At 55.6% G+C, this 55,828-nt stretch carries 56 protein-coding genes (2 of these 56 only partly in view); 25 read left to right on the forward strand and 31 right to left on the reverse strand.

Annotated elements, in window-relative coordinates:
• Window positions 1-1,166: the 5' portion of a hypothetical protein gene (locus ACQYWX_RS29405; protein ID WP_431687274.1), read on the reverse strand. Its footprint begins 13 nt before the window's first position; the window shows 1,166 of its 1,179 coding nt (coding positions 1-1,166); the start codon lies at window positions 1,164-1,166; the stop codon falls past the left edge of the window.
• Window positions 1,167-1,306: 140 nt separating this feature from the next.
• Between ACQYWX_RS29405 and ACQYWX_RS29410 the strand changes: the two genes are divergently transcribed.
• Both ACQYWX_RS29410 and ACQYWX_RS29415 read left to right on the forward strand, forming a co-directional pair.
• Complete coding sequence (locus tag ACQYWX_RS29410) at window positions 1,307-2,269, forward strand: isoaspartyl peptidase/L-asparaginase family protein (RefSeq protein ID WP_279501141.1); 963 nt, start codon at window positions 1,307-1,309, stop codon at window positions 2,267-2,269.
• Window positions 2,270-2,418: 149 nt separating this feature from the next.
• The gene (locus ACQYWX_RS29415) at window positions 2,419-4,362 is read left to right on the forward strand and encodes a methyl-accepting chemotaxis protein (RefSeq protein WP_431687275.1); all 1,944 of its coding nucleotides are present in this window, start codon (window positions 2,419-2,421) and stop codon (window positions 4,360-4,362) included.
• A 19-nt stretch (window positions 4,363-4,381) separates the two neighbouring features.
• Here ACQYWX_RS29415 and ACQYWX_RS29420 read toward each other — a convergent pair whose 3' ends face one another.
• From ACQYWX_RS29420 to ACQYWX_RS29445, 6 genes are all read right to left on the reverse strand, one after another.
• Window positions 4,382-4,837, reverse strand: coding sequence for a DUF4124 domain-containing protein (locus tag ACQYWX_RS29420; protein WP_431687276.1), 456 nt, complete (start codon window positions 4,835-4,837; stop codon window positions 4,382-4,384).
• Between the two features lie 113 nt (window positions 4,838-4,950).
• On the reverse strand, window positions 4,951-5,769 hold the full coding sequence (locus ACQYWX_RS29425) for a DUF2310 family Zn-ribbon-containing protein (protein WP_431687277.1): 819 nt from the start codon (window positions 5,767-5,769) through the stop codon (window positions 4,951-4,953).
• Window positions 5,770-5,806: 37 nt separating this feature from the next.
• Complete coding sequence (locus ACQYWX_RS29430; RefSeq protein ID WP_431687278.1) at window positions 5,807-6,619, reverse strand: DUF2310 family Zn-ribbon-containing protein; 813 nt, start codon at window positions 6,617-6,619, stop codon at window positions 5,807-5,809.
• Window positions 6,620-6,686: 67 nt separating this feature from the next.
• Window positions 6,687-6,914 (reverse strand): hypothetical protein, encoded by a 228-nt coding sequence (locus ACQYWX_RS29435; RefSeq protein ID WP_431687279.1) that lies wholly within the window; start codon window positions 6,912-6,914, stop codon window positions 6,687-6,689.
• Between the two features lie 33 nt (window positions 6,915-6,947).
• Entirely contained in the window at window positions 6,948-7,496 is a 549-nt protein-coding gene (locus tag ACQYWX_RS29440) for a 2OG-Fe(II) oxygenase (RefSeq protein WP_431687280.1), read from the reverse strand.
• A gap of 140 nt (window positions 7,497-7,636) precedes the next feature.
• Window positions 7,637-8,290 carry a glutathione S-transferase family protein gene (locus tag ACQYWX_RS29445; RefSeq protein WP_431687281.1) on the reverse strand — a complete coding sequence of 218 codons (654 nt, stop codon included), beginning with the start codon at window positions 8,288-8,290 and terminating at the stop codon, window positions 7,637-7,639.
• Between the two features lie 104 nt (window positions 8,291-8,394).
• On the opposite strand from ACQYWX_RS29445, the gene ACQYWX_RS29450 reads away from it, so the two are divergent.
• Window positions 8,395-9,366, forward strand: a complete 972-nt coding sequence (locus ACQYWX_RS29450; protein ID WP_431687282.1) for a helix-turn-helix transcriptional regulator — start codon at window positions 8,395-8,397, stop codon at window positions 9,364-9,366.
• Window positions 9,367-9,488: 122 nt separating this feature from the next.
• On the opposite strand, the gene ACQYWX_RS29455 is transcribed toward ACQYWX_RS29450, so the two are convergent.
• Window positions 9,489-9,806, reverse strand: a complete 318-nt coding sequence (locus ACQYWX_RS29455) for a hypothetical protein (RefSeq protein WP_216736024.1) — start codon at window positions 9,804-9,806, stop codon at window positions 9,489-9,491.
• A gap of 426 nt (window positions 9,807-10,232) precedes the next feature.
• Between ACQYWX_RS29455 and ACQYWX_RS29460 the strand changes: the two genes are divergently transcribed.
• Window positions 10,233-11,216 carry a lipin/Ned1/Smp2 family protein gene (locus ACQYWX_RS29460; protein WP_431687283.1) on the forward strand — a complete coding sequence of 328 codons (984 nt, stop codon included), beginning with the start codon at window positions 10,233-10,235 and terminating at the stop codon, window positions 11,214-11,216.
• 102 nt (window positions 11,217-11,318) lie between these two features.
• Here the strand turns inward: ACQYWX_RS29460 and ACQYWX_RS29465 are convergent, their stop codons facing one another.
• The 4 genes from ACQYWX_RS29465 to ACQYWX_RS29480 form a co-directional block, all read right to left on the reverse strand.
• The gene (locus ACQYWX_RS29465) at window positions 11,319-12,020 is read right to left on the reverse strand and encodes a DJ-1/PfpI family protein (RefSeq protein ID WP_216736022.1); all 702 of its coding nucleotides are present in this window, start codon (window positions 12,018-12,020) and stop codon (window positions 11,319-11,321) included.
• A gap of 66 nt (window positions 12,021-12,086) precedes the next feature.
• Window positions 12,087-14,030: an AGE family epimerase/isomerase gene (locus ACQYWX_RS29470; RefSeq protein ID WP_431687284.1), complete on the reverse strand. Its 1,944-nt coding sequence runs from the start codon at window positions 14,028-14,030 to the stop codon at window positions 12,087-12,089.
• 339 nt (window positions 14,031-14,369) lie between these two features.
• The gene (locus tag ACQYWX_RS29475) at window positions 14,370-14,885 is read right to left on the reverse strand and encodes a lactoylglutathione lyase family protein (RefSeq protein WP_431687285.1); all 516 of its coding nucleotides are present in this window, start codon (window positions 14,883-14,885) and stop codon (window positions 14,370-14,372) included.
• A 247-nt stretch (window positions 14,886-15,132) separates the two neighbouring features.
• Window positions 15,133-15,498: a winged helix-turn-helix transcriptional regulator gene (locus tag ACQYWX_RS29480; protein ID WP_431687286.1), complete on the reverse strand. Its 366-nt coding sequence runs from the start codon at window positions 15,496-15,498 to the stop codon at window positions 15,133-15,135.
• A gap of 182 nt (window positions 15,499-15,680) precedes the next feature.
• Here ACQYWX_RS29480 and ACQYWX_RS29485 point away from each other — a divergent pair, with 182 nt between their 5' ends.
• From ACQYWX_RS29485 to ACQYWX_RS29500, 4 genes are read left to right on the forward strand one after another with little or no spacing between them, the layout of a single operon-like run.
• The gene (locus ACQYWX_RS29485; protein ID WP_216736019.1) at window positions 15,681-16,112 is read left to right on the forward strand and encodes a MerR family transcriptional regulator; all 432 of its coding nucleotides are present in this window, start codon (window positions 15,681-15,683) and stop codon (window positions 16,110-16,112) included.
• A gap of 27 nt (window positions 16,113-16,139) precedes the next feature.
• Window positions 16,140-18,752, forward strand: a complete 2,613-nt coding sequence (locus ACQYWX_RS29490) for a heavy metal translocating P-type ATPase (RefSeq protein WP_431687287.1) — start codon at window positions 16,140-16,142, stop codon at window positions 18,750-18,752.
• Window positions 18,749-19,108: a cupredoxin domain-containing protein gene (locus tag ACQYWX_RS29495; RefSeq protein WP_431687288.1), complete on the forward strand. Its 360-nt coding sequence runs from the start codon at window positions 18,749-18,751 to the stop codon at window positions 19,106-19,108. The genes ACQYWX_RS29490 and ACQYWX_RS29495 overlap by 4 nt, the downstream gene beginning before the upstream one ends.
• A 39-nt stretch (window positions 19,109-19,147) precedes the next feature.
• Entirely contained in the window at window positions 19,148-19,618 is a 471-nt protein-coding gene (locus ACQYWX_RS29500; RefSeq protein ID WP_431687289.1) for a DUF411 domain-containing protein, read from the forward strand.
• A gap of 6 nt (window positions 19,619-19,624) precedes the next feature.
• Here ACQYWX_RS29500 and ACQYWX_RS29505 read toward each other — a convergent pair whose 3' ends face one another.
• Window positions 19,625-20,560 carry a hypothetical protein gene (locus ACQYWX_RS29505; protein ID WP_431687290.1) on the reverse strand — a complete coding sequence of 312 codons (936 nt, stop codon included), beginning with the start codon at window positions 20,558-20,560 and terminating at the stop codon, window positions 19,625-19,627.
• A gap of 116 nt (window positions 20,561-20,676) precedes the next feature.
• Between ACQYWX_RS29505 and ACQYWX_RS29510 the strand changes: the two genes are divergently transcribed.
• Together ACQYWX_RS29510 and ACQYWX_RS29515 are read left to right on the forward strand one after the other, a co-directional pair.
• On the forward strand, window positions 20,677-21,126 hold the full coding sequence (locus ACQYWX_RS29510) for a TerB family tellurite resistance protein (RefSeq protein ID WP_216736014.1): 450 nt from the start codon (window positions 20,677-20,679) through the stop codon (window positions 21,124-21,126).
• Between the two features lie 20 nt (window positions 21,127-21,146).
• Window positions 21,147-21,512 carry a thiol-disulfide oxidoreductase DCC family protein gene (locus ACQYWX_RS29515; protein ID WP_431687291.1) on the forward strand — a complete coding sequence of 122 codons (366 nt, stop codon included), beginning with the start codon at window positions 21,147-21,149 and terminating at the stop codon, window positions 21,510-21,512.
• 22 nt (window positions 21,513-21,534) lie between these two features.
• Here ACQYWX_RS29515 and ACQYWX_RS29520 read toward each other — a convergent pair whose 3' ends face one another.
• From ACQYWX_RS29520 to ACQYWX_RS29530, 3 genes are all read right to left on the reverse strand, one after another.
• Complete coding sequence (locus ACQYWX_RS29520) at window positions 21,535-22,869, reverse strand: reverse transcriptase family protein (protein ID WP_431687292.1); 1,335 nt, start codon at window positions 22,867-22,869, stop codon at window positions 21,535-21,537.
• Window positions 22,870-23,143: 274 nt separating this feature from the next.
• On the reverse strand, window positions 23,144-24,019 hold the full coding sequence (locus ACQYWX_RS29525; protein WP_216736011.1) for a substrate-binding periplasmic protein: 876 nt from the start codon (window positions 24,017-24,019) through the stop codon (window positions 23,144-23,146).
• 65 nt (window positions 24,020-24,084) lie between these two features.
• Window positions 24,085-25,290 (reverse strand): MFS transporter, encoded by a 1,206-nt coding sequence (locus tag ACQYWX_RS29530; protein ID WP_279501103.1) that lies wholly within the window; start codon window positions 25,288-25,290, stop codon window positions 24,085-24,087.
• Window positions 25,291-25,403: 113 nt separating this feature from the next.
• Here ACQYWX_RS29530 and ACQYWX_RS29535 point away from each other — a divergent pair, with 113 nt between their 5' ends.
• Window positions 25,404-26,279 (forward strand): LysR family transcriptional regulator, encoded by an 876-nt coding sequence (locus ACQYWX_RS29535; RefSeq protein WP_279501101.1) that lies wholly within the window; start codon window positions 25,404-25,406, stop codon window positions 26,277-26,279.
• A gap of 99 nt (window positions 26,280-26,378) precedes the next feature.
• Here ACQYWX_RS29535 and ACQYWX_RS29540 read toward each other — a convergent pair whose 3' ends face one another.
• From ACQYWX_RS29540 to ACQYWX_RS29550, 3 genes are all read right to left on the reverse strand, one after another.
• On the reverse strand, window positions 26,379-27,146 hold the full coding sequence (locus tag ACQYWX_RS29540; protein WP_431687293.1) for a hypothetical protein: 768 nt from the start codon (window positions 27,144-27,146) through the stop codon (window positions 26,379-26,381).
• A gap of 163 nt (window positions 27,147-27,309) precedes the next feature.
• On the reverse strand, window positions 27,310-28,050 hold the full coding sequence (locus tag ACQYWX_RS29545; RefSeq protein WP_431687294.1) for a hypothetical protein: 741 nt from the start codon (window positions 28,048-28,050) through the stop codon (window positions 27,310-27,312).
• Window positions 28,044-29,207 (reverse strand): hypothetical protein, encoded by a 1,164-nt coding sequence (locus ACQYWX_RS29550; RefSeq protein WP_431687295.1) that lies wholly within the window; start codon window positions 29,205-29,207, stop codon window positions 28,044-28,046. Before ACQYWX_RS29550 ends, ACQYWX_RS29545 begins: the two co-directional genes overlap by 7 nt.
• A gap of 448 nt (window positions 29,208-29,655) precedes the next feature.
• Between ACQYWX_RS29550 and ACQYWX_RS29555 the strand changes: the two genes are divergently transcribed.
• The gene (locus ACQYWX_RS29555; protein ID WP_431687296.1) at window positions 29,656-32,784 is read left to right on the forward strand and encodes a transglycosylase domain-containing protein; all 3,129 of its coding nucleotides are present in this window, start codon (window positions 29,656-29,658) and stop codon (window positions 32,782-32,784) included.
• Window positions 32,785-32,799: 15 nt separating this feature from the next.
• On the opposite strand, the gene ACQYWX_RS29560 is transcribed toward ACQYWX_RS29555, so the two are convergent.
• Both ACQYWX_RS29560 and ACQYWX_RS29565 read right to left on the reverse strand, forming a co-directional pair.
• On the reverse strand, window positions 32,800-34,428 hold the full coding sequence (locus ACQYWX_RS29560; RefSeq protein ID WP_431687297.1) for a glycosyl hydrolase family 8: 1,629 nt from the start codon (window positions 34,426-34,428) through the stop codon (window positions 32,800-32,802).
• Window positions 34,429-34,602: 174 nt separating this feature from the next.
• Entirely contained in the window at window positions 34,603-35,508 is a 906-nt protein-coding gene (locus tag ACQYWX_RS29565) for a DUF4349 domain-containing protein (RefSeq protein WP_431687298.1), read from the reverse strand.
• Window positions 35,509-35,802: 294 nt separating this feature from the next.
• Between ACQYWX_RS29565 and ACQYWX_RS29570 the strand changes: the two genes are divergently transcribed.
• Window positions 35,803-36,729, forward strand: coding sequence for an isopenicillin N synthase family dioxygenase (locus tag ACQYWX_RS29570; protein ID WP_216735968.1), 927 nt, complete (start codon window positions 35,803-35,805; stop codon window positions 36,727-36,729).
• Window positions 36,730-36,732: 3 nt separating this feature from the next.
• Here ACQYWX_RS29570 and ACQYWX_RS29575 read toward each other — a convergent pair whose 3' ends face one another.
• Window positions 36,733-37,173 (reverse strand): nuclear transport factor 2 family protein, encoded by a 441-nt coding sequence (locus tag ACQYWX_RS29575; RefSeq protein ID WP_279501017.1) that lies wholly within the window; start codon window positions 37,171-37,173, stop codon window positions 36,733-36,735.
• Between the two features lie 131 nt (window positions 37,174-37,304).
• On the opposite strand from ACQYWX_RS29575, the gene ACQYWX_RS29580 reads away from it, so the two are divergent.
• Window positions 37,305-37,856, forward strand: coding sequence for a TetR/AcrR family transcriptional regulator (locus ACQYWX_RS29580; RefSeq protein ID WP_431687299.1), 552 nt, complete (start codon window positions 37,305-37,307; stop codon window positions 37,854-37,856).
• A gap of 19 nt (window positions 37,857-37,875) precedes the next feature.
• On the opposite strand, the gene ACQYWX_RS29585 is transcribed toward ACQYWX_RS29580, so the two are convergent.
• The 3 genes from ACQYWX_RS29585 to ACQYWX_RS29595 form a co-directional block, all read right to left on the reverse strand.
• Window positions 37,876-39,492 (reverse strand): NINE protein, encoded by a 1,617-nt coding sequence (locus ACQYWX_RS29585; protein ID WP_431687300.1) that lies wholly within the window; start codon window positions 39,490-39,492, stop codon window positions 37,876-37,878.
• Between the two features lie 178 nt (window positions 39,493-39,670).
• On the reverse strand, window positions 39,671-41,443 hold the full coding sequence (gene ggt / locus ACQYWX_RS29590) for a gamma-glutamyltransferase (RefSeq protein WP_431687301.1): 1,773 nt from the start codon (window positions 41,441-41,443) through the stop codon (window positions 39,671-39,673).
• A gap of 72 nt (window positions 41,444-41,515) precedes the next feature.
• The gene (locus ACQYWX_RS29595) at window positions 41,516-42,499 is read right to left on the reverse strand and encodes an AraC family transcriptional regulator (protein ID WP_431687302.1); all 984 of its coding nucleotides are present in this window, start codon (window positions 42,497-42,499) and stop codon (window positions 41,516-41,518) included.
• Between the two features lie 163 nt (window positions 42,500-42,662).
• On the opposite strand from ACQYWX_RS29595, the gene ACQYWX_RS29600 reads away from it, so the two are divergent.
• From ACQYWX_RS29600 to ACQYWX_RS29610, 3 genes are all read left to right on the forward strand, one after another.
• Window positions 42,663-43,541, forward strand: coding sequence for a metal-dependent hydrolase (locus ACQYWX_RS29600; RefSeq protein ID WP_431687303.1), 879 nt, complete (start codon window positions 42,663-42,665; stop codon window positions 43,539-43,541).
• A 72-nt stretch (window positions 43,542-43,613) separates the two neighbouring features.
• Window positions 43,614-44,033 (forward strand): MarR family winged helix-turn-helix transcriptional regulator, encoded by a 420-nt coding sequence (locus tag ACQYWX_RS29605; protein ID WP_431687304.1) that lies wholly within the window; start codon window positions 43,614-43,616, stop codon window positions 44,031-44,033.
• Window positions 44,034-44,085: 52 nt separating this feature from the next.
• Window positions 44,086-44,535 (forward strand): hypothetical protein, encoded by a 450-nt coding sequence (locus ACQYWX_RS29610; protein WP_216735960.1) that lies wholly within the window; start codon window positions 44,086-44,088, stop codon window positions 44,533-44,535.
• Here ACQYWX_RS29610 and ACQYWX_RS29615 read toward each other — a convergent pair whose 3' ends face one another.
• Window positions 44,536-46,092, reverse strand: a complete 1,557-nt coding sequence (locus ACQYWX_RS29615; RefSeq protein WP_431687305.1) for a cryptochrome/photolyase family protein — start codon at window positions 46,090-46,092, stop codon at window positions 44,536-44,538. It abuts the gene before it with no gap.
• 143 nt (window positions 46,093-46,235) lie between these two features.
• Here ACQYWX_RS29615 and ACQYWX_RS29620 point away from each other — a divergent pair, with 143 nt between their 5' ends.
• On the forward strand, window positions 46,236-46,571 hold the full coding sequence (locus ACQYWX_RS29620; RefSeq protein ID WP_431687306.1) for a hypothetical protein: 336 nt from the start codon (window positions 46,236-46,238) through the stop codon (window positions 46,569-46,571).
• Window positions 46,516-47,001 carry a hypothetical protein gene (locus ACQYWX_RS29625; protein ID WP_431687307.1) on the forward strand — a complete coding sequence of 162 codons (486 nt, stop codon included), beginning with the start codon at window positions 46,516-46,518 and terminating at the stop codon, window positions 46,999-47,001. The genes ACQYWX_RS29620 and ACQYWX_RS29625 overlap by 56 nt, the downstream gene beginning before the upstream one ends.
• An 8-nt stretch (window positions 47,002-47,009) precedes the next feature.
• Here ACQYWX_RS29625 and ACQYWX_RS29630 read toward each other — a convergent pair whose 3' ends face one another.
• Complete coding sequence (locus ACQYWX_RS29630; RefSeq protein WP_431687308.1) at window positions 47,010-47,465, reverse strand: N-acetyltransferase family protein; 456 nt, start codon at window positions 47,463-47,465, stop codon at window positions 47,010-47,012.
• A gap of 168 nt (window positions 47,466-47,633) precedes the next feature.
• Here ACQYWX_RS29630 and ACQYWX_RS29635 point away from each other — a divergent pair, with 168 nt between their 5' ends.
• Window positions 47,634-48,512 carry a substrate-binding periplasmic protein gene (locus ACQYWX_RS29635; RefSeq protein ID WP_431687309.1) on the forward strand — a complete coding sequence of 293 codons (879 nt, stop codon included), beginning with the start codon at window positions 47,634-47,636 and terminating at the stop codon, window positions 48,510-48,512.
• Here the strand turns inward: ACQYWX_RS29635 and ACQYWX_RS29640 are convergent.
• Both ACQYWX_RS29640 and ACQYWX_RS29645 read right to left on the reverse strand, forming a co-directional pair.
• Window positions 48,506-48,982: a hypothetical protein gene (locus ACQYWX_RS29640; protein ID WP_431687310.1), complete on the reverse strand. Its 477-nt coding sequence runs from the start codon at window positions 48,980-48,982 to the stop codon at window positions 48,506-48,508. The genes ACQYWX_RS29635 and ACQYWX_RS29640 overlap by 7 nt on opposite strands.
• Window positions 48,982-49,932 (reverse strand): LysR substrate-binding domain-containing protein, encoded by a 951-nt coding sequence (locus ACQYWX_RS29645; protein WP_216735954.1) that lies wholly within the window; start codon window positions 49,930-49,932, stop codon window positions 48,982-48,984. The genes ACQYWX_RS29640 and ACQYWX_RS29645 overlap by 1 nt, the downstream gene beginning before the upstream one ends.
• A 110-nt stretch (window positions 49,933-50,042) precedes the next feature.
• Between ACQYWX_RS29645 and ACQYWX_RS29650 the strand changes: the two genes are divergently transcribed.
• The 3 genes from ACQYWX_RS29650 (at window position 50,043) to ACQYWX_RS29660 (ending at window position 52,773) form a co-directional block, all read left to right on the forward strand.
• Window positions 50,043-50,456 (forward strand): VOC family protein, encoded by a 414-nt coding sequence (locus tag ACQYWX_RS29650; protein ID WP_216735953.1) that lies wholly within the window; start codon window positions 50,043-50,045, stop codon window positions 50,454-50,456.
• Window positions 50,457-50,486: 30 nt separating this feature from the next.
• Entirely contained in the window at window positions 50,487-51,377 is an 891-nt protein-coding gene (locus ACQYWX_RS29655) for an NAD(P)-dependent oxidoreductase (RefSeq protein WP_216735952.1), read from the forward strand.
• A gap of 295 nt (window positions 51,378-51,672) precedes the next feature.
• Window positions 51,673-52,773 (forward strand): acyltransferase family protein, encoded by a 1,101-nt coding sequence (locus ACQYWX_RS29660; RefSeq protein ID WP_431687311.1) that lies wholly within the window; start codon window positions 51,673-51,675, stop codon window positions 52,771-52,773.
• Between the two features lie 39 nt (window positions 52,774-52,812).
• Here the strand turns inward: ACQYWX_RS29660 and ACQYWX_RS29665 are convergent, their stop codons facing one another.
• Window positions 52,813-53,586, reverse strand: a complete 774-nt coding sequence (locus ACQYWX_RS29665; RefSeq protein ID WP_431687312.1) for a substrate-binding periplasmic protein — start codon at window positions 53,584-53,586, stop codon at window positions 52,813-52,815.
• Window positions 53,587-53,940: 354 nt separating this feature from the next.
• Here ACQYWX_RS29665 and ACQYWX_RS29670 point away from each other — a divergent pair, with 354 nt between their 5' ends.
• On the forward strand, window positions 53,941-54,954 hold the full coding sequence (locus tag ACQYWX_RS29670; RefSeq protein ID WP_279500986.1) for an NADP-dependent oxidoreductase: 1,014 nt from the start codon (window positions 53,941-53,943) through the stop codon (window positions 54,952-54,954).
• Window positions 54,955-54,965: 11 nt separating this feature from the next.
• Window positions 54,966-55,727, forward strand: coding sequence for an SDR family NAD(P)-dependent oxidoreductase (locus ACQYWX_RS29675; RefSeq protein ID WP_216735948.1), 762 nt, complete (start codon window positions 54,966-54,968; stop codon window positions 55,725-55,727).
• A gap of 87 nt (window positions 55,728-55,814) precedes the next feature.
• On the opposite strand, the gene ACQYWX_RS29680 is transcribed toward ACQYWX_RS29675, so the two are convergent.
• Window positions 55,815-55,828, reverse strand: the final stretch of a protein-coding gene (locus ACQYWX_RS29680; RefSeq protein WP_431687313.1) for a hypothetical protein. The gene runs 274 nt beyond the window's last position; 14 of the gene's 288 nt are visible here — the last part of the coding sequence; its start codon lies off the right edge, out of view; the stop codon is at window positions 55,815-55,817.

Genomic DNA, 55,828 nt, shown 5'->3' on the forward strand with positions numbered 1-55,828 from the left:
TTGATAAAGGTGACGCCAGCGATGCCCACCACGGTGAAGGATTTGCCTTCCTTGCTGTCGAAATGATAGAAGCTGACGCGCTCGGTGCGCCCATCATCGAACTGGAGGGTGAGCGCGTATTCGCTCAAGCGATATTTCCCGGCGGCGCCAGCGTTAGCGTAGGTGGAGACGCCCGCGCCTGCAGACGCCACGGAGCCGCCGGAAGACCGGTTCAGCTCAAAGCGTCCGTCACGGGTGAAAGTGATGGTTTGCGCTGAGGCGATGACATCCATCATGCCCATTTCAGCACTGGGCATGATCATGGTTGAACCGGCTTTCCAGGTTCCCTCCAGTTTCGCGTTCTTGTCTGCAGGCCATACTGGATAAACTTGGGGAACCTCCCAAGGATCGTCTCCGGGAATGCTAAAGACGTAAGTGTCGCCCTTCTCCTTCCAAGTACCCCAGGCTCTGGGCCGGACGCGCCGCGAAGCTTCCACATCCAGATCTTCCAACGCCAGGTCGAAATCACGATACAGATCGCCGTTACTGAACAGAAGCTGAGGTTTAAATATCAGGCTGAAGCCGTTCGACGAGTCGGTCAGCACCACCTTTTCCACCTCATCCCAATCCGGGCCGCCGTCCGGCTTCAGATACTTATCCATCTCAGCGGAAATAAGGGACACCTTCACCGCAGGCTTACTTCCTTTTTGCTTGGGGGTTTGCGCAGCATCCGCGTGTTGCGGGGAAGCCTTAAGCGTCCGGTAAAATGCGGGATAACTGTGGATTAGATTAAATTCATCGCTGGCGATCGCACCCGCCATCGCCTGACATAACCCCGGCATCTTACTTTCCAGGGAGCGGCGCAGTTTGAGTTTGGCTGACTCCAGTATGTGTTCCACTTTAGCGCTATCCTCAATGCGCCGTTTCACTACTGCATCAACTTGCGCCACCTGATTACGTTCCGTCCATTCACGAAAAGTCGCTTCGCTGACTACGGACAATTTCGCCTTGTTACAGAGCTCACGACTGATGCGCATGGCCTCAATATGTTGATAAACATCCGCCAGCCCTTCCGCAGCGCGCGCTGACGACAGCGTCAGCAAAGGCGCAGTGAGGACGGCCAGCGCCATGGTCAGCACAGAGCGCCGATAGCGTATGGCGAGAGACGATCGGCAAAGGTTTAACATGATGATTGATCCCCTGACTGGAAAATTGGAATATTGATCTGCTGTTAAAACGCTCCAGTTAAACAAGCCCCGCCTGGGGCGATAACTGGGGAAAACCCCAGGCGCCAGCAGTATTTCATCAAGAAAACCAGGAAACTTTTATGACGCAGCCGAATCGATACGCGATCGCCATTCATGGAGGAGCGGGGACCTTGTCCAAAGGAATGCTCACAGAGGACCAGGAGAACGAAGTACACGCCGCCCTGCGGCAGGCGGTCATGGCGGGCAAACAGATATTAGCCCAGGGAGGAACCAGCCTGGACGCCGTCGAAGCGGCGGTGCGCGAGTTGGAGAACAGCGAGTGGTTCAACGCCGGCAAAGGCTCGGTCTATAACTATGATGGCGATCATGAGCTGGACGCCTCCATCATGGACGGCGCTACCCTGAAAGCCGGCGCCGTGGCGGGCATCCGCAACAGCCCGAACCCTGTGACAGTGGCCCGCGCGGTCATGAACAAATCCGAACACGTCCTGTTGGCGGGTGAAGGCGCTGATCGTTTCGCCAAGGCGATGGGATTGCCCCAGGTGGAAAACTCCTGGTTCGGCACGCCCATGCGCCATAGCCAGTGGCGCCAGGCCCAGGATAAAGCCAAGCCCAGCCTGGAGCCGGGCGCAGAGGACTATAAATTCGGCACCGTGGGCGCCGTCGCCTTTGATCAGGCTGGCAACCTGGCCGCCGCCACTTCCACTGGCGGCATGACCAATAAAAAGTACGGTCGCGTCGGCGATTCTCCGCTGATCGGCTGCGGCGCTTACGCCGACAATCGCAGTTGCGCCGTGTCCACTACCGGGCACGGGGAATACTTTATTCGCCATGTCGTGGCCCATGAGGTGTGCGCCCGTTACCGCTATCTTGGCGAATCGCTGCAGCAGTGCGCGCAGCAGGTGTTGTTCGAGGAGTTGCAGCCAAGAGGCGGCGAAGGCGGATTGATCGCCATCGATCATACCGGCGCAGTGGTGTTGAATTTTAATACGGAAGGCATGTATCGGGGCTGGAGCGAAGGCGACGGCGAGGTTTTCACCGGCATCTACGGTGACGACGCGGTGCGCCCCAGTAAGGCTTAACGGTCAAAGCCAGTAAGATTTAGCATTATTTTTAGCCAAAACAGTGGGATAGACTATTCTTAAAGAAGGTTTTTGACAAAAGTCCCCTTCTCTTCCGTCAGGACGCGAGGGGGCTTTGCGCCGTTTGTCAGTACTTTCTGGGGATGTCTATGCCTAAATTGCTGCGTTTTTTCACCACCCGGCTGTTGCGGCCGGTGCTTATCGTGTTGTGCGTTGCGGTGGCGCTGCAGATTGTCGCCAATATTCTGCTCGGACAATTTCAGTTAAACAATCTGGTCAAAGAGGTCGAGTCCGGCCTGCGTGACAGCCGCCAGAAGGTCAGCACTGAGTTGAGCGCGGCGGAAAGCGCCGTCGCCACGCAATTACAGACCATGTCCGACAACGCCCAACAGCAACTACAGAGCAAGCTGGGCGCGCAGTTGGAGACGCAGCGCAAAGATATCGCCCAGAATTTGCGACAGACCCTGGATGAAGGGGTTAAGAACCTCACCGGCATCGTCGCCGCTATCGCCCCCCCCGCTATCTGGGACCGGGACACTCCCGAATTGACGCGCCTGGCGCAGTTGGTGGACAACAGCGACTCCATCGTATTCGCCGGCTTTTATGGCTTTTTCGGCCAGGAACCCGAGCAGTTGACCCGCTATGTCGACCGCACCGATGAGAAAGTGCAGGAGCTGATCAAACAGGGCGAAGGCAAAGGCTCGCTGGCCAAGGTCATCGATGCGGCGGAAAAAGATCCCGGCATCGTCGTCATTCGTACGGATATCGCGCCCCAGGGCGCCGTGATCGGCCAGTTCGTGGTTGGCGTCAGCACTTCCCGCATCGACGGTCAGATGGAGCGCCTGAAAGGCCAGTTCTCAGATCTTACCAACCAGAGCAAAGTGGCGGTGGCCAATGTGCTCGGCAGTGAATTGTCGCGGGTATCAGAGGCGCTACGGTTATCTCTGAAAAACACCGAAACGCAAACGGACGAATCCATCTCTTCCGCCGTCCTGCAGATTCGCGAAGGGGCGGAGTCGTTAATCGGCAGTCTGACCACAGCTTCTCTTGCAGCGGGAGTTATTTTGGTCGTACTGATATCCCTGGTGCTGGGCGTGCGGGTGGTGTTGAAGGTGGATGTGCTGAGCAAAGCCATCTGGAACATCGCCGAGGGTGAGGCGGACCTCACGCAACGGGTGAGAATTCAGGGCAATGACGAAATCGCCGACGTGGGCAAAGGCCTCAACGTCTTTATCGAGCGGATACAGAAAATCGTGTTGAACGTCAATAAATCCGCGGAACTGGCTTCGTCGCAATCTGATGAATTAAAGCAGAACACCCAGCACGCCGATGAAGCCGTGGCGCATCAAAAGCAGGAAATCGAACAGATCTCTTCCGCCATCTCAGAAATGTCCAGCAGCATTCATCATGTGGCGGAGCATGTGCAACTGGTGGCCAACGATGTCGATCACATCAAGTCGGAAACCAAGAAGTCCGGCTCTATCTCGCATAATCTGCGTAATATGTTGCACTCGCTGCAATCAGAGATGAGCAACGCGGAAGAAGTGGTCAATCAACTCGACTCTCACAGCAAAGAAATCGGCTCCGTATTGCTGGTGATACGCACCATCGCCGAACAGACCAACCTGCTCGCGCTTAACGCCGCCATCGAGGCTGCGCGGGCGGGAGACAGCGGCCGCGGTTTCGCCGTGGTGGCGGATGAAGTGCGCACCCTCGCCAATAAAACCCAGCAGTCCACCACAGAGATTCAAAACCGCATAGACAGCCTGCAAACCGGCAGTCAGAGCGCCGTGCGCTCCATCAGCGCCGCCTCAGAGCGGGCCAAACGCTCCAGCGAGGCGTTCACCGAGTCGGACAGCAGCCTGGAGAACATCAACCAGTTGGTGATTGGTCTGTACGATCGCACTACCGAGATCGCCTCAATGGCGGAAGAACAGAGCGGCGTTGCGGAGGAGATCAACCGCAACATCGTCAATATCGCCGACGCGTCAGAGCGCACCCAGCAGTCCGCCGCCGAATCCGCCCAGGCCGGAGCCAGTATCCAGCAGTCCGTGTCGGACTTGCGGCGGCAGGTGTCTGAATTTGTAGTGTGACGCCCGACGTTTTAAGGGATTAATAAGGCCGATAGGTGCTCATGCACTGGGCGATGTGATTGGACGCGTCATTGATACACTCGAAGAACTGGCGCTGCTTGCCTTTTGCCTGCGAGCATTCGCGCTGGGTCAACTTGCTTTCGATGCGCTTCAATTCAGGCATGCCCTGATCATATTGCGCCTGCGTCATGTGGCCGGAGTTCAGGTTTTTCCTGGCGACGTCGCGCATGCTCGACAGCCAGTCTTTGCCATTGCTGATGGATTTAGAACAGAAATCAGCCCCCAATGCTTCCCCGGACGCAGAACCCTCATCGTCTGTAGCAACAGGCGCCGCATCCTTTTTGATTTGCTCCTGCTTCTGCCCCGGACAGGGACGATCCGAAAACGTCATATTGCCCGACGCATCCGTACACTTATAGATACCCGCATTCGCCATCCCTGAACACAACAAGAAAATCACCGCCAACTTCCGCATTTCCAACTCCAAAGGCTCAGTCCACGCCGCTCCTAACGAGCAGCCTTACAAACTAACCAGAATAGACCATCAATCCCAGGATACAAATAAACGCGGAAACACACGCCAAACGCCTACTTATCGCCCTTCCATTCACCAATGGAAGCACGACGCTCATCGTCATCCGCTAACGCGTGACTGCCGACCAGCCTGCAGGGTCCGCATTGGTAGGGGAATAACCAGAGGTCGCTGTTCCTCTCAATAGAATGACCTGTCCGCCAATCTCCACCGCACCCCGGACACCTGCGTTTTTCCTCATTTTTGCGTCGGCCCCAATACCGAAAGAGAAAGTAGTACGTAGGTACGCCGGTAGCGTGTTCAATGAGCCGGCAAACTTCCTTCCCAGCCAAAGTCAGCGCACTATTGACGTCGGCAAGCTCCTTGTAGGTTTCTGACTCAAGCACGGCGGATCTCATCCAAATCGAGTCACACTGGCGGTAATTCCGCTGCCAGAAATAAGCCTGCTCACGTTCGTCTGCATCGCAAGGAACGGTGTACAGGGTGATATTTTCTCCATTGTCGCCCCGATATAACGGCGACTCGCCGTCATTATCGATTGTATGCAGGTACAGGAATGGCGCGCCTTTCCATGAGGCTTCCTTCCTTGGCGCGTTATCTTCCAACGTTTCCCAAACCGGTTCACCGCCAAAATACCGTTTAAGCCCTTCCAATAAACTCAAACCATAACGGTTATAAAACCTCAGCTCCGTGGCGCTTGGTCCAAGTGTATTAACATATGCGCAAACAATGCCTTGCTGAACTGCACAAACATAATCGTCTACATTCACTTGCCCATTATGTGCAAGCGTAGAGAGAAAGCTGAACGCCAGCTCCAGCGCCTCATCTTTATCATCATTAACCAGCGAACCAAAGGTTACTTTACGCAGAATCAAGACCCTCTCCTTACCAGCGCTTAAGCGCTCCTAATAACTATCGGCCTGTCCACTCGCCAATGAGTGCGAGGTCGTCATCATCCATTTCGACGCCTGCGCCGGAAACAAGACGGCAAGGGTCACATTTGAATGGGAAAAGCCAGTATTCGCGTCGTCCATCAAGCGGCTCTGAAGTACGCCAACGGCCACCGCAGCCCGGGCATTTGCGATGCGCTTCATCCTGGCCACGCCCCCAATAACGATACAGAAAATAATAGGTAGGCAGATCAGTCGCCAACTCTATTAGTCGGCAGTATTCCCTTCCCATCTCGGACAGTTCGCTATTAACATCCGTCATCTCCTTGTAAGCGGGTATTTCAAGAGAGCCGCTATATATCCAGAGCTGATCATGAGCTTGATACGACAAGTTCCAACGGTAAATATTTTCCCTGACTTCGTCAGACACAGGAAGGTGATAAAGCGGAACCCCTTTGCCATCACCTTCTCTCCGTAGAGAAGCCCCTTCAGCAAACATATCAGTGGCTAGAATCAGCGACGAAGAAGTACGCCAATCAAATTCTTCTTCCAGCACATCATCCAAACACTCCCAGTGTGGAGAAGAATTGAAAAATGCGTCTATCTTTCTCAAGCAATCCAGCCCAAACTGGCTGTGATGTTTGAGCAACATGGCTTGCGAACCCTGGAGATTAACGTACGCATTCAAAGCTCCATTATGAAAAGCAATATTAGAATCCTCGAATATTTGACCATTTTTCAGCATGGCCGCGAGATAGCTTTCGAGAAGCTCTCGGGCTTCCTTCACATCAAAATTCTTAGAAGCATCAGGTCTTAAGCTTACTTTATACAGCACGATTATTTTCCCGAAGAGCGCGAGATAGAAAGGCAATAACGGACAGAATGGGATATTAATTCAATAGCTAAATGTAAAACGCTTTATAGACGAAATAACAAGCAAACCCCACGACGACCCAGAACAATATCCCAAATACGAATGCAAACAACCCTTCCGGGTCGGCATGTTTACCGGCGAATAGCCGATGGATCAGATACCCCGGGCCCTTGATCAGAAACTCCATCACGATATAGAACACAGCCTCAGCAACGAAGCCCAGCAGTTTAAGGAGAAGAACAACTAAATCTTCCATCGGAATACCACTTAGATTTGAAGAGTATGAAGGCTAGGCCACTTCCCGATACATCACATCCGTGCGCAGCACATATTTAACGCCGCTTTCGACGGTGGAGCCTTGATGCATTGTGGCATGGGGAAATACTACCACGGAGCCTTTTTCGGGTTTGATTTTGTCCCAGCGGAAGGCGATTTCTCCGCCTTCGTAGTCTTCATTCAGAAAGATCAAGAATGACAGTAGACTCGCTTCTTTCTCGCTGCGGGCGTATGAGCCGTCGCGATGCCATTTGAAGTACTGGCCGGGTTCATAGCGATAGAAGCGCAAGCGTTCGTTCAAGCCGATCAGTTCCCAACCGTCCAACTCCTGCGGCAGCATGGCTTTGATTCGGTTGAAGATATTATCCGCCATGACGGCGTCGTCAAAAATAACGCGATCATTATTACGGATATCTTTGTACATCTGCGATCCGCGCGCGGTTTGAATCTCCGCTTCGTCGTATCCCATCGCTTCACTGTCGGAAATATAAGCGTCGCACTCTGGCGCCGTTAGAAACCCTTGAATGGCGAAAACGCCTGCGCCGTATTCGATTTTTTTCATGTCGCCAACTCACTCCTATGACTACGCGGCGAATGCCCTAATGGGCGTAGGAGTCTGTATTATCCTGTGGCGGACAGGGAAAACCATACGCATAAGCCGCCCACAAAGGGCGGCGATAGGATGAGAAATAAGCAGGGTAATCAGTCTGCCGATGCTTCCGTTTTCGCCTGCAGTTGCGCCGCTATCTCCGCGTCTTTGGCCAGCACCTCGCTGAAACTGCGGCGACCGGTGACGCGTTTTATATAAGCGTCGATGACCTCCGTGCGCGGAACCAAACCAAACTGAGTACACCAGTGGAAAGCCATTCCCCACAATACATCCGCCGCCGAGAACTTCTCGCCCAGAATATAGGGCCCGCTGGCGATACGCTCGACGATGGCGTTCAACATGACGTCATAATCCGCATAGGGACTGGTGTCCCGCGGCGCGGGGTCTCTTTGCATCGCTTTGTCCACCACCGCCGGCTCAAAACAGCTGGCGTAATACACCATCCAGCGTAAATAAGGCCCGCGCAATGGATCATTCAACGCTGGGGCCAGACCTGCCTGTGGAAACAAGTCAGCAAGATAAAGAAAAATCGCCACCTGCTCCGTGATCAGCGCATCGCCATGCTGCAGTGCAGGGACTTTGCCCAAGGGGTTCACCTGCAAATACTCGTCTCGGCGATTGTCGCCATTGCGGATGTTGATCAGTTTCACTTCATAAGCCGCCTCCAGCTCCTCCAGCAATACCATGGAGCCCGTGGAGCGGGTCTGGGGACAATGAAACAACGTGATTTTCGAATCAGAAGCCATGACGCATATCCTTTTGGTTGGGAAATAAACTCAGTGGCATAATACGACCCCATACCTGTCAACTTTTGTCAGGTTTAAAATAAAAAATTTGCAGCAGGTTTGTTATGCGCGCCAGCCGTCTCCTGACCATCCTTATGACCCTTCAAGCCCGCGGCCAGACCACCGCGCCGGTGCTGGCGAAGGAGTGTGGCGTGTCTCTGCGCACGGTCTACCGCGATATAGAAACCCTGAGCGCACTGGGCATCCCGGTTTATAGCGAGCGAGGCGCCGAGGGCGGATACCGTCTTCTGGACGGCTACCGCACCCGGCTCAACGGACTGTCGTCGCAAGAGGCTGAGGCCCTGTTCCTGACAGGTTTATCCGGTCCAGCCAACGATATGGGTCTGGGCGCCGCCGTCTCCGCCGCCCAGACTAAGCTGTTAGCGGCTCTACCCCAGGAAATGCGTTCCGGGGCGGAGCGCATGCAATCCCGGTTTCATCTGGACGCCCCCGCCTGGTTCGCGGAGTCAGAACATCCAGATCTCCTCCGGGACATCACCCAGGCAGTCTGGGAACAGCGAACTATCGAGATGCGCTACCAAAGCTGGAAAGGAGAAAAACAACGTCGCGCCGAACCACTTGGCGTTGTCTTGAAAAGCGGCTCCTGGTATCTGGTGGCGCAAGTCGATGGCGATCTCCGCACCTATCGCATTTCCCGCATTCAGGAGTTAAGCGTCTCAACCACTCGTTTTGAACGCCCAGTGGAATTCGATCTGGCCGCTTATTGGCGCGCCAATACCCTCCGCCTGGAAGAGGAGCTGCACACCTATGTCGCTGAAGTGCGCCTATCTGAAAAAGGCGTCTGGATGATGGACGCGCTCAACTCGCCCTATGTGCGCGCCGCCACCTTGTTAGACTCCACTCCAGACGCACAAGGCTGGCGTAAAGCCAAACTACCCGTTGGCGCCCTGCGTCAGGCCTGTGTGGAATTATTGCGGTTCGGCGCTGATCTGGAAGTGCTGGAACCACCGGAGTTGCGGGAAAAAATGGCGAGTATCGCAGAGGAGATGGCGCAGTTGTATGCGCAATCAAAGTAGAACTTTATATAGAGTAACTATTCTATCCCAGACATTAAGAGGAAATGGAACCTTGAAAACAAAAAAGCTGCTCCCCTGATGGTCAGCAGCTTTCAATCAAACCCGCTTAAACAAAGACGGTATCAGGAATCTGGATTGGCTTTCCAGTACTCAACAATCCGCTCGTTCGCACTGAAGCTATCGCCAAGCTTGTATTCGATCTTGGTCCCTTCTGTAAGACCGTCAAACTTCAAGCTGGAATCCAGCTTCACCATTTTGACGTCGGAGTCTTTGTTAAAGGTGGACCAAGCCCTGACCAAGCCCAGGCTATGAGAGCCTTTATCAAACTTGTATACATATCCGCTGTATACCATACCGCCCTCATTCGGAGCCGCAGAGCTAAACGCGGAAATAACCAACAATGAGGCGAGTGCGCCCATCTTTACAACTTTATTCAACACAGCCTTCCCCTCCTGCTGACGAGTACGCTTTACATTCCAAAATATATACCTTCCGCACCGGCATCTCTAGGTATTATTTGTTGCTAAAGTGACCACAAGATCCCAATTATCCATTAAATTACAAAATTCCATCATTTCGTTGCAATCGGGCATAAGTCCGAGCGCTCACAAAAGGCTCGACCAGTTGGCGTTTTCATGATGAGGGATATGCCCACAATATCCTGTAAAAACCACCCAAACCCCATCGGATATAGTCTGTATTAGGGATACTCCACGCCTTCCTCAGCATGCACAATTTCCCGACGGCTTTAACCAGTTTTTCATATTGCTGTGAAAAATTAGGGCCGCGTTCACACCCCATTTACTGAACAGGATGAAATGGGGATGCCTCATTGAACAATAATTAGAAAAGGACTCTTTAAAATCATGCATAAACTCTCATTTCTGACTGGCGGCTTGCTCGCCGCTTCGCTCAGCCTGACCGCTAACGCTGAATATTGCCCTGACTACGACAGCGTGCTGCACGCGCCCGGTTTGCAAAAGCCGGCGCAGAAGTCGTTTCACCACTGGGGAAACCGTCTGCTCGCTTCCTTGAACAAGCCGTTCCATATGGTCCATGACCAGATCGTCAAAGCCGGCGACTCCGCCACCATGGTGGGCAAATTCGATTACTCCGCCCTGTTCCACAAAGATCTGGAGGACGAGGACATTCATGTCTACGTCTACGGTACCGGCATGTCCGGTTGGGAATACCTGGGAGAACATCGCACCAATAGCGACGGCAAGATTTACGTCAACATCAACAAGCCTGAAGGCGATTATGTGGTGCGCATGGTGGTGGAAGGCGACCAGACGGAAGCATCCGGTTACCTGACGGTGGTGCAACCCGGCCGTAAAACCGTGCTTTTCGACATCGACGGCACGCTGACCCTCAACGACTTCGAAGCCATTGGCGACTACCTGGGCACAGACACTGCGGAAATGCACAACTACGCGGCGGAAGTGGTGTGGGACTATGTGGAGAAAGGCTATCAAGTGGTGTATCTCACCGGTCGCCAGTACTGGATGGCCAAAACCACCCGCAACTGGTTCAACACCAAAGGCCTGTTTCAATGGCACCTGCGCACGGACAGCAACGCGGAAAACCCCGCCAGCCCACAAACTCAGGCCTATAAAACCGCTTATATCCGCCACCTGCTGAATGACGTGCAGTTGGATATCGTGCGCGCCTACGGTAACGCCGCCACCGATATCGCGGCCTACTCCGACGCCGGTTTGTCAAAGGCCGAGACTTACATCATCGGGCCGGAAGCAGGCCAGGAAGGCACTCAGGCGATTGACGGCGATTACGCCTATCACTACTCCACGGTTGTGACGGAAACGCCCGCCGCGGGATGCGAGTGGCGATAGTCAACGATCCCTAAGCAGTCATAAGCAGGGAAGCCTTTGCTTCCCTGCTTTCACCTGATCAGAGTGGGAACGAAAACTCCTATTCCTCCTAAACCGTGAACGTCAGGACTTATCCAGCTCCCGCAAAAAAATCTCCATAAAAGCGTCCACCACCGCCGGGTGCTTGCCGGTAATCAGATTGCCGTCCACGAAGGTGTCCACCGCCTGATTATTCTCTACCTGCAATATCCCGCCAGCGTTACGGACATCGGCAACAATATTGTGCGCGGCGGTGACCTTACGACCCTGCAGCAGAGCTGGATCTGCCGTGAATAACCAGAGCGAGTGGCATATAGCGCCGATTTTGATGCGATCGGTGGCAATAATCTGGCGCAAAAACTCCACCGCCGGGGCATGGGAAACACCATCTTCGCTCAGCTCGGTTTGATAGCGCAGGCGATCCATGGCGTAGCCGCCGATCAGGATAACGCCAGCATATTGCGACAGATCCGCTTGAGTGATATCCGTCTTCACCACCACTTGGCGCTGGTGATCGTTGCCGTTAAAAGTCAGCTCAGACTGCCCCCACAAGTATGACATGAACACCACTTCGTAGCCGTGGGCGGGAAAATATTGCTGGAACGCCACCAGCTCGGTTTCATCAAAATGTTCTTCCACCAGCACGCCGATTTTGCCTTTGTAGTCCCCCGTCACCGGCGGCGTCTGCACTGTGACTTGCGGTATTTCTACTGAGGAAGCGGAAGAAAAAAGCGAGGCGGACAGCGTCAGCGCCGCCAGCAGTAGGGTCGTCGATCTTAAAAACATGGGTTAATTCCTTTCTATCCAAATATGCGGACGAACGCCCCGCACACAGGGCGCTCGTAGAGAGCATCAGGCGGGCGTCAGCCTGACTTTGACGCTCATTTCCTGATGATCGCGAGGCAGCGTCACCGTCAGGTTGGCGGGGTCGAAATCCTCATAGAGTTCGCCGTTCACCCACACTTTGTCGATCTTCACGCTGCCTTGGGGCAGGATGTCCGGCTGCACTCGCAACAGGTTTCCGGTAAAACCGTTCGCCTGCGGCCTGAAGTAAAGATCCATGGGTTGCTTCAGAATCAGCAGCTTGTTGTACACCGCCGACAGATAGGCCAACTCAAACGCGTGATATCCCGCCATGGAGTGGCTGCCCTTGCTGCGTTCCATCCCTTCCACATAGGGCTGTCCGCCCGCCAATACGTTGAAGTACACGCCGCCGTCTGCGCGATCCAGGAACCAGGCGTTGTAGAAAGCGGAAGATTCCCGCGCCAGTTGCAGATAGTCAGGATTGCCAGTCACGCCCGCCAGAATCTGATAGGCCAGAATGCCCTGCTCCTGCTGCCACCAGGCTTTGCGATCATGGAAAGCGAAACGGTGCTGACTCTGACCGTCATCACGCTTGCGATCCACCACGTCATACCAGCCGCCGCGCTGCAAGTCCGCGCCGTATTTCGGCATGGCGTCGCCCAGGGTTTGCGCCAGCTCGGAGTAGGACGCCTTCGGGCGCAGGTTGTTCATGCGCATCAGGTTCCAGGCGATTTTCAGATCATGGCCGACCACCGCCCGATCCTGCTGCCATTTGTAGCCGGCGTCCACGGACCAGTCCGCGAAAAAGCGCTCGTTGACGAAGGGACTCTCGCTCACGCTGGGGAAGCGGGCGACGATAGTGTCGAAGGTATCTTCCAGAAAGTCGGCGTATTCCGTCCTGCCGGTGGCCAGCCACAGGTTGATCAGATACGCTGGCGCGTGATCGCCGACGGAATTCCAGTTCTTCTTGCTGCGATTATCGCCCAGAGACTCCGCATGAGGACTGAACGTGCTTGAGTCGATATGGGAAAAATAGCCGCCCTGAGCGCTCTTGTCCCGATAGCGATCTTCAAACAGAGCGAGCGTTTTCTCCACATCCTGCAGAATGGCGCTATCGCCGGTGATGCGGTAGGTCTGCACCGGTCCCGCCAGATCATAGATCTGCTCGTAACAGGGAATGGCGTTGTAATCGTCGGAAAAACGCGAGCCCGCAAAGGTTTCAACGCCGTTTTTGCCATTAACGTCCAACGCATGCAGCCAATAGAACTGCTCGCCCTTGTTCACCTGAAAGTTGGCGCGCAGGTATGCTGTTCCCTTCTGCGCCGCCTCCCAGTAGCGATCCTCCCCCGTCATCATGTACGCGGTGGCGAAACCGTATATCAGGCGCGATAAGGTGGCAGCTTCCTGAATGCCGTCACCCAGTTTATCCCCTTCAAGAGACAGGTTGGTGCGATAGCGTGTGTAATCGATGGGACCATCGCCAAACTCCGCCTGCAGATAAAAATCCGCCAGTTCACGGATCTGACGGCTCCACCAGTCGCTTTGTTCAAAGACGTATTGGTTATCCTGACTTGTGGGGAAAACCAGATGGGTCGCTTCCAGAGCATACTGACCGCCATCGGGATAAAACACGCCATAGGCGTATACGTAGCGGCCCTGGGTCAGCATGACGTCCAGCTTATCCGTGGCGTTCTTGAACTCCTCCCCGAGGTTACGCACGAATTCCGCATAAGCGTTATCGCCGATTTTCACGGACAGCTCGTGGCCATTGCGGGTTTTCATGGCGAAGGTCTTATTCGTGCGGTCATATCCGTTCACGTAACCGGCGACCAGATCGGAAAAAGTAAATCCCGTGCGTTCCGCCATGGATGACGCAGAGACTACAGCGCTTGCCGCCTGCGGCTCATTCGCCGCCACGGCCAGGCTGGATGTGAAAAGTAATGGAGAGAGTGAAGCAGTAACAACGCAGGCCAGTATCTTCTTCTTAAACATATTATTCTTTCGTTTTCTTTTCGTTTAACGTCAACAACTACCAATGTGCTATAAACAAAAATCCCTATCGCTCCATCTCCCTGGAAGCGCCTGAAAACTGCCTGTTTTCACCGGCTGAACCGGTCTGATCCCCCTGTCTGCGCACCCACGCAGGCGCTTGTTTGAAGATATGAATTGCTTACAACGCAGAAATAAGTCTGTGAGGACAACGCGCTCCGCCACCGACCGGCGCAACGCGTCGCTTATGTATTTACTAAACCTGGCATTAACCAAGTATGGTAATAACCAAACCTGGTATTAACCGGTCTAAAGTCCCAGTGTCAGCGGGGCTGTCGCCCTTTACACGGATTGATTCTGGTACGCTCCAGCGCCGTAGTGCAGCTCGTAGGAATGCGAATAAATTTCCACGATGTTGCCGAACGGGTCTTCCATGTAGACCATTCTGTAGGGCTTTTCACCCGGAAAATATTCCCGGATCGGCATTCTTTGCTTGCCGCCCAGTTCGACGATGCGCTGAGCCAGCCCTTCCACATCCGGGTCCTGTACGCAGAAATGGAACACGCCAGTCTGATAGGGGTTGAACTCGTGGCGGGGCGTTTTGTTTTGCGGGAATTCGAACAGTTCTATTCCGATGCTGTCGCTGGTGGACAGGTGGGCGATTTTGAAGGAGCCCCAGCCTTCGCCGAATACGTCGATGCACATGGCGCCAATCGCGGTGTCCTTTTCTTCCTTGACCTCCGTGACGTCCATGATGACGTACCAGCCCAGCGCCTGTTGATAAAACTCCAGGGCTTTGGCGATATCGGGAACGGATATCCCAATGTGGGAAAAGGCTCTTGGATATCTTTTTTCCATCTGTTGACCTCAATGTTTTATTGCTCGCGCCCGCAGGCGCATTTCACATAGAAATGAGAAGCAGAAAAACAAGTCGGCCGAACTTTTTCTCTTAACTATATCGCAGAGCGACTGCGATCTGAGAGCATCATAGGCATGGCTAAGTGGCTGATCAAGTAGGCACTTTTTGGTAAGCATCCTCTCTTCCGCCTGCGGTTCCGACTTACAGAACAGGCAGGATCGCCGTTAAACCCGCGCTCCTGCTGACTTAAGTGGAGATGGGTGGGAGCGACTCTGTTTGCGCCGATTTTTTCAGGTCGAACTGCGCGATGGCCCATTCATGCATCTGCTCCAGAATGGGAAAGATGCTGTGGCCACGCTCCGTCAACTCATACTCCACCTTGGGGGGCACTTCCGGGAAAACCGTCTTCACGATGAGTCCGTCTCGCTCCATTTCCTTGAGCTGCTGCGTCAGCATTTTCTGGCTCACTCCCGGCACGATACGCTCCAGTTCCTTGAATCGCATTTTGCCCAAATGCAGGTGCCATAGTATCAGGCACTTCCATTTGCCGCCCACCGCCGCAAAGGCGATCTCCACCGGGCATCGATAGGGTTTGTCATTCCAGGTATACATGCGTCCCTCGGCGAACTCTCTCGGTAACCAAAATCCGAATGGTAATACAGGGTTAGCGCGATCACATCCTCCTAAGGCAGTCTCTTTTCAATCATTTTCTACTCCCCCTTGACCTATGTGTTACTCCCAGGTTTTACACTAAGCTTAAATTCATCGACGCAGACAATGGGAGATGCCGGAACATGACGGGTTTACAACTGAAAGTCAGCGAGATGGCGAAACGCAGCGGGGTCACCGCAGACACCGTGCGCTTCTATACCAAACAGGGTCTTTTGAAGCCCAGGCGCGATCCGGACAACGGTTACCAACTCTATGATCGGGACGACCTGCAAAAGCTGATCTTCGCCAAAAAGGCGCGGCAATTAGGGTTCAGCGTCAAAGAGATCAATCAAATCATGCTTCAGGCGGAGGATCATCACTCCCCCTGCCCGATGGTGCGACGCTTGTTTGAAGAGAAGTTCGCCGAAGTGGAACGCCAGATCGCCGAACTCACTCAGCTCAAAGTCCGTATGCAGGAGGCGATGAGCGCCTGGGAGCACATGCCTGACGGCGACCCCAACGGCCACACCATCTGCCGGCTGATCGAATATTGGGAACAAGAATCCAACGTATAAGACTAAGCTCTGATAACGGAGGCTGACATGAACCAGACACTATCGGAACAAGGCGCACTTATCGCAATCCAAGGCGCCGGTTGCCAAAGCTGCGTGAAGAAAATCAAACACGCGCTGGCCCCTCTGACCGACACAGACAAGGTGTCGGTGGATCTGCAACAACAAATCGTCGCTATCGACGCCGCCGTGGATATTCCCGCCGCATTGGAGGCGATCCGCCAGTTAGGCTATCCGGCGGAGCTGAAAGAGAATCAGCATGATAAAGAGAACAAACGGAATAACGATGGCGCCGCTGACGACCATTGCGAACTCAACACCGAGAAACCGGAAGCCTCACCGGAACAAAACGCTTCACCAGCGTCGACAGGTCAGGCTGGCGTCATCCAATTAAATATCACTGGAGCCAAGTGCGCAGCCTGCGTCAGTAAAATCGAGCAGGCGTTGCAGAACGTTCCCGGCGTCGCCAGCGCCTCCATGAACTTCGCCGACCGCACCGCTGCAGTGGAAGGCGATGCCGATACGGACGCATTGATTCAGGCGGTCGAGCAGGCCGGATACGGCGCCACCCCGGCGACGGATGACGCCGCTGATCAGGAAGCCAAGGAGAAGGCGGAGCAGGCCTACTACAAGCAGTTGCTGCAAAATATGTGGCTGGCCCTGGGCCTGGGCGTCCCCTTGATGGCCTGGGGGCTGTTAGGCGGGGAAATGATGGTGCAGACGGGTCTCAGCCAGTTCGCCTGGTTGGCGGTCGGCCTGATCACCTTGGGAGTGATGGCGAAATCCGGCGGCCACTTCTACACCGGCGCCTGGAAAGCCTTCAAGAATCATTCGGCCAATATGGACACGCTGATCGCCACCGGCACCGGCGCCGCCTGGCTGTACTCCATGGCGGTGGCGGCTTTACCCCAGGCTGTGCCGGAAATGGCGCGGCATGTCTACTTTGAGGCCTCCGCCATGATCATTGGCTTGATCAACCTGGGTCTGGCGCTGGAAGTGCGCGCCCGCGGTAAAACCTCCCAGGCCATAAAACGACTGCTGGACTTGCAGCCCAAAACCGCCCGCGTCATTCGCGACGGCGACGAGAAAGACATTCCCATTGAGAACGTCCGTAAAGGCGACCTCCTGCGCGTGCGTCCCGGTGAAAAAATCGCAGTGGACGGCGAGGTGCGCGACGGTAAAAGTCTGGTGGACGAGTCCATGCTGACCGGCGAACCGATTCCTGTGGAGAAAAAACAGGGGGATAAGGTGTCCGCCGGCGCGCTCAATAAAACCGGCTCCATGACCTATGTCGCGGTGAAAGTCGGCAAAGACACGGCGTTGGCGCAAATCATCGCCATGGTGAAAAAAGCTCAGAACGCCAAACCCCCGCTGGGACGACTGGCGGACAAGATTTCCGCCGTGTTCGTTCCGGTGGTGCTGATCATCGCCGTCATCGCCGCCCTTGCCTGGTATAACTTCGGCCCCGATCCCCGGATCGCGCATATGCTGGTGGCGGCGACCACCGTGCTGATCATCGCCTGTCCCTGCGCTCTTGGGCTGGCGACGCCCATGTCGGTGATGGTCGGCGTCGGCAAGGCTGCGGAGGCCGGCGTACTGATCCGCAACGGCGGAGCCCTGCAGCAGGCGGGCGAGCTGGCCACCCTGGTGCTGGACAAAACCGGCACTATCACCGAGGGCAAGCCTTCCGTGCTGGAGATTCAGGCGGTCGACGGACGCGATCAAACTGAACTATTGCGTCTCGCCGCCAGTCTGGAGAAAGCCTCCGAGCACCCTCTGGGCATGGCGATTGTGGAATCCGCTCGCGAACAGTCCCTGACCTTGAGCGATCCCGTCGACTTCCATAGCGAATCCGGTCAAGGCGTGACCGGGGTGATTGATGGCGTCACCGTGCTGCTTGGCAATCGCCGCTGGATGGAGACCAATCACATTGACGCCAGCCCGCTCAAGGAAGCGGCGGATAAGTTGGCGGAACAGGCCGCCACACCGCTGTTTATGGCGACCGATGGCGCGCTGGCCGGGGTCATCGCTGTGGCGGACAAGATCAAATCCGACTCCCGCGACGCCATCGCCCGTCTGCGCGAACGCGGCCTGCGCGTCATCATGCTGACCGGCGATGTGAAACGCTCCGCCGAGGCTATCGCCAAACAGGTGGGCGTGGATGAAGTTATCGCCGAGGTGTTGCCGGAAGACAAAGCGCGCGTGATTCGCGACCTGCGCCATAAAGCCGCGCAGGGTGAACTGGTGGGCATGGTGGGCGACGGCGTCAACGACGCTCCGGCGCTGGCCGAGGCGGACGTAGGCTTCGCCATCGGCACCGGTACGGACGTGGCGATTGAAAGCGCCGACATCACCCTGATGCGCGGCTCCCTGCATGGTCTCGCCGACGCCATTGAGGTTTCCCGCGCCACCGTGCGCAATATCAAACAGAACCTGTTCGGCGCTTTTATCTATAACGCGCTGGGGATTCCTGTGGCGGCCGGATTGCTGTATCCCCTGCTCGGCGTGCTGATGAGCCCTGTGCTGGCCGGAGCCGCCATGTCCATGTCGTCGGTCACGGTGGTCAGCAACGCCAATCGCCTGCGCCTGTTCAAAAGCAGCGCCGCCAACGCGCAGCATCGACAAGAGGAGAAAGCGTCATGAGTATTCTGGTCAATCTGCTAGGTCTGGGCGCTATCGCTTTTGTGATTTATTGGTTCTGGTTGTGGCGGCCGCAAAACGCCGCGCGCAGCGCTGGCGGCGCCATCGAAATCACGGTGGCGGACGGCGTGTACAGTCCCAATCACATCGAAATACCCGCTGGGGAAAGCGCCACCTTGCGCTTCCTGCGCAAAGACCCCAGCCCCTGCGCCGCCATGGTGATTTTCGACGGCCTGAATATCAGCGAGGAGTTGCCGGTCGGCCACGCCAAGGACATCCGCATTCAGGCGCAGGAAAAAGGCGTCTATAAATTTAACTGTCAGATGAACATGTACCAGGGATCACTGAAAGTTGTCTGATCGCCAGCGATGAATAGCATGAGCCACAAGGAGCCAATCATGATCTCAAATATCTCAACCTTGCCGCGCCGCCTCAGCGGCGTCCTGCTGGCGCTGAGCGCTGGATTCGCCGGCGCGCAGCAGGCCTCAGCGGAAGAAATGACCGTCTACAAATCGCCCACCTGCGGGTGCTGCAAAGTATGGGTTGATCACGTCAAAGCCGCCGGATTTGACGTCACTGTGCATGAAACCCGTGATGTGTCGCCAGTGAAGCAGCAGGCGGGATTGGCGCCGCAGCTCGCGTCCTGTCACACCGCATTCGTCAATGGTTATCTGATCGAGGGCCACGTGCCAGCGGCGGATATTCAGCGTTTGTTGCAGGAAAAGCCTGACGCCTTAGGTCTCAGCGTTCCAGGAATGCCCGCCGGGGAAAATGTGCCCGGCATGGAGGTTCCCGGCGTTAAAGCCAAGTTTGACGTATTGCTGGTGAGCAAGGACGGTGGAGCCGTTCCCTACAGTCACTACGAATAAGCCGCGTCACTCGCCGATGGGGTGATAATACAGCCGCACGGTGTCGCTGCGGCTGGCGATGATGCGCCCGCCGTCGAAGGGCTGCGCGGGCGTGGAAATACGTTCGCGCAACAGCGACAAATCAAACTCACAGGACTGCAACTCGCCGTTGCGCATGTCCACTTCCGGAGAGCCAAACGTCAGCGCATCCACTACGGCGCCGACCAGACGCGCGCTCATATCGGCCAGGAAGCCACTTTCTGCGCCGTCCTGTGAGGCGATGATGTCCCCTACTTTGATTTCCGCGTACCCTTCCGTCGCACCGGCGCCGTCTTCCCGTCCCAATACTTCGGAGCGGGTGTAATACTGCCGACGGCCGTTGCTATAGTCGCAGCGTCCGCGCACGGTGTAACGGATCTGATCGTCTTCGCCCAGAGGCGCCCACTGTAACGCAATACGGTCGCTACGCGAGGCGTATTCCATCTGCGCGGCGGGTGAAGCCAAATGAATCGCGGGAGGGAATTCGATAGAAGTGGTCAGACCCACCAATTCGCCGGGGCGAGCGCTGACATCAGGCAGGCCGGAGGTGAACCAGCTTTTGTCCTGCGCCGCGGCCACATCGTATTCCACGCTGAAATAAACGGTGTCGAATTCGGACGCCACATCCAGGAGACCCTGGTAGTCGCCGCTGAGGTTTTCCAGCGCATTCAGGCGCACCTTGTCGATGGCGCTCTCGGCGACAATCACATCGCCGCCCACCAGGGGCTGCCGTACGCTATCCTTGAAAATCACCGCGCCCACCTGCGCCTGCGCGCCGGAAGCGGGTAAGTTCGCCTGCACCAGCGCCGCGATTCCTTTTTCCGGAATCTTCGGCGGCTGCGCGGTTGATTCATCGCCTCCGCAACCATACATCATAGATATGGCCGCGACGATGACAGCTCCGCGTAGTATCCCTGAACTCATAGCCTTGCCTGTTGTTAGCGGAGTATCCATCAGTTAATGATGGTATGAATTCCGTCAGGGGCAAGTCGAAAAGCGCCCGACGGCGATAAACGCCACATCATATCATGGGAGTATTCATGCTGAAAAAGTTACAGGCGATCTTTCAGGAACTGGCCGCTGACGCGCGCATGCCGATCAAGCAACCGGCGTTGGAGCGGGTCACCGCGGCCCTGTTGATACAACTGGCCAGAGTCGACCAGCACGTGGATAACGCGGAGCTGCAGGTGGTGGAAAAGTATGTGCGGCAGGCCTTCAATGTGGACGGCGCCGAGTTGACCGAGCTGATGGAAGCCGCCGCCAAAGAAGCCGAGAGCGCCACCTCTTTGTATGAGTTCACCTCGCACATCAACGAAATCTGCTCGCCCCAGGATAAATACAGCATCATTCTTAACTTGTGGCGCGTGGCTTTCGCTGATGGCCAGTTGGACAAGTACGAGGAGCATTTCGTACGACGGGCGGCGGAACTGATCTATGTGCCCCATGCCGAGTTCATTCGCGCTAAACTGGAGGCGCAAGAACAAGCCTGAGCCGCATGGGAGGGGAAATAATGACCCAACCTAAACTGACGGTTTACTACGACGGCGCCTGTCCCCGCTGCGTCCGCGACCGTCGCAATTATGAAAAGCTGGCGGGGGACCGCGCCGCCGATGTGTGTTGGCTGGACATCACCGGCCGCGATGACGACCTGCGCCGCGAAGGCATCGATCCCCACGCCGCCTTGACAGAGCTGCACGTACGCGATGAAAACGGCGATGTTCATCGGGAACTGGACGCCTATATCCTGCTTATGCGCCGTACTTTGCTGCTGCGTCCCCTGGCCTGGCTGTTGAGCTTGCCCGGCTTGAAAGGCTGGTTGTCCCGCTGGTATCGCCGCAGCGTCATGCAACGCCTGCAGAAAAGCGGACGCTTTTAAAGTTCGGCTTTAGCGATGACGCTCAGACGGATTCCTGCGGCCAGACAATACGCTGATACAACGCCAGCAACTTGCGCCCTTTTTCTGGATTGATTCCCGCCATATACGCAATGCGCCCCCTCAAGTGCGCAGCCCAGTCTTCGTGGCTCTGGTGGTTCTGTCCAACGGGACCGAAACGCACGCAGTTATGCAGCACTGCTTTCAGTGCATCGTAGTCCTTGCGCGGAATATTGGCCTTGGCGTTCACCACCACGCCTCCCACCTGCTGACGCGCACCCTGCCCGATCACCGCGCTTTTGCGCGTGTTCAAAACGAAGCCTTCTTCCAATGCGATAGCGCCGACCAAAGCTTGTAAGCGCTCTATCGCGCCGGGACTCATAGTCGGCCCCGATAAAACGAAATCATCGGCGTATCGACTGTAACGCCGCCCCATACTGTCAGCCAGCGCACTCAGGCGCCGATCCAGGTGAACGGCGGCGAGGTTGGCGAGCGCCGGTGAGGTAGGCGCGCCCTGAGGCAAGTGCGCACGGCGGAATAGTTCATCGCCGCGTTCAAGATGACGCGCCGCCGGATGGCGAAGTATCTCGTTGGGCGTGACATGAGAGCACAGCTTACTGAGCAGGCGCGCGACCTGATGACCATATCCCAGCCGCCGGAATGCGCGATAAATCTGCGCATAAGTCACCGACGGAAAGAAGTCCTTGAGGTCAAACTTAAGCAACAATGGCTGTCCGATATGGACGCGGGCGTGAGTCAGGCTGGAGCGCTCTGCACGAAAACCATGAACAGCGTCGTGCAGAGGCAGCAGAGCGAGAATCTCCTGATGGATACGCCGCTGCACCGTCTTCAACCAGGGTTTAGGGGCTTCCAGCAATCTGGCGCCGCCACGGGGTTTATCCAGCCTGCGATAACAGTAATGTCCCAATCTGGATGACGCCTTACACGGCTCCCCTCGGGCCTGCGTCAGCCAGTTCAGATCCTCCGGGGTCAAATGCAGCCAGTCCAGCAGGTCGCCAGCGCAACGCAACGCCGGCAATCCCCATTGCGCCGCCGGAGAGTCTGGCGGCAGCTCCTGAGGCGACGGCAAAAATATATGCCGCACCTGAACCGGGTCGGAAGATAAGGCAAGCCCCCGCTGAAAGCCCCGGTCAGCCAGAATGGCTTCCGTCAGAGTATGGGCGGAGGTAGTTCTCCAGGCCTGATGGAACCGCGCCCGCATTCGGCGCGTCAACGGCGAAAGCCAGCCAGGGTGTTGCGCCAGGGACAGAGCGGCGCGTTGATTCATTTCCCGCGTTATCGGCGGGCCGGATTGGTATGCGTCGGCGAGGCGGGCGGCCAACCAGCGGTCATATCTCATCGCCAAAAAATCCCTGGAGAGTATTGGACGCTAAAAAGGGAAAGAGGACGACGCTCCAACCCTCCTCCCGTGGTCGATACCGTTCTACGCCTTGGCGTAGGGCGGTATCGACGGCGATATGTTCAGTCAACATGTAACCCCGGGGTAGCCCCGGAGCAACGGATCAGGCCCGGTCGCGCCGGTTTCGGATCACGCTCGCTTGAAGCGTCGTCGCAGAGCAAGGTAGAGGACAACAAACGCCCTTGTCAACGCTGGAAGCGCGACGCTAGGGGGATCAACGCACCCGTGGCGAGTCCTCGTAACCTTGATACCAGAGTCCTTCGCGATGCAGAGGGGTTCTTTCAGGCAGGATAGGGTTGGTCAGCATGTACACTTCACGGTGCGCCAGCTTGGCTTTATTCAGCAGTTCGCCGTGGTAGTAGAAAAACATATCGTCGAAGGAGCCGTCCGCCAGGGCGCGCAACAGACCTTCTTCGATCAGCGCCTCCAGTTCCTTGTTATCCGGGGCGACGAAGTAATAGAAGGCGGTGGGATAGCGCAGTAGCTTGGTCTGTTCAATGGCCAGCCCCATTTCCCGATGGTTCTCCAGCTCCGCCCAAATTTCCACGATAGAGCGGGGAAACAGATCCACGCGGCGGCGCGCCAGCATATCGAAGATGGTTTCGTAGTTGGGCGTGCCCAGCACTTTGTAGCCGTTCATCTGCAGGATTTTGGCGTCCGGCCAGTCGTGGCCCTGCACCATCAGAAACTGTTTCATGTCCTGCGCGGTCATGGGACGGCTGAGGCGCTCCACGTCGCTTTCATTGATCAGAAAGATGCGCCAGCCGATCAGGCCTTTGTAGATGGGGATGCGCACTGGCAGCAATTCCTTTTCGCGCTCGTCGGAAGTCATACTCCAGACCACATCCAGATTAGAGCCGGAACGCAACAGTTGCAAAGCGCGCCCCTGATTCATCAACTGATCGGTGGGAACCAGACTGTAGTCGACTTTCATTTTCTGAAAGGCGAGCTCAAGCAGCTTCAGCGGATACTCGGTCCGCTTATCCACATCCGCCTCAGGTCGCGGGTATCGCACCACTATGGTTTCCGCTGCAACCGCGAGCGTCATCAACAGTAACGCGGACGCCACCGCCCAACGTAATGTACGCACAAACTTTTCCCCGTCCGGCTAGACTAAAAATCCCCATAGTTAAGCATAGACAAAAGAGGAAGGCATCACACGCAGACGTCAGGTTCTCCAACTGGTTCGCATTCCCGACGATATAACCAGATAGCGGCGCCCAATACGCCGGTCAGCACCAGCATGGAGCCCAGCACCACTCCATCCCAGCCCATGGCGCTCCAGAACGGATGCAGATAGAAACCGCCGCTGCTGGCCCCAAGGTAATAAAACACCAGATACAGAGAAGATGCGCTGGCTTTGGCCCCGCGGGCGCTGCGATTGACCAGGCTGCTGGCGGAGGAATGCGCCAGGAAAAAACCGAAGCTGTTAATCAGCAGTCCCGCAATAATCGTCGGCAGCGTTTGCGCCAAAGTCAGCAGGGTTCCGCTCATCAAAATGGCCACTCCCAGAGCGATGCACAGGGGCTGCGGGACTTTTAACGCGATCTTGCCGGAGAGAGACGATCCCACCGTGCCGGCCAGATAGGTCAGAAACAGCAGCCCCAGATACTGAGCGGACAGGTTAAACGGGGCGTCTTCCAGCACGAAGATGATATAGCTGTACTGGTTGATGAAGATGAAAAAATTCAGGCCGCCGATCAGGTAGCAGGTGAGCAATATCGGGTTACGCAGGTGGCCACCCAGGTCCGCCAGCATCTGCCGCGGCCGCAGCGGTTTACGGGTGAAGCCGCGGGAATTGGGCAACATCAGAGCGAACACGATCAGACACAGAACGCTGACGATGGTCATCGCCACAAAGGCGGATCGCCAGGAAAACGCTTCGCCCACAAAACCGCCTATCAGGCGTCCGCCGATGCCGCCGAGACTGTTGCCGCCAATATACAATCCCACAGCGAACAGCAGCGCCTTGGGCGAGAACTCGTCCCCCATGTAGGCGATGGCCACCGCCGGTAGCCCGCCGAGGAAAAAGCCCTGAGCGGCGCGCAGCGCAACCAGGGCGGAATAGGATTCAACCTGCGTCAGCAACAAGGTGCACGCTGTAGCGCCGACCAGTGAAATAAGCATGATGGGCTTGCGGCCAACGGCGTCGGAAAGCGGCCCGTATATGAGCAGCGACAAACCCAGCATCAGCGTGGTGATGGTGAAGCTGCCGTTGGCTTCCAACACGGTCAGGTCGAAAGCGTCGGCGATCATCGGCAGCAGTGGCTGGGTGATGTAGACATTGGCGAACGTCATGAAGGAGCCGATACACAGCGCCAATGTCGCCAACCAGAATTGTCTGCCGCCTGATTCGATCATGCTACTGCCCCTCAACCGCCTTTCCTGAAATGAAGCTGGATGCAGGATCACTATAGAGCTACAGTTATCATCAATAAAATATATGCTGCTTATACAGTTAATAACGATTACTTATGGATATTAAAAGCCTGCGTTACTTTTACGAGGTCGCCCGCCTCGGCAGTTTCACCCGCGCCGCCGAATCCCTCGGAGTCGCGCAACCGGCGGTCAGTATGGCGTTGCGCAAACTGGAGACGGAGCTGACGTTAACGCTGCTGCACCGTAACGATCGCCGCATTTCTCTCACGGACGAGGGTGCGATTCTGTATCGCCATGCGGAAAAGATACTGAGAGCCGCGGACGACGCCGCGCTGGAGATGAGTGAGTTGAAAGGCCTGACCCGCGGCGAGGTGCGCGTGGGAGTGCCCAGTATGTTGGGGTCTTTTTACTTCCCGCCTATTCTGATGGCTTTTCGCCATCGTTATCCCACCCTGAATCTGTCGGTCATCGAAGGCGGCACCTGGCGTTTGCAGCAAATGCTGGAGCAAGGAGAACTGGACCTGGGCGTCATCGTGGCGGAATTTGTGCCGGAGGAGTTGGAAGCTCGCTCTTTTCTAAGAGAGCAAATGCTGGTGACCGTGTCCCAGGAACACCCGTTCGCCAAACAGCAAAGCGTTACGCCGGAGCAGTTTTTCCAGGAGGAACTGGTGATGTTCAAGGAAGGCTACTTTCACCGCAAAGTGGTCGACAGACTCGCCAAAGCCGCAGGCGTCACCCCCAACATCGGTTTCGAAACTAACCTGCTGCCACTGATCAAATCCATCATCAAACAAGGCTTCGGCATCTCCACCCTGCTGGGAATGGTAGTGGAAGAAAACGAAAGCCTCGTCACCATCCCCTTCGATACCCCCATCTGGCTCGACCTCAGCATCGCCTGGCGCCGCAACGGCTACCTCTCCCGAGCAAACCAGGCCTTTGTGGAGTTTTTGCTGGAGCATAGTGGGCGTTGAGTAGAGATGGTCTATGCAGTCATTAACTTCCCAAAAGAGAAGCAAATCAATAATAAAGCCCCGCACACCTTCTGATTGGGTGTGGGGTCGGTACTGTTGTTACTCTTTACGTAGCTCAACCATGGACATGATACGTTTAGCGTCTTCAAGCATTCGCTGATATCTCTGTTCATTACGGCCTAATTCAGTCGTCGTCCGAAAGCTAAACGTAAGGTAATAATTATTGGTCAATGGATAGGCCCAATAATATGTAATATTGGCGCCAGCAATCCCCTCTCCATCAATGCTATAGTGTAACCACTCAACACCATTGATCCGTTCCTTAACGTAGATTTCTGGTAGCAGTACTAACACCAATCTCCTGACAGGGATGTAACCCTTAGCTCTTACCTCGTCAGGGTTATCAAAATCATATCGCTTCTGCCAGTTGCTTCCCGGCACTCCATCAATATTTTTTTCTGCTTCGTAGTAATTCCAATAGTCCTCTCTCAGATAAGACTCCAGACTTTCGAGATCACTTCCACCAAGAGGTGAATTGGGATTTATTCGGTTAACGTCGATATGCAAGCTCATCTTGCTCAGCAGCCCAGAATCTCCCTGTAAAAAAAGCCCTCTGTAAGCCCACCACTCGAACTCCATTTGAACGAAAGTATGGTTATATAGATTCTTGGGGTCATACGAATCAAATAGGTCTGCGTTTAAATTAAGCCTAGATGGAACTGGGGCGTCAGGCATACCAACATCAATAGTATTCCCCGGCAGCTTGTACCGTAATTGGTCGTCACCAATTACGCACTCCTTTACGTTCAGCTCTGAAAAGTTCGGCCCCTTCCCTGTCAGTGCAGGGGCTAACAAATTTTTTAGCATCCACTTAACCTGCTCTTTGATAACTCGAGCCGCCGCTCTATCGCGACCGCACAACTGTAATTATGGCGATCGTCTATGCAGTCATTAACTTTTCAGAAGAAGAGCAAATCAATAATAACTAGCCCCACACGCGTTCTGGTTGGGTGAGGGGCCGGAACCGTTATTACTCTTTACGTAGCTCCACCATGGACATGATACGGCCTGCATCTTCAACCATACGCTCTCGTCTTAATTCCTTGATATCACCATGTTCAAAGAGCATCCAGAAAGACACAGTAAGGTAAAAATTTTCACTTACTGGATACGCCCAATAATATGTGTAACGGTATCCCGCACGACCTTCTGGACCTATCTGATAAGACAGCCATGAAGCGTCATTAATATTTTCGATATCATAGCTTTCAGGCAGGGTTACTAGATAGTGATCTGGCACTTCCCCTTTCGTGAAGGCATCGTCTTTAAACTTTTGCCTAGCTTTCCAGTTTATTCCGCCCTCTGACTCATAGTAACGAGAAAAGTCATTTTCTAAGTAGCTTTTCAGACTTTCTAAATTTCCTGTCTTTATTGTCGTATGAGGTTCAGCACGATTAACGTCTATGTTTAACGCCAAACTACATAAACGTCCAAAATTTCCCTGAAGAATAAACCCACGGTACTCCCATGACTCGCATTGAACCTGAATATATGACCTATTGAACGCCTGCTTGTACGATGTTTGGTCAAAAAGTTCTGGCTGGAGATTTACCATTAAAGGAAAGTTCGGTCTTCTAACACCTTTCAGACCAAGATTTCCTGGCAACTTGTATCCAAGTACATAGTCGCCTATTCGGCACTCTTTTTCAGAAAGATGAGAATAATCAGGCCCCTTTCCTGTCAGTGCAGGGGCTAGCAAATTTTTTAGCATCCACTTAACCTGCTCTGTTCTTTAATAACCCGAGCCGCCGCTCTATCGCGACCGCACAACTGTAAGTGTCTAATACTGCATTCCTGACTTAAATACGGCAAGGTATGCGGACTGGTCTGCATTGGGCGGTCGCCGATACCAAACACATATAAACTAAATCTTAAACAGCGCTTAGTTGTAGACCATGACCAATCATTATTCCCCGCAAGATTTGGGACCAAATCAAATGGACTATCTCTATCCATATCAACAACTTTGATTCCCGCTTGCGCAAAAGCAGCTTTCGCCCGGTCCTTATTATTTCCGCCAGAGTGGACAGCTACTTGCTGCCCTTCCAGGCGTATTCCCATGTTGTTTATTTTTTCAACTGCGCGAGTAAAAATTATCCCTCCTTGGCTATGACAAACCCACTTGATTTTGCGGCCTTTTCTTTGACAATCCAATAACACCGCCACCAATTGGTTACAGACTTTAGATGAACCTATTTTATCTTCCATACACTCAAACAAGTCCAGAACCACTCCTTGCGATGGATTATGAAATAGAGTGTAGTCTTGAAAATGATCATCCCAGTAAGCCGTATCAAGATGCACTCCCATTAACCAAGTGGCCTTTTCCAAGTCATTAAGCATACCATTCACAGCAGCATGGTCAGTTTTGACCTCCACTACAGGAGTTGGACCTCCCCACGACCTTGGTAATGCCAGTACATCGGCACTATCCGAATGTTCATGATATCGAGTATTAGATACCCTTGGAATTTCGTACAACCCAGGCTTTTCCTGCCACCTAAAACGCCTGCTACCGACTACCTTTTCGTTGATCCCGATAGCGCTAATTATGATCTTGTCTGAGTTGACGCTGTAAACCAGATTAAGGTTGCCCGCCGCCGCAATACCGTCGGTTTTTGAGCGCATGAACATTGGCTTTAACGTAAAGCCACTGCTGGCCTGCCCATATCCACCGTCTGAAACAAGCTTTGATATGGCCCGGTAAACTTCCGTTTGTTGGTAGGTGTTAAGGTTTCTTAGAAAGATATTGGCTTCTTTAGTGATGAAGAGCCGTTTTCCCGTAGTATTTTGGCGAGGCCCCCAGCCATTGGTAGGATCTTCCAATGGGATTAGCTGGTGGTGTTCGGGGATGTTGCTTTCTTGCATGGCGCTTTCCTGAGCTGACTATAAAACGAACAATGGTAGCGATTTCCCCCAACTAAGCCATCATCCACTTGGCCGAGATCAATTGGCTGACAGGGTGTAACCTAGAATAGTTCGATGAAAATTCAACCATGCCTAGTGATGCCAGCGGACTAAAGTAGCTTTATCGAACTTTCCACAGTTCCATTTACATTCGGAAACTGGCATCGGGATACAACAAAAAAGTAGATAGCCGCACACAATTAGCTGCTTGGGCAGTTCCACCGAAATACCCCAACCAACCTCCATATCCCAATCCGTAAAATTTCTTTAACGCACGCACGCTCCGGGGTGCGGTGGACTATACTGAGAGTGAAGGCGTAGGCCCGCCGGGGAGTAGTAATACGGCGCAGATCTATGACAGTCCTTGTCGTCGTCACAATCAGCAACAGCACTTGCGTTCGGTTCAAAGATGGGCGTGTTTTCGCATATTCATCTCCCTGATTCCGAATCCCAGCCGGATTCTCTGCCCTCTTTTGTCGAAAATGAGCAAGGGGCGGGGTTGAAGAGGGTGTTGTTGCGCATTACCGCGCTTATTCTGGTCGTGGGAACTCTCCTTTTTTACTTTGAAAGTCACACTTCACGTTTTCAGGCGCGGTTGTTTTCGCGCTACGCCGGTCAACTGAACTACAGCCTTACTGCGGGGCCTGCGGAGGCGGTGCGCTATCCGGAGCAGGGACCGTTTGATAAGCGTTTGGGGTATGTCGCTCTGCCGGATTTTCTGCAGCAACTGAATCAACAAAGCTGGGAAGTTAAATCCCAAGCCAGTTTCTCTCCCGCCTTGATGGAGTACACCTCCCACGGCCTGTTCCCGCCCTATCGGGAGAAGTCACAGGCGGGACTGGATATTCTCGACTGTCGCGGGGACGTGATGTACCGCAACCGTTATCCACAGCGGATTTATGACGACTTTGAATCCGTGCCGCCGCTGGTGGCGAGCACGTTGCTGTTTATTGAGAACCGCAACCTGCTGGATACAGAGCACCCGCTGATTAATCCCGCGGTGGACTGGGGGCGCTTCAGCAAGGCCGCCGTCGTGCGCATCGGCAACACGTTAGGCGGAGATTTCGCCTCTATGGGCGGCAGTACCCTGGCCACGCAAATGGAAAAGTATCGCCATTCCGCTGAAGGACTGACTTCCTCACCCCGCGACAAGCTGCTGCAAATGCTGTCCGCCAGCGTGCGCGCTTATCAGGCCGGGCCGGAAACGCTGTCCGCCCGCAAGGATCTGGTGCTGTCCTACCTGAATACGGTCCCGCTGGCCGCCGCGCCCGGTCAGGGCGAAGTACACGGCGTCGGCGATGGTTTATGGGTCTGGTTTGGGGCGGACTTTATTGAGGCCAATCACCTCCTCAACATGAACGGCGCGGAAGGCGAGCTGCTGGAAAAGCAGGCGCAGACGCTGCGCCGCATATTGTCCCTGATGATCGCACATCGACGCCCTTCCTATTATCTGATGCAAGGCCGCGCCGACCTGGAGAATCTCACTGACAGCTATCTGCGCCTGATGGCCAATGGCGGCGAGATTGGCGCGCCGTTGCGGGACGCCGCCCTGGGGCAACGCACGCGCTATCGTGATTTTACGGAAGCCCGCGTGGTGACGCCGGTGGATGCGGACAAAGGCGTCAATGTGGCGCGCCTGCGTCTGGCGCGGATGTTCAATTTGTCCCTGTACGACCTGGATCGCACCGATCTGACTGCCTCCTCTACCCTGCAGGGCAGCCTGCAACGTCAGGTGTCCGCCTATTTGCGCGGCCTGAGCGACCCTGAATTCGCCAAAGCCACTGGACTGGTAGGGCCGCGTTTACTGTCCGAGGGGCAGGCGCGGGAGGTGTATTACAGCTTCACCCTGTTCGAGCGCTCCGCCACCGGTAACCGGGTGCGGGTGCAGACCGACAACACCGGACAGCCCTTCGACATCAACGAGGGCAGCAAGCTGGAGCTGGGCTCCACCGCCAAACTGCGGGTGCTGGCCAGCTATCTGGAATTAGTCGCCACGTTGCATCTGACTTACGCCGCCGAGGACGAAGAAGTCCTGCGTCGCACCGCCAAGACGTCACATGATCCCATCACCGCCTGGGCGTTGGAGTATCTAATCCAGGCGGAGGACAAATCCCTGCCGCCCATGCTGCAGGCGGCGCTGGACAGACGTTATTCCGCCAATCCAGAAGAGATATTCTTCACAGGCGGCGGGGTTCATACCTTCCGCAATTTCAGCAGTCAGGACAATCATCGCTTTCCCACTGTGCGAGAGTCCCTGCGCGAGTCCATCAACCTGCCCTTCGTGCGCTTGTTGCAGGATCTGGTGCGCCATGAGATCAACGCCAACCAGCAGGACAACCGGCAATTACTGGGAGACCCCAACGATCCCCGTCGCCATGAATATCTGGCGCGCTTCGCCGACCGCGAGGGGCTGATCTTCCTGCAACGTTTCTGGAGCGCCTATCAGGGTAAAAGCAGCGAGGAGCAACTGGATATATTTCTGGACCGTCTGCGCCTGAATCCGGTGCGGCTGGCGGCGGCGCATCGCTATATCTTCCCCTATTCGGATCTGCGCACCTTCGAGACTTTTCTGACGCAGCGACTGCCCCATGACAGAATCAGCGACGAACGCATGGAAGAATTGTTCGTACGCTATGCCCCCGGCGCTTTCAGCCTGCCGGATCAAGCCTATATCGCCGAAGCGCATCCGTTGGAGTTGTGGTTGCTAGCGTATTTACAGAAACATCCGCAGGCGGAGTTCGCTGAACTGTCCGCCGCCAGTCGCGAACGTCGCCAGGAAGTGTATGGCTGGCTGTTCCGCACCCGCGCCAAGAATGCGCAGGACTCCCGTATCCGAACCATGCTCGAAGTAGAGGCTTTCGCCAACCTGCATCAGCGCTGGCGTCGTCTGGGCTATCCTTTCGACCATCTTGTGCCCTCGCTGGCCTCCGCTCTGGGCAGTTCCGGCGACCGTCCCGCCGCCCTGGCGGAGTTGATGGGCATCATCCTCAACGATGGCCTGCGCCTGCCCACCTTCCGCCTGGATCAGTTGCATTTCGCTGCGGAGACGCCTTATGAAGTGAAATTGCGGCACTATCGCACCACTGCCGACCGGGTCATGGACCCGTATGTGGCGGCGGCATTGAGAGACGCGTTGTCAGACGTGGTTGAGGCTGGTACGGCGCGGCGCCTGCAAGGCGGTTTCGTACTGCCCGATGGACGCATGCTGGCGTTGGGCGGCAAGACCGGTACAGGCGACAACCGTATCTTCAATATCTCCGATAACGGGCGTCGCAGCGGCGGCACGGCGCTCAATCGCACCGCCACCTTTGTGTTCTATCTGGGAAGCAACCATTTCGGCGCGCTTACCGCCTATGTGCCGGGCAAAGCCTCCAGCGACTTCCATTTCACCTCCGCGCTGCCTGTGCAGGTATTACGCGGCATGGCGCCGATTCTGGAGCCCTACCTCACCCCCGGCGACGTGACCCTGTGCATTGACACCGTCAAGCCGCATCAGGAGCTGGCGCAGGCGGAAGTGGATATGCTTCCGCCGCTATAGCCTCCGGGTGATCGCTCAGCGATTGGCGCAGAAACCAAACTCCGTGCTTTCCCGTGGCCCCAACTCCCGGTTCCAGTGCACCCCGGAAGCGTTCAGCGCATTGCCTTGCTGGCTCCAGTTCGCGCTCCAGGCGGTGTAGACCTGTCCTTCGATGGGAACGGACACGGACCAGACCAGATCGCTATCGCTGGCGTTGAGGACGCGTACATCTGCGCAGTAGCCATCGCCCCAGTCATCAGTCTTACGCAAAGTGGTTTGCGCAGGGTTGTCCTGATCGCCGCCATCGCCGCCATCGTCCCCACCATTATCGTCACCGTCATCACCGCCGCCCTCTACCGGCGACCACCAGTTGCCGGAGATAAACAGCATGGACAGCAGATTGATGGAGTCGGAGTAATAGTCGGAGCGATTGCCGCTGATCAGATCCCAACCCTGATTGAGGAAGCTCTGATGCCCAGTGACTGAAGCCGCCGCCACCATTGGCGCGGTGAACGCCATGGCGGAATAGCCCACTAAAGGCTCGCCATTAAGCTTGTAGCCGGCCATGACGCCGCCGGGATCGCCACCCGTAGCGTTGACCGCCCATTGCATCAGTTTGCTCATGGCGGCGCTGGCGCGCGCGTCGCCGAAATGCGCTGCGTCAATGGCGATACGCAAAGGATAGCGACAGGCGTTCCAGGAGAAGTCGTCGTCCGTGTCCGCCTCCAGGAAATTCGGCGGCGCCGGCCGGGGATTGCTGTCGATAACAAAGTCCGACATCAATCCGGTGGCGCTGGCGTGGTTTTGGGTCATCTTGTCGATGACGCCATAGGCGGTGTCCGCCGCCTCGCCCCAGAATGCGTCGCCAGTGGCCTGCTGATAAGCGTGCATGTGATCCGTCATCCAGTCGGAGGAGCGGGTAGTCCACTGGTCGTCATCCCAATCCCCCAGCATGGTGCGCTTGGAAGAACGGTGCACGTCATCGCCTTTCAGACCGTTATTAATGATGCGCTTCGCCTGTTGCAGGTAATTGATGGCGCCATCGGAGCCCCACTGATAATGCGCCAGCAATAGCGCATAGGCGATGTCCATATCGCCGTCGGAGGCGGAATCGGAATCCTTACTTGTGTTTTCGCTGGCGTCGATGACCCATGACATCAAATGGTTGTTGAGCGTGGAGCGATGCTTGTCGTACATGTTGTACATACCGTCGAAGTACTGCTTCGCGTCGCTGTCATGTCCAGCCATGAGAGCAAACAGCATCATGCCGTAGCCATGAGCCTCCGAGGTGGTGATCTCATTACCGTCGCCGCCGGTTCCTTTCATGTTGACGTAATAGCCGCCGCCGGGCGTATTGCCGTTGGACGGTTTCACGTAAGCGCTTTTCCAATAATCGTAGAACTGGGCGACCTTGGCGTTCATTTGCGCCTGAGACACATGATCCGGTTTGATTTTGCCGGCGAACTCAAGCGCCTGAGGAAAAGGCCGCGACGCCTGCGCCTGCTGCGCCCGAGATTCCTGACAAACCACATCCGCCACAGCGATGGTTGTTTTCGCCGTCGAGTCCGCGCAACCGGCGAGCGCCGTCTGCGCGCTCAAGGCTAATCCAGAGAGAAGAATCACCCGCGCCGCCAAAGGCGCGATTCGAAATGTATCAGGCATCATGGTCCGCTTCCTTTACTCGTTTTTTCAGGTTGTCGCCCGAGTCTAGGATGGGAATCGTTCCCAAACGATCACCCGAATGGAGTAAATACCGGCGTATTCCGACAGGGGATTTGGAGTAGGCGCTCTTGCAATAAAGAGCGCCAAAATTGAACTGAACGCGACTTCTCCGCCCGGCTAACGCCGACGCAACTTGCGCCAGATAAACCGCAGAGGGAAGAACAGAAGGCTCAGCATCACCAGCCATGGCAGCAGATAGGCGAAGGCGGTGATAACTTCCGAGATGGCTTCCGACAGGTCTTCCGAGAATGAGGACAGCGAGCGACTGATAGGGTTCCAAAACGACTCATTGTGCTCCGCGTCGAAGGAGATGTTGAGGATATCCATGTTCACCCGCTGCAGCAGATAGGCGTTATCGCCCATGGCCTGCTCCAGCTCCGCCTGAGTTTGCGCCAGTTGCGAGGCGATTTTGATCAGTGAATCGATGTTGTCGGCGGAACGCTTCTCCAGTTCCAGCAGGCGGTCCCGGTAACTGGTCAGCATCTCCACCTGCTTTTCCGCATCAACGATGGACGCAGCCAGATCCTCCACATGGGTATTCACCTGCGTCACATCTCCCGCCTGCGCCAGTTGTTGCAGAATCGGCTTCACGCCGGCGGGTTTGATGCGCAAACGCAGACTGGCGCGAGCGTATTCCCGGTTCAGATCGGCGTCGAGCAGCGTGCAGTGGTTTTCCCGGTCCGCCGCGCAGGCGTCCATGATTTGCTGGTGCGTGGCGGCGATCTTGTCTTCCTGCAAGCGCGCGCGAACAGAGTGTTCATAAGCCAGGTAGGGGTTGGATTCACGCTGCGCGGACTCCGCCCGTAAAGACGCATCGCCTTGCATCCGCCCCGGGTAATCGGTGGGGCTACAGGCGGCCAGGGTCAGCATGAGTATCGCCCACATAAAGCGGCGCAAAATCGGTTTCTGCATGGAAATCATTTCCTTCTGGAACAGGGATGACGGACGAAAACAGAGGCCGGACAGGCGAATAGCGCTGATTGCGGCGCCTGCCTGAGCAGCAGGGAGGACGTGGCGTTTCACGATAACCGAATCCTCCCTGATGTTTGAATCTTAACGGCCGCGGTTATCTTAAGGACAATTGCTCAAGAAGTGTTAGTAAATCCAAAGACGGACGCTTAAAATTGCGCCCCCGATTTGTCCGTCACCCTGGCGGCCCGCCCCAATGAGGCGGGTGTTTTCACCGCCGCCGCATTCCTGTGCGCCGGGTTTGACGCATCGCAAGTTTTAAGCGGCAGTTTTAAATTTCTTAACCAAATGGTCGAGTTTTCTATTACACTCCCGCTAACAATAACAGTTAAACAGAAGGGTTTTCTTATGATACCAGTTCTCGATATTTCCCGGTTTGACTCAGACCGGCAGGCGTTTTTGGCCGATCTAGGGGCCGCATATAAAGAATGGGGCTTTGCGGGAATTACCGGACACGGCGTACCTAAAGAAACTATCTTCAACGCCCTGCGCGCCGCGGAGAAATTCTTCGCATTGCCGGAAGAGGTGAAGAAAAAATACTTCCTGGATAACTACGGCGCACGCGGTTATACCCCGTTCGGCACAGAAATCGCCAAAGACGCCGCCGTGGTGGACCTGAAAGAGTTCTGGCATGTGGGCCGGGAAGTGCAAGGCGAGCCGCCTTACGAGCAACTGATCCCCAACGTATGGCCGGAAGAACTGCCGGACTTCAAGTCCGCCATGCTGGAGATGTATCAGGCTCTGGATAACCTGTCCAACCGCATGTTGTCCGCCTTCGCATTATTCCTGGGTGAAGACGAAAACTTCTTCCGTGAGAAAATCAATTTCGGCAACAGTATTCTGCGTCCCCTGCACTATCCGCCGATCAATGATGATTCCCTGCCTAACGTGCGCGCCGCCGCTCACGAAGACATCAACCTGATCACTCTGCTGGTCGGTTCCGAGCAGGAAGGCCTGGAAGTGTTGAGCAAGAAGGGCGAGTGGACGCCGATCTCCATGATCGAAGGCACTATCATCTGTAACGTCGGCGACATGCTGCAACGCATGACCAACCACGTACTGCCTTCCACCACTCACCGCGTGGTGAATCCCAAAGGCGAGGCGTCCAAACACAGCCGTTACTCGATTCCGTTCTTCGTGCATCCCAATCCGGACGTGTGGCTGACCGCTCTGCCGCAGTGCGTCACCGAAGAGAATCCGGTGCGCGACGAACCTATTCTGTCTCACGACTATCTGGTTGAGCGTCTGCGCCAGATCGGTCTGCTGAAGAAGTAACTCTCAGCCAGCCACTGCGTAACGCAGTTCTGAGGGGTTGATGGCGTAATCATTGGCGCTCATATCGCGCCGCGCCATCAGTCCCTCTGCATTGAACTCCCAGTGCTCATTACCATGGGTGCGCATCCATCTCCCCGCCTCTGCGTCATACCACTCATACTCAAAGCGCACGGAAATGCGATTGTCCTGATAGCACCATAACTCCTTCATCAGTTTGTAACGGGTTTCCCGCTCCCATTTACGGGTCAAGAACTCACGTATGCGCTCACGTCCCTGGAAAAATTCAGCGCGATTACGCCACTCCGAATCTTCCGTATATCCCAATGCAACCACCTCTGGATTACAGCTATTCCAGGCGTCTTCCGCCATTTTCACCTTGGCGCGGGCGGACGCTTCGGTAAAAGGAGGAACTGGAATCTGCTTGCCGTCTCTTTCAATAAACATGAATTGCCTCTCTGTTTTCATCAAAAAGTAGACTATATTGTCTACTTACGCAGGAGAGAGTAGACAAACCAGTCTACCTTTGCAATCAGAAAGTAGACAAATTCGTCTACTTATTTGTTAAGTGATTGATTATGAAAGTTTCAGCACGAGAAAAAATTATCGAAAGCGCCTATCGCCTATTTTATAAGCAAGGGCTTCGCGCCACTCAGGTGGATCAGGTGATTCAGGAATCCGAGGTGGCCAAACGCACCTTCTACAAGCATTTCCCCAGCAAGCAGGATGTGGTGATGGATGCATTGCAGGAGCGTCACCAACGCTGGATGCAATGGTTCACCGACAGAGTGGAAGCGCTCAACGCTCCAGGTAAAGAGCGGGTGCTGGGCATCTTCGACGCCTTACGGGAATGGTTCGACGACCCTGAGTTTCGCGGCTGCGCGTTTTTAAATGTGACGGCGGAGATCTATGACGCTCAGGAGCCGGAACGGGAGCTGGCGCGGCGACATAAGCAGGATATGGATGAGAAAGTCGCCCAGTGGCTGAAAGAGGCAGGCGTGGAGGATGAGAGTCTGGCGCGGCAGATTGGGGTGCTGATCGACGGCGCTATCATTCGCGCCCAGTGCTTTGGCGACGCGGATTACGCCCAGACGGCGCGGGCTTTATGCGCGGCGATATTACGCGTCTGAGTCGAAAAGCCGGATCGCGTCAGTTGGCCACCGGACCGTTATTCTTGCGCTCCTTGAAGCTGGCCGCGACGGCTTGCAGCACCTCGCTTTTACTGTCGTAGCGGGACGCCAGCGTCCAACCCAGCACCTGATAAAAGTGCGCGTCGCCCATCACTGTGGTGATCAGGTAGGTCACTTTGACGCCTCCGGTCGAGCCGGTCAGCGCCACCTGGCGCGCAGGCAGGCCATTGATTTCTACCGGGCTCCACTCTCCCAGCGTGCGGGGATTTTCCAGGGATTCCTGCATCAGGGACACAATGAGTTCGGAATAGTCCGTCAATGTATAGCCGTCTTCAAAATCAACGCGGGACTCTTCCAGAATCAGCGCATAGGCGTCATCGAACAAGTTGCCGACTCCCAGAGACGCCTCTTCATTCAGGTCATCCATTTTCTTCCAGCGTCCGGGCACGCTGAGGGACAGACGCCCGTCAGCGCTGCGCAGCACCTTGTCCAATGCCTCCGACGCGGCGGAGACGCGCCGGTCTCCGCTGCTGGTGTGGCTTCCGCCCCGACATATAGTCGGGCGGTATTGATCCGGCATGGAGCCTTCCATACAGGACCATTCAATCTGACCGTTCCTTTCCGCCGGAATCCAGTCAATGGTGTTATTTTCACGCAGGCTCTTGATGTCGTATGTCACGACCATGCGGGCGTTTTGTTGCAGCTGAATACTGGCGACTTTATCGCGCAGCTCCTCAGGCAACCCCGCATCCAGGTTCTGGTTGGGATAGAAGCCCGTACGCTGGATAAAAGCGCTGACTTTGTCCTGGTTTTCCTTAACAAACGGCATAGAGGTCTGGACTTGAGAGCGCGCTATGTAGTCTTGATAAGCGGGGATCGCTACCGCCGCCAAGATGCCGATAAAGGCCACCATTACAAATAACCCGACAACCGCCGCGACAATCATAGCCGCGCCGCCGCCGCGAACCTGACCGTATTTTTCCTGCCATCTGTCTTCCGACGACGCAAAAAAGACGATCGCCTCAATCAACGACACTATGCTGGGAATCCAGGTAAACCAGAACAACATATAGAAAATGCCCCACCATTGCCCCAGATAGAAGCGGTGCACGCCCAGTCCGCCCAGGAAAAACGCCAGCAGCCCCGCCGTCACTTTGCTCTTGGAGCTGGTGGGGGATTGTTTGGCGTGACAATGAGGGCACTCGCTCAAAGTGGCGGAGATATGCGCTCCGCACTGACGACAATAAACGATTTGATCTTTCACTACCGGCGCAACAGGCGCACGGTAGGCGTTCGCCACCGCATCATTGGCCGTCGCCCTTATCGGCTCAGCGGACTTGGCGGCGGCAGGCTTGGGCGCAGGCGCTGCGCGCATGGGCGGTTCTTTCTGCACTGGCGCGGCGGCGCTCTTGACCAGTTCACACACGCCGCCGGCCTGCTCTATCGCGGTTTTATATTTTCTGGCGGTGGCGCCATCAACGCCTTTCTTGATCACATGACGGCTCTTCACCATCATTTTTTCCACCTTGTCCACATCCGTCCTGAACAAGGCGGCCAGTTTGTTTATTACATCATCTGGGTTCATGCCCTGCTGGCACTGCCCCAATAAAACAACATCGAATTTTAATTCAGACACGACTATTCCTGTCAGCCTTACAGCCGCTAAGTGATTGATACTACGCTATTATACGACCATCCTGAGTTCGTTCTACGACGTGGTGGTCAAAACTGAGATGGGAGAAGCGTCCGCTTCTTCGTTAAGAAAAAGCGGCGCATAGTACTAGGATGTAAGGATAGTTTAAAAGCCCGAAGGGTCAAAAACCCATGGCGGAGGATGTGCTGCGACGGGGGTCGGCGGCGCCGAAAAACACGCCATTCTCATCAATGAGAATGCTCTGGCTGGCGCCCATCGCCGCCTTCTGATTCACTGCATGCCCCATTCCTTCCAGCAGCTTCACGGTATCGGGGCTGAGACCTTCTTCCACCCGGATCTCATCTGGCGACCACTGGTGGTGAATACGGGGCGCGTTCACCGCCGCCTGAATATTCAGGTGATGGTCGATGACATTCATGATCACCTGCAAGGTCGTGGTGATGATGCGAGAGCCGCCGGGACTGCCGGTAATCAGGAAGTTCTTGCCTTTGTTTTTCACGATGGTCGGCGACATGGAGCTGAGCATGCGCTTATTGCCTTCGATCTTGTTGGCCTCGCCGCCCAGCAAACCATAGGCGTTGGGCACGCCCGGTTTGGCGCTGAAGTCATCCATTTCGTTGTTCAACAGGAAGCCAGCGCCATCGACCACAATATGCGATCCGTAGCTGAAGTTGATGGTGTAGGTGGTGGACACCGCATTGCCCTTGTTGTCGGCGACGGAGAAGTGGGTGGTCTCATTGCTTTCATAAGGCAGGGGGTTGTCCGGCGCCAGCGTAGAGCTGGGCGTGGCGCGGTTCATGGGGATGTCTTTACGCTGCTTCGCCGCGTAGTCTTTGGACATCAGCCCTTTCTGCGGCACTTCCACAAAGTCGGGATCGCCCAGGTACTTGGAGCGATCTGCATAGGCGCGCTTCATGGCTTCCGCCATCAGATGAATCGTTTGTGCAGAGTTATGCCCGAGGTAGCCGATGGGATAGCCTTCCAGAATGTTCAGAATCTGAATCACATGGATGCCGCCGGAGCTGGGCGGGCTCATGGAATAAATATCAAAGCCCCGGTAGGTCCCGTGAACGGGCTCGCGCATAACCGGCTGATAACTCTTCAGGTCTTCCAGCGTAATCAGTCCGCCGCCGCGCTTCATTTCCTCCACGATCAGCTTGGCGGTTTCGCCCTCATAAAAGCCTTTAACGCCTTTCTCGGAAATGCGTTTCAGGGTCGCCGCCAAGTCTTTCTGGATAAAGCGGTCGCCGGGTTCGTAGAAAGAGCCGTCCGCTTTGAAAAACACTTTGCGGGAAGAGTCCCATTTGCCCAGTCTTTCGGCGCTGTCTTTCACCCCATGACTGAAGCGGGGCGTGACGATAAAGCCTTCCTCCGCCAGCCGGATCGCCGGGGCCAAAGCTTCCTGCAGAGAGATCGTGCCGTATTTCTCCAGGGCCAGCGCCAATCCCGCCACTGTGCCGGGCACGCCCGCCGCTTTGTGTGAGAAGCGACTCAGATTGCTGTCCGCGTCGCCGTCCTTGTTCAGATACATATCCCGGGAGGCGGCCGCCGGCGCTTTTTCCCGGTAATCGATAGCAATCACTTCGTTGCGGCTTTCCGAGGAGATCAGCATGAAGCCGCCGCCGCCAATATTGCCGGAACGGGGTTGCGTCACCGCCAGCGCGAAAGCGGCGGTCACTGCTGCGTCGATGGCGTTGCCGCCGTTTTTCAACACCCTCAATGCTTCTTCCGTCGCCAGTGTATGGCTGGTGGCCACCATGCCGTGATGCGCTTCCGTGGGAACGCTACGGTCTCCCTCCAGAATGAATTCAGCGTTGGTGGGCGCCGCGACCGCCAGAGTCAGGGTGAGTAGGAAAGGTTTCGAGAGGATAGTTACGAGAGACTTGAAGCCAAAAAGGCGAGCGTCAGTTATTTTTTTTGTTTCGCTTAGCATAACAACATTCCTTATTGGTGAATGGACAATGCCGTTCTTGTACGCCAATAACATGCCAGTAATAACAAGCGCCTACAAGCATCGTTTGCGAAATTCACTGGGCGTCTCGCCGGTCCAGCCGACGAAGGCCCGACGGAAATTGGAAGCGTCGCTGAAGCCCAGTAACTGCGCGATTTCATCCACGGTCAGACGACTGTCCCGCAAGTGCTGCAGCGCCAGTTCTTTTTTCACTTCCGCCAGCAGCGCTTTGTAGGTTGCGCCCTGCTCCGCCAACTTACGGTGCAGGGTGCTCACGCTCATGTGCAATCGCGAGGCGAGTTCAGTCTGGCTGGGGAATTCTCCTGCGCCGGCGTACAGCATTTCCTTCACCCGTCGCGGCAGCTGTTCATCCCGGTCATCATGCTGGATGGACTCACAGCGTTTGGTGAACAGGCTCGCCGCCAGGGGGTCCGCCGAGGGCAGCGGCTGCCGCGCCACGCTGAAGGGAATAAGGATGCCGGTAAAGGTCTGCTGAAACCGCACCGGCGCCTGAAACATCTCTCTATACAAGGCCACGTGAGGCGGCTCCGCATAACCAAGATGGATTTCCACGCCCTGCATGCGCCCGCTCAGGAGAAATTCCGTGGAAGTGTAGATGCTGCTGATCAGAAATTCGGTGGTCACCCAGGGCCGCTCCGGCAGCGTGAAACTGGACTCGCAGGCCAGCTCGTAATAGCCGTCGCAAGTCCGCAATTCAAAATACGCCTTGGGCGCCTGCACGCTGTAGAACTTCACCAACAGTTGCAGCGCCTGTTCATAGCTGGCGCTGGCCATGGCGGCGTATCCCAGCGCGCCATGAGTGTTGATATTCAGACGTCGCCCCACCAGCAGACCAATGCCGGTCTCCTGCACCCGCTCCGCCGCCAGGCGGGTCACCCGCTCCAGGCGCCGTTGGTCGATCAGGGTGTCCGCATTGAGTTCGTCTTCCTGTAACTGGCAATCCTGCAAAAATTCCGCGCGATCAACGCCTCGCTCCACTAACAAGTCGATCAACGCTGCAACGTAATGACCTCTCATGACAGCTTTATCCGCTCAGGTTTATTGTTGTTGGCGGCGTCCGGCGCCGAGTCTGTCGTTGTGACAAAGAATGACCCGCTATTCGATGGGCCGCAACCTGTTTGCGAGCCGCGCCTAGTTATAGATTGTAATCAGATCACTTGGGTCAACGGGAGACGCCGTCATGACAATGGAACACAGCACCACAGAACGCCACTCCGCAGCGGGAGAAGGCGACAGCCGCACGCCGCCGGAGATCAACGTCGAGCCGCGCAATCTGAGCTTCGACGTGGACGCCGAACTCAGCACGCTCTGGCATGGCGGCGACGCATTTAAAACCGCATTCTTCAATGCGCTCTCCCTGCAATTTCCCGAGGGCGAGCATCTGTTCATCAAGGCCGTGCGCGACTACCGCAAAAATGTGAAAGATCCCCAACTGCAGCAGCACATTCGGGGATTTATCGGTCAGGAAGGCATGCATAGCCGGGAACACGCCCGCTACAACGACGCTCTGGCGCAACGCGGCTATAACCTGGACAAAATGAACGCCCGCTTTCACAAACACATGGAGTTTGTCGGCGGATTCAAACGCAGTCGTCGTCTGGCGGGGACCTGCGCCGCCGAACACTACACCGCCGTATTGGCTCACGGCGTATTGAAGAATCCAGACTGGATGGCGGGCGCAAGCCCAACCATGCAGGCGTTATGGCGCTGGCATGCGGTGGAGGAAATCGAGCATAAATCCGTGGCCTTCGATGTGTATCAAAGCCAGGTCGGCCTCTATCGGATGCGCTTCGTGGCGTTCTGGATCGTCACCTTCCAGTTCTTCCGCTTCACCTTTCTCAACACCTGCTCCATGCTGAAAACGGAGGGTAAATTCTGGGATCTGAAAACCTGGCTGCACGGACTGAATTTCCTGTGGGGCAAGCCCGGCGTGCTGCGTCAGTCATTGCCTCAGTTTCTGCGCTATTTACGTCGCGACTTCCATCCCTGGGAAGTGGACGACCGGGAGGAAGTGGCGCGCTGGCTCAACAATAATGAGCGCCCGACAGAGGCGGCTTGAGATCGCTGTAAGGCTGGCTCTATTTAAACTTCTACTTGCAGTGATATTGTTAGCGCACTAACATACTGCGCCATGAAATTAGATGACAGCCTGGGTTTTCTGCTCAACAAAACCGCCGGAGAGATGAAATTCGCTCTGGAGACGGCATTGCGTCCCTATGATCTGACGCCGGGACAATGGTCAGTGCTGGCGCGGTTGCGACAAAACGACGGCCAGAAAATCAGCGAGCTGGGAAAATCGCTGTTTTTCGACCGCCCCACCATGTCGGGCATCATCCGTCGGCTGGACGCCAAAGGGCTGATCCTGAAAGTCCCGGACGCTAGCGATCAACGCGCTTATCGGATACACATCAGCGCCAAGGGCGTTGAGTTGATGAATGAGTTGCCGATTCTGGCCCAGGATATCAATGCGCGGGCGTTAAACGCCTTCACGCCTGAAGAAGCTTCCCAATTCAAAGACTACTTGCGACGCGTTTTGAAAAACATGTCGTAGGGCGTTTTTTTAAGCATATAGTTAGCGCACTAACAAAAAAAGGAGTCTGTTTGTGAGAACTTTACTAAAAACCGTTCATCTACTGTCGATCGCCGTGTTCTTTGGCAGCATCGCCGCCTATATCTTCTTCGGGGCCATCCTGCCGGAAAATGACTTACGCGCCCTGACGCTGAACCGGGAATGGGTCGCCGCCGGAACCGGCTGGCTGACGCTGCCGGCGATGTGGCTCGCCGGCCTCAGCGGCATTCTGTTGTCTGGAAAGCCCAAAGCGACCTGGTTGTGGATAAAAGTCGCCGGGTTTGTTCTGATCGCCCTGAATGCCCAGTTGATGGTGTATCCGGCCATTCTGCTATCCCTGGAGACGGTCAACGACGCCAATCAGGTCTTCGATCACGCCATGCTGCGGGAAGCGGTGTTCGGCGCGTTTAACGTGCTGCTGATACTGGCCCTTGTGGTGGTGGCGATTAAGAAACCGTTCCGCCGCAGCCGACCCGCCGTCTGATCACAGGGATTCGATCCGCTCCAGATAATCCTCCGCCTGCGCCAGGATCTCACGTCGCTGCTCTTGCGAGAAACGCTCCCAGGTCCGGTAGATCATGGTGAGCCGAGGGTTATGCTGAAGCCGTTCCCGATGCCGCTCAATAAAGCGCCAGTACAAGCTATTGAAGGGGCAGGCGTTGGCGCCGGTCTTGGCTTTGACGTCGTAACGGCACCCTTTGCAGTAATCGCTCATGCGCTGAATATATGCGCCGCCGCTGACGTAAGGTTTGGTGGCGATCAGACCACCGTCGGCGAACTGGCTCATGCCACGGGTGTTGGGAGCTTCCACCCATTCGATGGCGTCTACGTAAACGCCCAGATACCATTCATCCACCTGATCCGGATCGATCCCGGTCAACAGGCAGAAATTGCCCGTCACCATCAGACGTTGAATATGGTGGGCGTAGGCGTATTGCAGCGACTGCCCGACCACCTTGCTGACGCAACGCATATGGGTGTCGCCGTCCCAGAAGTAACCGGGAAGGCGTCTTCCTGCGTCAAGCGCGTTGCTTTGCATGTATTCCGGCATATTCGCCCAGTAAACGCCACGCACGTATTCACGCCAACCGAGAATCTGCCGCACAAAGCCCTCGATCTGAGGCAGGCTAATGTCTCCATTAGCCTGCTCATAACGTTCCAGCGCCGCGCGGATCACCTGCATGGGATGCAACATTTTGGTATTCAAGGCGAATGACAGCCGGGAGTGATACAAACTCCACTGCGCCTCCACCGCGTCGGTCATGGCGTCCTGATAGCGCCCGAACTGAGGCAGACACCGTTCGCAAAAGTGTTGCAGCAATTGCTGCGCCTGACGCCGCGTCACCGGCCACAGCAAACGCTCATGGGCGACGCCAAAAGTCTTCGCCCCATGTCGCCGCAGACGTTCGAGAATGGCGCTGACATCATTATCGAAACACAGGGGATCGGGGATATCCGCCAACTGCTCCGCTTTGATTTTATTGCGATTTTCGCTGTCGAAATTCCACTTGCCGCCCAAGGGCGCGCCGTTCTGCATCAGAATGTCAAAGCGCTTGCGCATGCGCCGATAAAAATTCTCCATGGTGAGATGCTCGCCGCGCACAAAATGATCCGAGATCTCCGCAAAAGGCAGTAGAAAGTGCTCCGTGTCCGCCCGTGCAATTTCAATCCGTTCCCCTAATTGCAGTCGTTCCATCTGCTGCAACAGACGGTGTTCGTCCGGGCGCTGATACTCAAAGCGGCGCACTTGATAACGTTCGCACAGATGCTTCAATAGCGCCGGCAAATCGGCGAACTCCTGAGTGTCATCCAGGGTCAGATGCAGCACTTCATGGCCCGCCTTCCGCAGGGCATCGGCGAATGCCTGCATAGAGGCGAAGAAGGCGCAGACTTTCTGCACATGATGCACGACATAATCGACTTCCTGAGGCAGCTCCGCGATCACGTAAAGGACGCCCGGATCTGTTTCCCGAAACCAACTGTGGGCGGCGTTGAGCTGATCGCCGAGCAACAACCTCAGCGTATGAACATGGGCGGGCATGATGCACTCTACCTGGCTTGACCGATGAAGCCCCCTCGCCTGCGTGTTGCGAACGGGTTGTCATGATTACGCCCTGGCGCTTGCTTCGGATCTCTGCTGACCTAGAATCACAAAACCTATTTACGAAAAGATCACGCCAGTATATGAAATGTCCCAAATGCGGGTTTGAACAGAGGGATAGCAACGTCGACTGCGAAAGCTGCGGCATTGTATTCGCAAAATATTTGAAATATCACCCGCCGCAACAGGCCCATGACAGCCCACATCCCGCGCAGGAACCCGAGCAGGAAACAGAAGAAGCGGAAGAGAAAGTTTCCTGGCGGGACATTTTGCTATATCCCGGCGACGCCTCTCCTGATCCCATTTCCGTCGGCGGACGCGCGCTGCTGTTGGCGGCGCTGGCCGCTCTGGGGACTGTGGTTGATGACCTCCTCCATCGCGTCCAACGCGGCGGGCGAGTCCTTTCTTCACCTGATTAATCTGCCTTTTCACGAAGCCGGGCATGTGATTTTTCGCCCCTTGGGACAGTTCATCGCCTCTCTGGGAGGCAGTCTGGGCCAGCTGATCATGCCCGCCATCTGTTTTGGCGTTCTGCTGTTCAAACATCACAACACCTTTGGGGCCGCCGTGTGCGCCTGGTGGTTCGGAGAAAACTTTCTCGATCTGGCGCCCTACATCAACGACGCGCGCGCGGGACAACTACCATTGCTGGGCGGCAACTTCGGCCACTCCTCCCCATACGGCTTCCATGACTGGGAGTACCTGCTCACGGAAACCGGACTGCTGCGCTTCGACCATGGCATCGCCCAAGGCGCCCATTTACTGGGTTCGTTGATCATGATTGCCGCAGTCATCTGGGGCGGCGTGGTGCTGTACAGCCAGTTTCTTCTGATGCGCGAACAGGAATAACGCCGCGGCTACGCCAATTCATAAAGGACGTCGGGACAACGTTCTTCATTGCCGGAGCCGTCAGTAAAGCGCACTGGGACAAACCCGTGGCGTTCATAGAAGCGGCGTGCGTCCTGGTTTTGCTGAAAACAATGCAACCTGACCGGCTTCGACGCCAGTGACAACGCATGGGTCAACAGCTGCGAGCCAATGCCGCGTCCGACAAAGTCAGGGGCGAGATAAAACTGAGTCAGCCAGGTCAGGCGGTCGCCTTTGTCCAGCGAGAGAAATCCGGCGATGCGCTCATCCGCCACGGCGAGCGTCACGGACTCGCGGGGAAGCAACAGATATCGCACCCAACCACGGACTTCCCGTTCCGAGTGGGCCATAGGAGCATAAGCCAGAAACTTCTTTCGCGACGCCAGCATAATATCAGTCACGGTATCGGCGTCAGCCGCCGTGGCCGGTCGCAAAACTACATTCATCGTTTACTACCTCTCAAACAAGCATAGCCGATCGGATGGCCGCTGCTCGCCGTCCGGTCTTCTCACATCGACGCAGGCCGACGGGAGACGCCGATTTTGGCCAAATACGGCGGACTCACCTAAGCTTTAAAACGCACCCGTAAATCAAAACACCACGACGGAAATCCGATGATACGGCGTTTTCACTGGATACGGTTCCCACTGCAATCAGGATCAGCGCGCCGCGCGATCGCCGTGCTGACGCTGTCCCTCCTGCTGCTCCCGTCTTCGTCCGTCATGGCGGCGCAACGACCGACGACCACATTGGCCACACTCAACTGGGAGCCTTACGTCGGCCAGGAGATGCGTAATTTTGGATTCGTCTACGAACTGGTGACGGAAGCGTTCAAACGCGGCGGCTACACGCCCAACGTCAAATTCCTGCCCTGGGCGCGGGCGCTGGACATGACCCAGCGAGGGGAAATGGATGCGCTGTTCCCGGAATATTACTCCTCTTCACGCCTGGAGGATTTCGTTTACTCCGATCCCTTTCTCGGCGGTCCGGTAGGCTTTTATGTACGCAACGACAGCGACATCCAGTTCAGCGTAGACCCCAGAAGAAATCAGCTTGAGGCGCTACAGGCGCTGTCTCAGTATAAATTCGGCGTGGTGCGCGGCTATATCAACACCGACACCTTTGACAGCGCGTCCTTCCTGTACAAGGAAGACGTCGTCGACGACCTCACCAACTTGCAGCGTCTCTTCTATAACCGGGTGCAACTCATCTTCATCGACAAATTCGTCGCCCGCTACCTGCTGGAAAAAAACTACCCGCAATACCTGCGCGACCTCCGTTTTCTGGAGCCGCCCCTGGAGGTCAAATTCCTGTACGTGGTGTTTTCCAAAAAGGCGCCCGACTATGAAGACCAGCTGGCGGCTTTCAACGCCGGCTTGAAAGCCGTGAAAAAAGACGGAACCCTGCAGGATATTTATACCCGTCACGGCTTCCGGGAGGTCTTGGAATACGAAGGAGAGCTGGAAAGCCGTCGACTGATTCCCGCTCATTGAGAAGGGGCAGCCGGGGTCTCCTGTGAAGATGGACGCACGCCATGCCTATAAGCCTTATACAGCAAATACCATGAGAACAGCGCGGGTCCTCCGCCCGCGACCCAGAAGGCTACCAGCACGTCAAAGTCACCCGCCATGAGCCGACCAACCAGGGAGTGTTGATAAGACCGCCCGCCTGTGTCGCCAAGCATATAAATAAAAACATCATTTCCAGCAATCAAACCCAGCCATATCCATATCGGAACACTTCTCAGAACATAACTTGGGCGCCGTATCCATAACCATACTAATGACAGTAACCCGAGACCGGTCGCTGCGAAAAAGATCATAATGCCAAAATCCACCCCCTGTTCATTCCGTATCGAATGCCAGAACACTAATGAAAACCCAAAGATATACATCATCGTCGTAGGGAGAATACACAGTAAGCCCAGCAACACCTTTAAACCTTTTAGCGCTACGTTTTTCATCAGCCATCCTTTTCTACATCGGCAGGTTTGCCCTTTAATACGGGGTTTTCTCTCGCGCATTCCGTCCGCATCAACCAGTCCCTAAACGCCCGGATTTTATTTTCCTCACTACGCGCCGGGTGATGCAATAAATAGTAGTTTTCCGCTTGCGGCAAGTTCCGTTCACTCAACGCCAGCAGCGCGCCGGAGCGTAGTTCCTGCGCCACCAGCACTTCCGGCAGCAAGGCGACGCCCAGTCCATGCATCGCTGCCTCGATCACCATGTAGTAATGTTCAAAGCGGGCGCGCCAGGTCGGCGTAGTGAAATCAAAGCCCTGCGCCTCGAACCAGTGAGCCCACACATGAGGCCGGGTGGAATGCAACAACAGGCGACCCGGGTCAGCTTCGCCCCGTCCCAAGGCCTCCAGTTCCTCACGCAGCGATGGCGCCGCCACCGGCAGCAGTCGCTCCTGGAACAGTTTATGTCTCCGCACGCCGGACCAGTCGCCCTGACCGATATACAGCGCCACATCCAAACCATGTTCATTCAGGTCCAATTCGGTGAACGCCTTGGAGAAATCGGAAGGCGTCGTCTTCACTTCGACCGAGATATTGGGATAACGCCGCTGAAAATCCTGCAACTTGGGAATCAACCATCGGGAACCCAACGTCGGCAACGCGCCGATCGTCAGCAGACCGCCCTCGCCCCGATGTTGCAGCAATTCATCTGTGCCCAGTGACAGGCGATCCAACGCCTGTGTGACATGAAACAGATAGGCGCGTCCGGCGGCGGTAAGTTGCAGGCGGCGCTTGTGCTGACTGAACAACGGCGTTTGCAGACGTTCCTCCAGCCCGGCGATAGCGCGGCTCACGGCTCCGGGCGTCACACAGAGTTCTTCTGCGGCCTTGGTGAAACTGAGGTGACGGGCGGCGCATTCAAACGTACGCACCGCGTTTAAGGGAGGCAGCATCCGCATAGTGAGAAAATCTCAACCAAATTGAGTTAATATCGCTTTTTAATCGTTAATTTCACAGTGATAATTGCACACAGCTCAATTATCACTTATTTCAGGAGGTATGTATGCGGCCGTTTCATCTGGCCTTTCCCGTGACGAATCTGGACGCCGCCCGCGCCTTTTATGTGGATCGTTTCGGCTGCGCTATCGGTCGTACCGCGGAGCGCTGGATCGACTTTGACTTCTTCGGCCACCAGATTACCGCCCATCTCGTGGAAAGCCCTCAGGAAGACGCCGGCCGCAACGCCGTTGACGGCGACAGCATCCGCGTGCCGCATTTCGGCGTTATTCTGGATAAAAGCGAATGGGAAACAGTGCGCGATCGCATTACCGAACGCTGCGACACCTTCCTGCTGGCGCCGAAAATCCGTTTCGTCGGCGAACCCGGTGAGCAAGGCACCTTCTTTGTCAGCGATCCGTCCGGCAACGTGCTGGAGTTTAAATACTTCAACAGCGACGCAGATATTTTCAGAACCTGATCCCGCTTCCAAACAACGGTAGAGATCTTCATGAACATCGTATTTCACAGCGCCGCATTCGACCTGCTGGCGTGGCGGCGAGTCGCTCAAACCATCAGCCCGGAATTCCAGCTGCTGGCGCCGGAAGACGTCGCTATCGAAGAGATCGATGTTCTGCTTATCTGGCGCCCCACTCTGACGGACTGGACCCAGGCGTGCAACCTGAAACTGGTCATCGGTCTGGGCGCAGGCATAGACGGACTGCTTCAACAATTACGCCTGCCCGCGGGGGTACCGGTAGAGCGTATGCGGGACGCTGGCATGCGTCAGGCGATGTCGGAATACGCCACCTACGCCGTCCTGCATTTCCAACGCAACTTCGACCAGTTTCGGCAAGCGCAACAGGACAAAGTCTGGCTGACTAACAGCCCTTACCGCGCTAATCGGGAGACCCGCGTCGGCGTACTGGGACTGGGCAGTCTGGGAGGCGCAGTCGCCCAACACCTGAGTCAGTTGGGATATCCAACGTCAGGCTGGTCGCGCAGCGGCAAGCTACTGTCCGGCGTCGCCACTTTCGCCGGTGAGACGGCGCTGGATGAATTTCTCGGGCAATGCGACATTCTCATCAACATGCTGCCTCATAATTCAGCGACGGAGAGCTTCCTGAACCGGGACCGTCTCTCCCGCCTGCCGCAAGGGGCCGCCGTGGTTTGCGTATCCCGCGGTGCGGTGACGGACGAAAACGCGCTTCTGGAGCACCTGGACAACGGCCATTTACGCGGCGCCATGATGGATGTATTCCAACAGGAACCCCTGTCCGACACCCATCCGTTATGGAGCCACCCGAAAGTGTGGGTGACGCCCCATCAAAGCGCGCCCACCCAAATCGAACCGGCGTTGCGGGAAGTCGTGGATATTCTGAGAGAGCGGGCGCTCAACTAAGTCCACCTCGTCGATTTTTTGTCCCTTCAACCCTGATTTAATTCGCACTTTTCACCGTTATAACACCGCATCTTGCACACGCTTTAAAACCAAGCCGGCCACATTTTTTCACGTCATTTCGAAACTATTTTTTAGCGCCCAAAACACGACTTTCTATCTTGTTAAAACCTCAAAAAAGCGGGCACTTACTCACCTTTTAACACATGCCATATATGGCTTATATGACGTATGAAAATTTTTTGTTACCTTCCAAATCTTCACAATTTTACCGCCATTTATGGACAAGGATTACATCATGGAGAACCAAGCTAAAAACAATATAGATTGGATTGATACGGCAAAGGGCGTTTGTATTTTGTTAGTGGTGCTTCACCACGTCATTATTACTTCCTATGCTTTGCCCGGAGTTGAGTTAAGCTCCACCGCCGTCAAGTTTGAACATTTTCACCATTTGGTGAGCACCTATCTGGCGCCGTTGCGCATGCCGCTGTTTTTTATGATCTCCGGCTTTCTGGTACACCGCGCCGTCACTCAGTATCGATGGCGCGATGTGGCGCAAAAGCGAATTTACAATCTGGTCTTTCTATTCGTGCTCTGGGGCGAGTTGCAATGGCTGGGAGTCACTATCGTGAACTGGGTGGGAGGCTCCGAGAAGCAATTAACAGAAGTCACCAACGCGCTGTATTCCTCTAATCCGGCGGAGTTCATCGCCCTGACCCTGACCGGTTCCAGCAGCCTTTGGTATCTCTACGCCCTACCCTGGTATTTCGCCATCTGCAAACTGATGTCCAATCGCTGGCCGCTGGCGATGCTGGTTTTGCTGACAGGTCATTTTATCGGACAAAACTTCGTCCATGATTGGCCTACCAAAAGCATCATCGCCAATGGCGTGTTTTACGGGCTGGGCTGTTTCTACGGCCGCCATCTGTTTTCTCTGCTCAGCCGCATCAGTCTGCGCAGTATCGGCCTGCTAGCGGTGTTTGGACTGGCGGCCTTGAGCTTGAAACTGCTGCATTGGGAGCACTTCCTGTTCACCAGCTTGCTGCTAGTGAGCATCAGCGTCATCGGGTTCGCGTTCACACAGTCCATTGCGGATTTCAAAATGTTGCGCTGGATGGGCAAAAACACACTGCAAATTTACGTGTTGCATCGAATATTTATAGAAATAGCTGATGTCTGGCTGGCGCCGGCGCTGATCAAGGCCGGCGTATTCGACAGCAGTGCGGCGGTCACCAGCTGGTACGCGCTGTATCCCACTCTGGCGACCCTGGGCGTCACCGCGCTGTCTCTGTTCGTCTGGAGCCTCACCAATCGCGGCCCGGGGGCCTTTCTTTACACCGCGCCTGATTTCCATGTGCGGGCGGCGCGCCTCTCCGCACTGGTGTTGAAGCGTTAAAAACGAATAGGCCCGGTGCGGCGAACGCATCGGGTCCGTTTACAACGCCCCTTCCACATAGTGATTCACAATGGCCTGATGGCGACCGTTGCTTTTCAGCTGATCCAGCGCCTGCTGAAAACGCTGCACCACGTCATCCGGCGTCTGCAGGCTGAACGCGAAATACTGATCTGAATCTTTCAAAGTAAAGATCTCTTCATAGTCACCCGGTTTCAGTTTCATCTGCTTGATGTACCAAGCTGCGCCCAACCTGCCGTATGCCCAGGCGTCCACCTGTCCAAGGCTCAGCATCGCCAGGGCCACCTGAGGGCTGGAGGTGCGCCGCAGCGCGCTGTCAGGCACGCCGTTATTGAGTAACAACTGCTCGCCGATATCGTCGCGCACCGTGGCGATGCGCAGCGTCTTCAAATCCTGCAGAGACGCAACGCGCAGAGATTTATCACGGCGAGCGGTAATCACAATGTGAGAAGGGATAATCGGTCCCACCCATTTGAACAGACCATCGCGATGTTCTGTGCGGGTCATGGCGAACAGCACCGCATTGCGGCTTTGTTGCACATGGGTGTAGGCCCGCGCCCAGGGCATCAACAACATATCGGCGCGGGTTTGCGAGTAACCGGCAATCTGCAGCATCTCTTCCATCAGGTCCACAGATACGCCTTGCAGACGACCGTTCTCTGCAAAGTTCAGCGGAGCGTAGTCCTCCGTCATCATATTTAAGTCGTCCGCGGCGCGGCAGGCGCCCGCCAAAGCGAAACACAGCAATGTGAGGCGGACGGACAGTCTGATCAGAGCAGAAATTTTCGTCATCATCAGCGATATCCCTTGTGACTGAAAGCGCTGCCCCGGCGCGGGATTGTCTTGTTTGACGCGGTATCCGGACCGGGAATGTTAGACCTGAACCTGACCCATTCTATGCCCCTGCGCGCCGCTTTTTAACCCCTTATGGATTAAGGTTCCGCAGCCTTCGCGGCTTGCCAGACCAGAAGCGAACAAACGTCGACGTCCTATCCCCAGGACGCCGTTTACAGGCAAAGATATGGCTAAAACAACCTATTTTATGTCATATACGCCAGTGTTAATCCTCAACGCCATGTGCGACGCTGAAAAATCCAAAAGGCTATCTGAAACACAGTAGACGCAATCAACAATAAAGGTAATACATCCATGAGCGAACTGCTTAATAAGCAATATCGTCTGGCCAAGCGACCAGTGGGCGAACCCGGCGACGATACCTGGGAATTCTGCGAGAAACCTGTCGCGCAGCCAGGCGCTGATGAAGTACTGGTGAAAATTCAATACGTGTCTCTTGATCCCGCCATGCGCGGCTGGCTCAACGAAGGCAAGTCCTACATTGCGCCAGTGCAAATCGGCGACGTCATGCGCGCCGGCGCCGTTGGCGAAGTTATCGCCTCCAACCATGCCGGCTTCACGCCCGGAGACATGGTGGTGGGAACATTGGGCGTCCAGCAATACGCCATCTGCAACGGTAAAGAACTGCACAAAGTCGATACGCGCATCGCTCCGGCGCCACGCTATCTTGGCGTCCTCGGCATGCCCGGCATGACCGCCTATTTCGGACTGTTGGACACCGGCAAGCCGCAAGAGGGCGAGACCGTAGTGGTGTCCGGCGCCGCAGGCGCAGTGGGCGGGGTGGTTGGCCAGATCGCCAAGATCAAAGGATGTCGCGTTGTGGGCATCGCAGGCGGTACTGAGAAGTGTCGCTATCTGATCGAAGAACTTGGCTTTGACGGCGTAGTGGATTACAAGAACGAAGATGTCATGGCGGGTCTGAAGCGGGAATGTCCCAACGGCGTCGACGTGTTCTTCGACAATGTCGGCGGCGATATCCTGGACGCCGTGCTTGCTCGCATCAATCTGCATGCGCGCATTGTCATTTGCGGCGCGATTTCCCAATACAACAACACCAAACCGGTAAAAGGTCCTTCCAATTATCTGTCCTTGCTGGTCAATCGCGCCCGCATGGAAGGGATTGTTGTGTTCGACAACAGCAAACATTACGGCAAGGCGGCCATGGAAATGGCTGGCTGGATGGCCGCCGGCAAACTGAAAGCGAAGGAGCATGTGGTGGAAGGCATTGAAAACTTCCCCAATACGCTGATGATGCTGTTCAGCGGCGACAACTTCGGCAAGCTGGTGCTCAAGGTAGCGGATAACTAAGGAGCGCGGATATGGCTTACGATCTGCAGGACAAGGTGATTCTGATCACCGGCGCCGCTTCCGGCATTGGCAAGGAAACCGCTCTTCTGCTGGCGCAGTTGGGGGCGGAAGTGGTTTTGTCCGACATTAATACGGAACAGGGCGACGCCGTCGCCGCATTGATTCGCGATCAGGGCGGCCGGGCGCATTTCTGCGCCGCCGATGTCACCCAGGCGGAGCAGGTCGCCCAGTTGCACGCCTTTGTGATGGAAGTCTGCGGCAGACTTGATTGCGCCGTTAACAGCGCAGGCGTAGAGCACGTCAACGCGAAGATGGCGGATATCGACGAAGCAACCTGGGATCAGGTGATCGACATCAACCTGAAGGGCGTGTTCCTGTGTATGCGTGAGCAGATCAAATGCATGCTGCCCCGCCGCGACGGGCGCATCATCAACCTCGCCTCAATCGCCGGTCTGCGCAGCGCGCCGTCGCTCGCACCCTACTCCGCCAGCAAGTTCGGCGTGGTGGGGTTGAGCAAGTCCGCCGCGGTCGAATACGCCAGCTCCGGCATTCGCATCAACGCGGTCTGTCCCAGCTTTATCAACACGCCGATGGTGCAACGCGCGCTGCAGGCGATGGACGAGAAGAAGGCGCTTAAGGTAGTGCGCGCCAATCCGATGCAACGGTTGGGCGAGCCGGCGGAAATAGGACGTATGATCGCCTGGCTATGTTCAGATGAATCCAGTTTCATGACTGGACAGGCGGTGGCGCTGGATGGCGGATTGACCGCCTGAAGTCTCATCTGCTCCATCATTGATATGCCAGCGTCGTTCGTCAGCGTGACGAGCGACGCCGGATGTTGAAGGATCATGACGAGGCGGTTACGCCAATCGGC

The sequence above is a fragment of the Hahella sp. NBU794 genome, from assembly GCF_050749805.1.
Classification (GTDB): Bacteria; Pseudomonadota; Gammaproteobacteria; order Pseudomonadales; family Oleiphilaceae; genus Hahella.

Coding starts and splice junctions, on each gene's coding strand:
- ACQYWX_RS29630 (WP_431687308.1), bottom strand. CDS start 47,465: ATGAATGTAGTTTTGCGACCGGCCACGGCGGCTGACGCCGATACCGTG.
- ACQYWX_RS29655 (WP_216735952.1), top strand. CDS start 50,487: ATGAACATCGTATTTCACAGCGCCGCATTCGACCTGCTGGCGTGGCGG.
- ACQYWX_RS29435 (WP_431687279.1), bottom strand. CDS start 6,914: ATGGAAGATTTAGTTGTTCTTCTCCTTAAACTGCTGGGCTTCGTTGCT.
- ACQYWX_RS29500 (WP_431687289.1), top strand. CDS start 19,148: ATGATCTCAAATATCTCAACCTTGCCGCGCCGCCTCAGCGGCGTCCTG.
- ACQYWX_RS29415 (WP_431687275.1), top strand. CDS start 2,419: ATGCCTAAATTGCTGCGTTTTTTCACCACCCGGCTGTTGCGGCCGGTG.
- ACQYWX_RS29575 (WP_279501017.1), bottom strand. CDS start 37,173: ATGTTTATTGAAAGAGACGGCAAGCAGATTCCAGTTCCTCCTTTTACC.
- ACQYWX_RS29635 (WP_431687309.1), top strand. CDS start 47,634: ATGATACGGCGTTTTCACTGGATACGGTTCCCACTGCAATCAGGATCA.
- ACQYWX_RS29465 (WP_216736022.1), bottom strand. CDS start 12,020: ATGTTTTTAAGATCGACGACCCTACTGCTGGCGGCGCTGACGCTGTCC.
- ACQYWX_RS29580 (WP_431687299.1), top strand. CDS start 37,305: ATGAAAGTTTCAGCACGAGAAAAAATTATCGAAAGCGCCTATCGCCTA.
- ACQYWX_RS29495 (WP_431687288.1), top strand. CDS start 18,749: ATGAGTATTCTGGTCAATCTGCTAGGTCTGGGCGCTATCGCTTTTGTG.
- ACQYWX_RS29665 (WP_431687312.1), bottom strand. CDS start 53,586: ATGATGACGAAAATTTCTGCTCTGATCAGACTGTCCGTCCGCCTCACA.
- ACQYWX_RS29600 (WP_431687303.1), top strand. CDS start 42,663: ATGACAATGGAACACAGCACCACAGAACGCCACTCCGCAGCGGGAGAA.
- ACQYWX_RS29475 (WP_431687285.1), bottom strand. CDS start 14,885: ATGGAAAAAAGATATCCAAGAGCCTTTTCCCACATTGGGATATCCGTT.
- ACQYWX_RS29645 (WP_216735954.1), bottom strand. CDS start 49,932: ATGCTGCCTCCCTTAAACGCGGTGCGTACGTTTGAATGCGCCGCCCGT.
- ACQYWX_RS29480 (WP_431687286.1), bottom strand. CDS start 15,498: ATGTATACCTGGAATGACAAACCCTATCGATGCCCGGTGGAGATCGCC.
- ACQYWX_RS29410 (WP_279501141.1), top strand. CDS start 1,307: ATGACGCAGCCGAATCGATACGCGATCGCCATTCATGGAGGAGCGGGG.
- ACQYWX_RS29450 (WP_431687282.1), top strand. CDS start 8,395: ATGCGCGCCAGCCGTCTCCTGACCATCCTTATGACCCTTCAAGCCCGC.
- ACQYWX_RS29650 (WP_216735953.1), top strand. CDS start 50,043: ATGCGGCCGTTTCATCTGGCCTTTCCCGTGACGAATCTGGACGCCGCC.
- ggt (WP_431687301.1), bottom strand. CDS start 41,443: ATGCTAAGCGAAACAAAAAAAATAACTGACGCTCGCCTTTTTGGCTTC.
- ACQYWX_RS29515 (WP_431687291.1), top strand. CDS start 21,147: ATGACCCAACCTAAACTGACGGTTTACTACGACGGCGCCTGTCCCCGC.
- ACQYWX_RS29460 (WP_431687283.1), top strand. CDS start 10,233: ATGCATAAACTCTCATTTCTGACTGGCGGCTTGCTCGCCGCTTCGCTC.
- ACQYWX_RS29505 (WP_431687290.1), bottom strand. CDS start 20,560: ATGAGTTCAGGGATACTACGCGGAGCTGTCATCGTCGCGGCCATATCT.
- ACQYWX_RS29675 (WP_216735948.1), top strand. CDS start 54,966: ATGGCTTACGATCTGCAGGACAAGGTGATTCTGATCACCGGCGCCGCT.
- ACQYWX_RS29420 (WP_431687276.1), bottom strand. CDS start 4,837: ATGCGGAAGTTGGCGGTGATTTTCTTGTTGTGTTCAGGGATGGCGAAT.
- ACQYWX_RS29530 (WP_279501103.1), bottom strand. CDS start 25,290: ATGATCGAATCAGGCGGCAGACAATTCTGGTTGGCGACATTGGCGCTG.
- ACQYWX_RS29490 (WP_431687287.1), top strand. CDS start 16,140: ATGAACCAGACACTATCGGAACAAGGCGCACTTATCGCAATCCAAGGC.
- ACQYWX_RS29660 (WP_431687311.1), top strand. CDS start 51,673: ATGGAGAACCAAGCTAAAAACAATATAGATTGGATTGATACGGCAAAG.
- ACQYWX_RS29640 (WP_431687310.1), bottom strand. CDS start 48,982: ATGAAAAACGTAGCGCTAAAAGGTTTAAAGGTGTTGCTGGGCTTACTG.
- ACQYWX_RS29605 (WP_431687304.1), top strand. CDS start 43,614: ATGAAATTAGATGACAGCCTGGGTTTTCTGCTCAACAAAACCGCCGGA.
- ACQYWX_RS29550 (WP_431687295.1), bottom strand. CDS start 29,207: ATGCAAGAAAGCAACATCCCCGAACACCACCAGCTAATCCCATTGGAA.
- ACQYWX_RS29545 (WP_431687294.1), bottom strand. CDS start 28,050: ATGCTAAAAAATTTGCTAGCCCCTGCACTGACAGGAAAGGGGCCTGAT.
- ACQYWX_RS29615 (WP_431687305.1), bottom strand. CDS start 46,092: ATGCCCGCCCATGTTCATACGCTGAGGTTGTTGCTCGGCGATCAGCTC.
- ACQYWX_RS29620 (WP_431687306.1), top strand. CDS start 46,236: ATGAAATGTCCCAAATGCGGGTTTGAACAGAGGGATAGCAACGTCGAC.
- ACQYWX_RS29485 (WP_216736019.1), top strand. CDS start 15,681: ATGACGGGTTTACAACTGAAAGTCAGCGAGATGGCGAAACGCAGCGGG.
- ACQYWX_RS29520 (WP_431687292.1), bottom strand. CDS start 22,869: ATGAGATATGACCGCTGGTTGGCCGCCCGCCTCGCCGACGCATACCAA.
- ACQYWX_RS29560 (WP_431687297.1), bottom strand. CDS start 34,428: ATGATGCCTGATACATTTCGAATCGCGCCTTTGGCGGCGCGGGTGATT.
- ACQYWX_RS29555 (WP_431687296.1), top strand. CDS start 29,656: ATGGGCGTGTTTTCGCATATTCATCTCCCTGATTCCGAATCCCAGCCG.
- ACQYWX_RS29440 (WP_431687280.1), bottom strand. CDS start 7,496: ATGAAAAAAATCGAATACGGCGCAGGCGTTTTCGCCATTCAAGGGTTT.
- ACQYWX_RS29535 (WP_279501101.1), top strand. CDS start 25,404: ATGGATATTAAAAGCCTGCGTTACTTTTACGAGGTCGCCCGCCTCGGC.
- ACQYWX_RS29540 (WP_431687293.1), bottom strand. CDS start 27,146: ATGCTAAAAAATTTGTTAGCCCCTGCACTGACAGGGAAGGGGCCGAAC.
- ACQYWX_RS29625 (WP_431687307.1), top strand. CDS start 46,516: ATGACCTCCTCCATCGCGTCCAACGCGGCGGGCGAGTCCTTTCTTCAC.
- ACQYWX_RS29445 (WP_431687281.1), bottom strand. CDS start 8,290: ATGGCTTCTGATTCGAAAATCACGTTGTTTCATTGTCCCCAGACCCGC.
- ACQYWX_RS29670 (WP_279500986.1), top strand. CDS start 53,941: ATGAGCGAACTGCTTAATAAGCAATATCGTCTGGCCAAGCGACCAGTG.
- ACQYWX_RS29595 (WP_431687302.1), bottom strand. CDS start 42,499: ATGAGAGGTCATTACGTTGCAGCGTTGATCGACTTGTTAGTGGAGCGA.
- ACQYWX_RS29570 (WP_216735968.1), top strand. CDS start 35,803: ATGATACCAGTTCTCGATATTTCCCGGTTTGACTCAGACCGGCAGGCG.
- ACQYWX_RS29470 (WP_431687284.1), bottom strand. CDS start 14,030: ATGTTTAAGAAGAAGATACTGGCCTGCGTTGTTACTGCTTCACTCTCT.
- ACQYWX_RS29510 (WP_216736014.1), top strand. CDS start 20,677: ATGCTGAAAAAGTTACAGGCGATCTTTCAGGAACTGGCCGCTGACGCG.